The organism is Chitinophaga sp. YIM B06452, assembly GCF_039655965.1.
GTDB lineage: Bacteria > Bacteroidota > Bacteroidia > Chitinophagales > Chitinophagaceae > Chitinophaga.
Genome location: NZ_JAWLKY010000001.1, coordinates 1441785 through 1496996 on the forward strand (window position 1 = coordinate 1441785; position 55212 = coordinate 1496996).

The 55212-nt window shown below is 52.9% G+C and carries 60 protein-coding genes, 1 tRNA gene and 1 riboswitch (2 of these 62 running past the window's edge); of the genes, 33 read left to right on the forward strand and 28 right to left on the reverse strand.

The genetic code is table 11. The features are described from left to right. Positions 1 to 183, reverse strand: partial view of a ribosome maturation factor gene (locus R3I13_RS05540; protein ID WP_346316932.1) — the beginning only. The gene continues 282 nt to the left of window position 1, outside the view; 183 of the gene's 465 nt are visible here — the first part of the coding sequence; its start codon is at positions 181 to 183; the stop codon falls past the left edge of the window. Positions 184 to 370: 187 nt separating this feature from the next. On the opposite strand from R3I13_RS05540, the gene R3I13_RS05545 reads away from it, so the two are divergent. The 3 genes from R3I13_RS05545 to R3I13_RS05555 all read left to right on the forward strand — a co-directional run bounded on the left by R3I13_RS05545 (position 371) and on the right by R3I13_RS05555 (position 1316). Beyond that, the gene (locus R3I13_RS05545) at positions 371 to 655 is read left to right on the forward strand and encodes a DUF2752 domain-containing protein (RefSeq protein ID WP_346316933.1); all 285 of its coding nucleotides are present in this window, start codon (positions 371 to 373) and stop codon (positions 653 to 655) included. After that, positions 648 to 1001 carry a TM2 domain-containing protein gene (locus tag R3I13_RS05550; RefSeq protein ID WP_346316934.1) on the forward strand — a complete coding sequence of 118 codons (354 nt, stop codon included), beginning with the start codon at positions 648 to 650 and terminating at the stop codon, positions 999 to 1001. Before R3I13_RS05545 ends, R3I13_RS05550 begins: the two co-directional genes overlap by 8 nt. Before the next feature lie 66 nt (positions 1002 to 1067). Further along, positions 1068 to 1316, forward strand: a complete 249-nt coding sequence (locus tag R3I13_RS05555) for a hypothetical protein (RefSeq protein ID WP_346316935.1) — start codon at positions 1068 to 1070, stop codon at positions 1314 to 1316. Here R3I13_RS05555 and R3I13_RS05560 read toward each other — a convergent pair. Next, the gene (locus R3I13_RS05560; RefSeq protein WP_346316936.1) at positions 1313 to 1933 is read right to left on the reverse strand and encodes an HAD family phosphatase; all 621 of its coding nucleotides are present in this window, start codon (positions 1931 to 1933) and stop codon (positions 1313 to 1315) included. The two genes, R3I13_RS05555 and R3I13_RS05560, sit on opposite strands and share 4 nt — an antisense overlap. A gap of 127 nt (positions 1934 to 2060) precedes the next feature. On the opposite strand from R3I13_RS05560, the gene R3I13_RS05565 reads away from it, so the two are divergent. The 3 genes from R3I13_RS05565 (at position 2061) to R3I13_RS05575 (ending at position 5034) form a co-directional block, all read left to right on the forward strand. Beyond that, positions 2061 to 2134 (forward strand) — tRNA-Ile (locus R3I13_RS05565). 134 nt (positions 2135 to 2268) lie between these two features. Next, positions 2269 to 3591, forward strand: a complete 1323-nt coding sequence (locus R3I13_RS05570) for a putative phage abortive infection protein (protein ID WP_346316937.1) — start codon at positions 2269 to 2271, stop codon at positions 3589 to 3591. A gap of 90 nt (positions 3592 to 3681) precedes the next feature. Beyond that, positions 3682 to 5034, forward strand: a complete 1353-nt coding sequence (locus R3I13_RS05575) for a sugar porter family MFS transporter (RefSeq protein ID WP_346316938.1) — start codon at positions 3682 to 3684, stop codon at positions 5032 to 5034. 58 nt (positions 5035 to 5092) lie between these two features. On the opposite strand, the gene R3I13_RS05580 is transcribed toward R3I13_RS05575, so the two are convergent. After that, entirely contained in the window at positions 5093 to 5419 is a 327-nt protein-coding gene (locus R3I13_RS05580; RefSeq protein WP_346316939.1) for a YegP family protein, read from the reverse strand. Between the two features lie 112 nt (positions 5420 to 5531). On the opposite strand from R3I13_RS05580, the gene purU reads away from it, so the two are divergent. Then, on the forward strand, positions 5532 to 6359 hold the full coding sequence (gene purU, locus R3I13_RS05585; RefSeq protein ID WP_346316940.1) for a formyltetrahydrofolate deformylase: 828 nt from the start codon (positions 5532 to 5534) through the stop codon (positions 6357 to 6359). Between the two features lie 139 nt (positions 6360 to 6498). Here purU and R3I13_RS05590 read toward each other — a convergent pair whose 3' ends face one another. Both R3I13_RS05590 and R3I13_RS05595 read right to left on the reverse strand, forming a co-directional pair. After that, complete coding sequence (locus tag R3I13_RS05590; protein ID WP_346316941.1) at positions 6499 to 6951, reverse strand: hypothetical protein; 453 nt, start codon at positions 6949 to 6951, stop codon at positions 6499 to 6501. A gap of 71 nt (positions 6952 to 7022) precedes the next feature. Continuing rightward, positions 7023 to 8306 carry a histidine kinase gene (locus tag R3I13_RS05595; RefSeq protein ID WP_346316942.1) on the reverse strand — a complete coding sequence of 428 codons (1284 nt, stop codon included), beginning with the start codon at positions 8304 to 8306 and terminating at the stop codon, positions 7023 to 7025. 64 nt (positions 8307 to 8370) lie between these two features. On the opposite strand from R3I13_RS05595, the gene pheS reads away from it, so the two are divergent. The 3 genes from pheS (at position 8371) to R3I13_RS05610 (ending at position 11339) form a co-directional block, all read left to right on the forward strand. Then, positions 8371 to 9399: a phenylalanine--tRNA ligase subunit alpha gene (pheS, locus tag R3I13_RS05600; RefSeq protein WP_346316943.1), complete on the forward strand. Its 1029-nt coding sequence runs from the start codon at positions 8371 to 8373 to the stop codon at positions 9397 to 9399. A gap of 73 nt (positions 9400 to 9472) precedes the next feature. Next, the gene (locus R3I13_RS05605) at positions 9473 to 10330 is read left to right on the forward strand and encodes a 3-hydroxyacyl-CoA dehydrogenase NAD-binding domain-containing protein (RefSeq protein ID WP_346316944.1); all 858 of its coding nucleotides are present in this window, start codon (positions 9473 to 9475) and stop codon (positions 10328 to 10330) included. 34 nt (positions 10331 to 10364) lie between these two features. Further along, a complete protein-coding gene (locus tag R3I13_RS05610) occupies positions 10365 to 11339 on the forward strand; it encodes an NAD-dependent epimerase/dehydratase family protein (protein WP_346316945.1) in 975 nt (324 codons plus the stop codon). A gap of 131 nt (positions 11340 to 11470) precedes the next feature. Here the strand turns inward: R3I13_RS05610 and R3I13_RS05615 are convergent, their stop codons facing one another. From R3I13_RS05615 to R3I13_RS05625, 3 genes are all read right to left on the reverse strand, one after another. Further along, on the reverse strand, positions 11471 to 12169 hold the full coding sequence (locus R3I13_RS05615; RefSeq protein WP_346316946.1) for a hypothetical protein: 699 nt from the start codon (positions 12167 to 12169) through the stop codon (positions 11471 to 11473). A gap of 11 nt (positions 12170 to 12180) precedes the next feature. Beyond that, positions 12181 to 13122 carry a UDP-3-O-(3-hydroxymyristoyl)glucosamine N-acyltransferase gene (locus tag R3I13_RS05620; protein WP_346316947.1) on the reverse strand — a complete coding sequence of 314 codons (942 nt, stop codon included), beginning with the start codon at positions 13120 to 13122 and terminating at the stop codon, positions 12181 to 12183. 401 nt (positions 13123 to 13523) lie between these two features. After that, positions 13524 to 14228: a Crp/Fnr family transcriptional regulator gene (locus R3I13_RS05625; RefSeq protein ID WP_346316948.1), complete on the reverse strand. Its 705-nt coding sequence runs from the start codon at positions 14226 to 14228 to the stop codon at positions 13524 to 13526. A gap of 72 nt (positions 14229 to 14300) precedes the next feature. Here R3I13_RS05625 and R3I13_RS05630 point away from each other — a divergent pair, with 72 nt between their 5' ends. From R3I13_RS05630 to R3I13_RS05660, 7 genes are all read left to right on the forward strand, one after another. Beyond that, positions 14301 to 14888 carry a pseudouridine synthase gene (locus tag R3I13_RS05630; protein WP_346316949.1) on the forward strand — a complete coding sequence of 196 codons (588 nt, stop codon included), beginning with the start codon at positions 14301 to 14303 and terminating at the stop codon, positions 14886 to 14888. Positions 14889 to 14966: 78 nt separating this feature from the next. Beyond that, positions 14967 to 15842, forward strand: coding sequence for a YicC/YloC family endoribonuclease (locus R3I13_RS05635; protein WP_346316950.1), 876 nt, complete (start codon positions 14967 to 14969; stop codon positions 15840 to 15842). A gap of 12 nt (positions 15843 to 15854) precedes the next feature. Beyond that, a complete protein-coding gene (locus tag R3I13_RS05640) occupies positions 15855 to 16352 on the forward strand; it encodes a gliding motility lipoprotein GldH (RefSeq protein ID WP_346316951.1) in 498 nt (165 codons plus the stop codon). A gap of 78 nt (positions 16353 to 16430) precedes the next feature. After that, positions 16431 to 17447, forward strand: coding sequence for a HAMP domain-containing sensor histidine kinase (locus R3I13_RS05645; protein ID WP_346316952.1), 1017 nt, complete (start codon positions 16431 to 16433; stop codon positions 17445 to 17447). Between the two features lie 47 nt (positions 17448 to 17494). Next, on the forward strand, positions 17495 to 18205 hold the full coding sequence (locus R3I13_RS05650; protein ID WP_120518973.1) for a response regulator transcription factor: 711 nt from the start codon (positions 17495 to 17497) through the stop codon (positions 18203 to 18205). Positions 18206 to 18388: 183 nt separating this feature from the next. Then, entirely contained in the window at positions 18389 to 19198 is an 810-nt protein-coding gene (locus R3I13_RS05655; protein ID WP_346316953.1) for a histidine kinase, read from the forward strand. A 52-nt stretch (positions 19199 to 19250) separates the two neighbouring features. Then, positions 19251 to 19994: a LytTR family DNA-binding domain-containing protein gene (locus tag R3I13_RS05660; protein WP_346316954.1), complete on the forward strand. Its 744-nt coding sequence runs from the start codon at positions 19251 to 19253 to the stop codon at positions 19992 to 19994. Positions 19995 to 19996: 2 nt separating this feature from the next. Here the strand turns inward: R3I13_RS05660 and R3I13_RS05665 are convergent, their stop codons facing one another. The 3 genes from R3I13_RS05665 to R3I13_RS05675 all read right to left on the reverse strand — a co-directional run bounded on the left by R3I13_RS05665 (position 19997) and on the right by R3I13_RS05675 (position 23550). After that, positions 19997 to 20770, reverse strand: a complete 774-nt coding sequence (locus R3I13_RS05665; protein ID WP_346316955.1) for a tetratricopeptide repeat protein — start codon at positions 20768 to 20770, stop codon at positions 19997 to 19999. A 7-nt stretch (positions 20771 to 20777) separates the two neighbouring features. Beyond that, the gene (locus tag R3I13_RS05670; RefSeq protein WP_346316956.1) at positions 20778 to 22745 is read right to left on the reverse strand and encodes a BatD family protein; all 1968 of its coding nucleotides are present in this window, start codon (positions 22743 to 22745) and stop codon (positions 20778 to 20780) included. A gap of 97 nt (positions 22746 to 22842) precedes the next feature. Beyond that, a complete protein-coding gene (locus R3I13_RS05675) occupies positions 22843 to 23550 on the reverse strand; it encodes an SDR family oxidoreductase (protein WP_346316957.1) in 708 nt (235 codons plus the stop codon). 129 nt (positions 23551 to 23679) lie between these two features. Here R3I13_RS05675 and R3I13_RS05680 point away from each other — a divergent pair, with 129 nt between their 5' ends. Further along, on the forward strand, positions 23680 to 24375 hold the full coding sequence (locus R3I13_RS05680) for a YjjG family noncanonical pyrimidine nucleotidase (RefSeq protein WP_346316958.1): 696 nt from the start codon (positions 23680 to 23682) through the stop codon (positions 24373 to 24375). 79 nt (positions 24376 to 24454) lie between these two features. Here R3I13_RS05680 and R3I13_RS05685 read toward each other — a convergent pair whose 3' ends face one another. The 5 genes from R3I13_RS05685 to R3I13_RS05705 all read right to left on the reverse strand — a co-directional run bounded on the left by R3I13_RS05685 (position 24455) and on the right by R3I13_RS05705 (position 27822). Continuing rightward, positions 24455 to 24718 (reverse strand): hypothetical protein, encoded by a 264-nt coding sequence (locus R3I13_RS05685; RefSeq protein ID WP_346316959.1) that lies wholly within the window; start codon positions 24716 to 24718, stop codon positions 24455 to 24457. A 251-nt stretch (positions 24719 to 24969) separates the two neighbouring features. Beyond that, the gene (locus tag R3I13_RS05690; protein WP_346316960.1) at positions 24970 to 25626 is read right to left on the reverse strand and encodes a phosphatidylserine decarboxylase family protein; all 657 of its coding nucleotides are present in this window, start codon (positions 25624 to 25626) and stop codon (positions 24970 to 24972) included. Positions 25627 to 25695: 69 nt separating this feature from the next. After that, positions 25696 to 26613 carry a phosphatidate cytidylyltransferase gene (locus R3I13_RS05695; RefSeq protein ID WP_346316961.1) on the reverse strand — a complete coding sequence of 306 codons (918 nt, stop codon included), beginning with the start codon at positions 26611 to 26613 and terminating at the stop codon, positions 25696 to 25698. Between the two features lie 32 nt (positions 26614 to 26645). Next, positions 26646 to 26879 carry a DUF2007 domain-containing protein gene (locus R3I13_RS05700; protein ID WP_346316962.1) on the reverse strand — a complete coding sequence of 78 codons (234 nt, stop codon included), beginning with the start codon at positions 26877 to 26879 and terminating at the stop codon, positions 26646 to 26648. A gap of 1 nt (position 26880) precedes the next feature. After that, positions 26881 to 27822 (reverse strand): type II CAAX endopeptidase family protein, encoded by a 942-nt coding sequence (locus tag R3I13_RS05705; RefSeq protein ID WP_346316963.1) that lies wholly within the window; start codon positions 27820 to 27822, stop codon positions 26881 to 26883. 82 nt (positions 27823 to 27904) lie between these two features. Between R3I13_RS05705 and dusB the strand changes: the two genes are divergently transcribed. The 3 genes from dusB (at position 27905) to proC (ending at position 30516) form a co-directional block, all read left to right on the forward strand. After that, positions 27905 to 28975 carry a tRNA dihydrouridine synthase DusB gene (gene dusB / locus R3I13_RS05710; RefSeq protein ID WP_346316964.1) on the forward strand — a complete coding sequence of 357 codons (1071 nt, stop codon included), beginning with the start codon at positions 27905 to 27907 and terminating at the stop codon, positions 28973 to 28975. A gap of 34 nt (positions 28976 to 29009) precedes the next feature. Continuing rightward, positions 29010 to 29579 carry an NUMOD4 domain-containing protein gene (locus R3I13_RS05715; RefSeq protein ID WP_346316965.1) on the forward strand — a complete coding sequence of 190 codons (570 nt, stop codon included), beginning with the start codon at positions 29010 to 29012 and terminating at the stop codon, positions 29577 to 29579. Positions 29580 to 29715: 136 nt separating this feature from the next. Next, positions 29716 to 30516, forward strand: coding sequence for a pyrroline-5-carboxylate reductase (gene proC / locus R3I13_RS05720; RefSeq protein WP_346316966.1), 801 nt, complete (start codon positions 29716 to 29718; stop codon positions 30514 to 30516). Positions 30517 to 30638: 122 nt separating this feature from the next. On the opposite strand, the gene R3I13_RS05725 is transcribed toward proC, so the two are convergent. The 6 genes from R3I13_RS05725 to R3I13_RS05750 form a co-directional block, all read right to left on the reverse strand. After that, entirely contained in the window at positions 30639 to 33833 is a 3195-nt protein-coding gene (locus tag R3I13_RS05725; protein WP_346316967.1) for an efflux RND transporter permease subunit, read from the reverse strand. Between the two features lie 29 nt (positions 33834 to 33862). Then, on the reverse strand, positions 33863 to 34930 hold the full coding sequence (locus R3I13_RS05730) for an efflux RND transporter periplasmic adaptor subunit (protein ID WP_346316968.1): 1068 nt from the start codon (positions 34928 to 34930) through the stop codon (positions 33863 to 33865). Between the two features lie 8 nt (positions 34931 to 34938). Next, positions 34939 to 36294, reverse strand: a complete 1356-nt coding sequence (locus tag R3I13_RS05735; RefSeq protein ID WP_346316969.1) for a TolC family protein — start codon at positions 36292 to 36294, stop codon at positions 34939 to 34941. A gap of 22 nt (positions 36295 to 36316) precedes the next feature. After that, entirely contained in the window at positions 36317 to 36925 is a 609-nt protein-coding gene (locus tag R3I13_RS05740; RefSeq protein ID WP_346316970.1) for a TetR/AcrR family transcriptional regulator, read from the reverse strand. A 2-nt stretch (positions 36926 to 36927) separates the two neighbouring features. Continuing rightward, on the reverse strand, positions 36928 to 37533 hold the full coding sequence (locus tag R3I13_RS05745; RefSeq protein WP_346316971.1) for a TetR/AcrR family transcriptional regulator: 606 nt from the start codon (positions 37531 to 37533) through the stop codon (positions 36928 to 36930). Between the two features lie 691 nt (positions 37534 to 38224). After that, positions 38225 to 39484, reverse strand: coding sequence for an aminotransferase class I/II-fold pyridoxal phosphate-dependent enzyme (locus R3I13_RS05750; RefSeq protein WP_346316972.1), 1260 nt, complete (start codon positions 39482 to 39484; stop codon positions 38225 to 38227). Between the two features lie 286 nt (positions 39485 to 39770). On the opposite strand from R3I13_RS05750, the gene dnaN reads away from it, so the two are divergent. From dnaN to R3I13_RS05765, 3 genes are all read left to right on the forward strand, one after another. After that, the gene (dnaN, locus tag R3I13_RS05755; protein WP_346316973.1) at positions 39771 to 40889 is read left to right on the forward strand and encodes a DNA polymerase III subunit beta; all 1119 of its coding nucleotides are present in this window, start codon (positions 39771 to 39773) and stop codon (positions 40887 to 40889) included. A 297-nt stretch (positions 40890 to 41186) separates the two neighbouring features. Further along, positions 41187 to 42020: a sterol desaturase family protein gene (locus R3I13_RS05760; protein WP_346316974.1), complete on the forward strand. Its 834-nt coding sequence runs from the start codon at positions 41187 to 41189 to the stop codon at positions 42018 to 42020. A 35-nt stretch (positions 42021 to 42055) separates the two neighbouring features. Beyond that, on the forward strand, positions 42056 to 42310 hold the full coding sequence (locus R3I13_RS05765) for a hypothetical protein (protein WP_346316975.1): 255 nt from the start codon (positions 42056 to 42058) through the stop codon (positions 42308 to 42310). Positions 42311 to 42415: 105 nt separating this feature from the next. Here R3I13_RS05765 and R3I13_RS05770 read toward each other — a convergent pair whose 3' ends face one another. Then, positions 42416 to 42901, reverse strand: coding sequence for a lipocalin family protein (locus tag R3I13_RS05770; RefSeq protein WP_346316976.1), 486 nt, complete (start codon positions 42899 to 42901; stop codon positions 42416 to 42418). Positions 42902 to 42983: 82 nt separating this feature from the next. After that, positions 42984 to 43085: riboswitch (TPP riboswitch) on the forward strand. A 50-nt stretch (positions 43086 to 43135) separates the two neighbouring features. Between R3I13_RS05770 and thiS the strand changes: the two genes are divergently transcribed. The 8 genes from thiS to R3I13_RS05810 all read left to right on the forward strand — a co-directional run bounded on the left by thiS (position 43136) and on the right by R3I13_RS05810 (position 50764). Further along, on the forward strand, positions 43136 to 43339 hold the full coding sequence (gene thiS / locus R3I13_RS05775; protein ID WP_346316977.1) for a sulfur carrier protein ThiS: 204 nt from the start codon (positions 43136 to 43138) through the stop codon (positions 43337 to 43339). Positions 43340 to 43482: 143 nt separating this feature from the next. Further along, entirely contained in the window at positions 43483 to 45294 is a 1812-nt protein-coding gene (thiC, locus tag R3I13_RS05780; protein ID WP_346316978.1) for a phosphomethylpyrimidine synthase ThiC, read from the forward strand. Continuing rightward, positions 45294 to 45953 (forward strand): thiamine phosphate synthase, encoded by a 660-nt coding sequence (locus tag R3I13_RS05785; RefSeq protein ID WP_346316979.1) that lies wholly within the window; start codon positions 45294 to 45296, stop codon positions 45951 to 45953. Before thiC ends, R3I13_RS05785 begins: the two co-directional genes overlap by 1 nt. 82 nt (positions 45954 to 46035) lie before the next feature. Continuing rightward, complete coding sequence (locus R3I13_RS05790) at positions 46036 to 46797, forward strand: hydroxymethylpyrimidine/phosphomethylpyrimidine kinase (protein ID WP_346316980.1); 762 nt, start codon at positions 46036 to 46038, stop codon at positions 46795 to 46797. 10 nt (positions 46798 to 46807) lie between these two features. Beyond that, positions 46808 to 47413 carry a thiamine phosphate synthase gene (locus tag R3I13_RS05795; protein ID WP_346316981.1) on the forward strand — a complete coding sequence of 202 codons (606 nt, stop codon included), beginning with the start codon at positions 46808 to 46810 and terminating at the stop codon, positions 47411 to 47413. A 20-nt stretch (positions 47414 to 47433) separates the two neighbouring features. After that, entirely contained in the window at positions 47434 to 48207 is a 774-nt protein-coding gene (locus R3I13_RS05800; protein WP_346316982.1) for a thiazole synthase, read from the forward strand. Between the two features lie 134 nt (positions 48208 to 48341). After that, positions 48342 to 49484 carry a 2-iminoacetate synthase ThiH gene (gene thiH / locus R3I13_RS05805; protein ID WP_346316983.1) on the forward strand — a complete coding sequence of 381 codons (1143 nt, stop codon included), beginning with the start codon at positions 48342 to 48344 and terminating at the stop codon, positions 49482 to 49484. Positions 49485 to 49552: 68 nt separating this feature from the next. Beyond that, positions 49553 to 50764, forward strand: coding sequence for an MFS transporter (locus R3I13_RS05810; RefSeq protein WP_346316984.1), 1212 nt, complete (start codon positions 49553 to 49555; stop codon positions 50762 to 50764). Positions 50765 to 50769: 5 nt separating this feature from the next. On the opposite strand, the gene R3I13_RS05815 is transcribed toward R3I13_RS05810, so the two are convergent. From R3I13_RS05815 to R3I13_RS05835, 5 genes are read right to left on the reverse strand one after another with little or no spacing between them, the layout of a single operon-like run. After that, positions 50770 to 51144 (reverse strand): group III truncated hemoglobin, encoded by a 375-nt coding sequence (locus R3I13_RS05815; RefSeq protein ID WP_346316985.1) that lies wholly within the window; start codon positions 51142 to 51144, stop codon positions 50770 to 50772. Positions 51145 to 51188: 44 nt separating this feature from the next. After that, the gene (locus R3I13_RS05820; protein ID WP_346316986.1) at positions 51189 to 51701 is read right to left on the reverse strand and encodes a hypothetical protein; all 513 of its coding nucleotides are present in this window, start codon (positions 51699 to 51701) and stop codon (positions 51189 to 51191) included. A 49-nt stretch (positions 51702 to 51750) separates the two neighbouring features. Beyond that, a complete protein-coding gene (locus R3I13_RS05825; RefSeq protein WP_346316987.1) occupies positions 51751 to 52827 on the reverse strand; it encodes an iron-containing alcohol dehydrogenase family protein in 1077 nt (358 codons plus the stop codon). A 27-nt stretch (positions 52828 to 52854) separates the two neighbouring features. Further along, a complete protein-coding gene (gene kdsB, locus R3I13_RS05830) occupies positions 52855 to 53589 on the reverse strand; it encodes a 3-deoxy-manno-octulosonate cytidylyltransferase (RefSeq protein WP_346316988.1) in 735 nt (244 codons plus the stop codon). Between the two features lie 15 nt (positions 53590 to 53604). Further along, a complete protein-coding gene (locus tag R3I13_RS05835) occupies positions 53605 to 54798 on the reverse strand; it encodes a DegT/DnrJ/EryC1/StrS family aminotransferase (protein ID WP_346316989.1) in 1194 nt (397 codons plus the stop codon). Positions 54799 to 54888: 90 nt separating this feature from the next. Here R3I13_RS05835 and R3I13_RS05840 point away from each other — a divergent pair, with 90 nt between their 5' ends. Continuing rightward, positions 54889 to 55212, forward strand: the 5' portion of a protein-coding gene (locus tag R3I13_RS05840; RefSeq protein WP_346316990.1) for a DUF4440 domain-containing protein. 108 nt of this gene lie beyond the right edge of the window; the window shows 324 of its 432 coding nt (coding positions 1-324); the start codon lies at positions 54889 to 54891; its stop codon lies beyond the right edge, outside the window.

Sequence of the window (55212 nt, forward strand, 5' to 3'; positions counted from 1 at the left end):
GGGGTATAGTTGGCGGTTCAGGGACACGAGCTTGTCTATCGAGGCACCGTTGTCAGCATCCACAAACACTTTCACATTATTGGTGGGCTTTATCCTGATCTCTACAATAAAATACTCCGGTTTGTCCGCCAGCAGCGCTTCCAGCATTTCCTGTATACGCGCTATCACTTGTTCGTTTGCCATATGAAATAGAAGAAGGGGACTCATCGCGTCCCCTTCATTTGAATCATTTTTCCGTTACAAAATTAGCATTTATTTTCATTCCAAGAACAATTTCTTCTAAATATAACGCCCACAGAACCCTTATCTACACACATTATTGTTTATTTTAATTGGACGGGCGGCCGGATTAGCTTAAATTGAGGTGGAAATGATTTCCCGCATCAATATCGAACTGGCGGCCTGGACGCTGGGACTCATCCTCCTGGCATTCCTCGATCCGCATGCAGGCCTCCCCAGCTTCTGTGTTTTTAAAGCGGCTGGCCTCGAAGGCTGCCCGGGATGCGGGTTGGGCCGGGCCATTTCCCATCTGTTGCACGGGGAATGGAAAGAAAGCTGGGAAAGCCACCGGCTGGCAGCGCCCGTACTGCTGATGCTCCTGTTGCGCATCGGCAAGCTCGGCAGAGATCAATATTTAACACTCAGATATGAATGACTTCTATTTCGCCATGTTACCCGGCATCGACCACGAAGAGATGATCTGGCTGGAAGAGCTTACCAAAAAGTTCGACCCCGAGGCGCGCAAAAAATTCCTCTATCTCTACCAGGCCAGGAGGAAAGACCCGCAGACCATCCTGCTCACCTGCCTGCTGGGCTTCGTGCTCGTCAACGGTGTGCACCGTTTCCTGCTGGACCAGATCCTGTGGGGGCTGCTGTACCTTTTCACAGGAGGTTTCTGCCTCATCGGCACCATCATCGATGCGGTGAACTACCGGAAACTTACCTGGGAGTACAACAAACAGGTGTCTATGGAAGTCGCATCCATGGTGGGCCGGGTGTAAGGCATTTCGTTAAAGAAACCTTAAAATGGATCGTAAAAATGGAGATACTGCTATCTTTGTAGCATTATGCTCAAGCTTTTATTCTACATCTTTTTAGGATGGCTCTTATATAAACTGGTATTCGATTTCTTCATTCCCGTTTACAGGGGCACCAAACAAGTGCGCCGCCAGGTGCGCGACATGCAGGACGCGATGCGCCAGCAGTATGAACAGCAACAACAGCAGCAGGGCCCGCAGCAGGCTCCTCCCCGCCCCGCAGAACCCATCAAGCGGGACAAAGGCGATTACATCGACTTTGAAGAGATCAAGAATTAATTTTTCCGGAAAACATCCAGGATGGTTTTTGGCGCCTGCAGGTGGATCGTCTGTATGCCCAGCGCGGTTGCCCCATCGATATTCGGCAGGGTATCGTCTATGAACAGCGTATGTTCGGGCTTCAGGCCGTTCTCATCCAGTATCACCTGGTAGGACTCTTTCTCGGGCTTGCGGTAGCCGATGAGGTGGGAATAATAGCTCCTGTCGAAGAACGCCGCCAGTGAAGGGATACCTCTTTCTTTTTCGAGCTGTTTGTTCAGCGCTTCCAGGTGGATGGCGTTGGTATTGCTCAGCAGGAAGAGGTCGTAGTGGTTGCGGAGCTGCTGCAGCAGTTGCAGTCTTGCCACGGGGAAGTCCAGCAGCATGGCGTTCCAGGCATCAATGATCTGTTGTTCCGTGGTGCCTCCGGGCAGGTGTTCTTTGATCTTGTCGAGGAATTCTTCAGGGGTTACGCGGCCGGTTTCGAGGTCTTCGAAAAGCGCGTTGGCGTGGAACTGGTTGTACAGTTCATCGAAATTTTGGGCCCCGAGGGCTTTAAAAGCCTGGCTGGTGAGCTGGTAGTTGATGTTGAGGATAACGCCCCCGAGATCGAAGATGATGTGTTTGATTCCTTGCATGGCAGGGCAAAGTTAGGGTGCGGCAGGAAAAATTTGCAAAAGATTCAGCAAAAAATATTTACTTTTGCCGTCCCCCGCGAGAGGGGGCCCAATAAAAGTTCTATATATTTTTGCCCGAAAGGGCGCCGGTCCTATAGCTCAGTTGGTTAGAGCATCTGACTCATAATCAGAGGGTCCCTGGTTCAAGCCCAGGTGGGACCACTTAAAAGAGGGGCTCAAGATGTTGTATCTTGAGCCCCTTTTAATTTGAGTTTGATTTAAATTATTGCGGGTAATTCACGATATGTAAATTTATAGTCTTACCAAATGTTCCCCCTTTTCCAAATTAGTTTAATATGCAAAGCAACAAAACAAAGGCCCTATACTATCTTGCATGGACAATAATAATTATTGGTACTTCTATTACTTTCCGATACTTGTCTATGCTCCAAAATGAAGGATGGACAATTAATAGCTCGAGTATTGATATTGAAAAAACCGGCCAATTTGGCGACTATATTGGAGGATTTGTTGGTACATTATTCTCACTTTCGGGATTCATCTTTCTTTACCTAACTCTAAAAGAACAAAGAATTGCTTTTCGCAAAGAACGATTTGAAAATAAGTTTTTTGATTTACTCAAAATTCATAGGGAGAATGCCAATGAAATACAAGTTTCATTCACAAAGGTTAATACCACCTCTAAAATTGTTAAAGGGAATATTTCAACAAAAAATAACGATGAAGTAACCAAAGAATATAATCTTAAGGGACAGCAAGCCATCAAATACATCAGCGACCAAATATCTATCTGCCGCCAAGAAATCAAGCCTTTCTTTTTTAAAAAATCAATTGAGAATATTTATACGCAAGAGTATTTAAATACGATGATTGAAGAGGAATTCATGCATGAAAGGGATTTGGAATTACGAGAATTAGCAAAAACGGATATTGCGTATACAATAGTTTTTTTTGGGCTCGAACCTAATGGAAATTATATTCTAAAAAATACTTTTTATCGTAAGTATAACAGCGAGATTTATGAGAATATTATAAACTACCTAGCTCTTAAGCCAGTTGAAAAATCGGATAACTGGACACGATGGCAAAAAATTAGAAAAATAGGAACAACTGACAAAAAAATAGATTTTGTCAACGCTGTAATTGAAAAGCGGAAAGACCAGCCCAAAATAAAAAATCGAAATAGTTTCCCTGTAGACTCACCCCAATTCTTAGATTTATATTATAAAAATGATTTCCACAAATATTATAGTGGTGTTCAACTTCAGTTAGGGCACTATTTCAGACACCTTTATCAATTTGTAAACTTCATAAATGATCAGCATTTTCTTAGTTACAAAGAAAAGTACGAATACGTCAAAACTCTTCGCGCACAATTTTCAACTTACGAACAGATAATTCTCTATTTCAATAGCTTGTCTTCGATGGGAAATATTTGGGAAATCCGATGTTCCCTGAGGTTTTCAGAAACTGAAAAACGAACCATTACACCTAAACAATTGATAAATAAACAATTGATTACAAAATATAATCTAATTAAAAATCTTCCTATGGGGCAATTATTTAGACAAGATTTTGCAAGACATTACCCCAATGTAAAATTCGAATCATATCCAATGCCTCCGGGAAGGAAAAAATTGCTGAAACTATATCACTAATAGCATCAATTGGAAAATAAAATTGAAATTCCTTTCCCTATAAAATCCCAAAAACATCCCTTAATTTCATCCCCATCCTAAAACCTCTGCATGACAACAGTAATTCCACGTACAGCCGTTAAAGACTACGGCTATGCCATCCGCGTATCGCTTATCGCCGCGCTGGGCGGCTTTTTATTCGGGATGGAAGTGGCCGTTATCTCCGGCGCTGAGAAAACGATCCAGCAATTATGGTCATTGAATTCCTTCTGGCAAGGATTCACAGTCGCATCCAGCCTGATCGGTACCGTGTTCGGGTCGCTGGTGGTGGGTGGGCCGGCGCAGAAGTATGGGCGTAAAAAAGTGCTGATGGTTATTGCGTTGATGTACCTGCTGTCTGCCATCGGCTGTGCAGTAAGTTCTGCCTGGCTGCTGTTTGTGCTGTTCCGGTTCATTGGCGGGCTGGCCGTGGGCGCTTCTTCCGTGGTAGGACCGATGTACATTTCAGAAATAGCGCCGGCGAAGATACGTGGCGCCTTGGCGGGCTCGTTCCAGGTGAATATCGTAGCGGGGATTCTTGTGGCTTACCTGGCAAACTTCCTGCTGGCGGATATTGGCACCGATGCCTGGCGGTATATGCTCGGCGTAATGGCCATCCCGGCGGCGATATTTGCGTTGCTGGTAAGAACTATTCCCGAAAGCCCGCGCTGGCTGGTGCTTAACGGGCAGGACGAAGCCGCGGGACGCATCTTTGCGCGTACAGGCGAAACCGATATAGCGGGATTGATCAGGGAAGAACATGCGCTGGCGAAACAGGGGATCAAAGAGAAACTTTTTTCGGGGAAATATAACAAACCCATCTTCTATGCCATGCTGCTGGCCATGTTCAACCAGCTGTCCGGCATTAACGCGATCATTTATTATGCGCCCAGGATCTTCGAAATGGCGGGCTTCAACCAGGCCAGCGCATTCCAGCAATCGGTGTACATCGGCGCGGCCAACTTCGTTTTCACTTTGCTGGCCATGAGCGTGATAGACCGCTTCGGCAGGAAAAAGCTGCTGCTCACTGGCGCGGCAGGCATGTTCATTTTCCTGGCGTTAACGGCTGTGGCGTTCAACAGTCCCGGTGGCGGCGGCAGCAGCGTGATCATTTACCTGGTCGGGTTCATTGCCTGCTTTGCGTTTTCGCAGGGAGCGGTGATATGGGTGTTCATTTCAGAGATATTCCCCAACGCAGTGCGCTCGCAGGGCGGCTCTCTGGGCAGCTTCACACACTGGATCATGGCGGCCATCATCTCGTGGACCTTCCCCATCATCGTGGAAGGCAGCCCCGATGGCGGCTTTTACTCTTTTATATTTTATAGTGTGATGATGCTGATCTCTTTTGTTTTCATCTGGCGCGTAATGCCGGAAACGAAAGGAAGATCGCTGGAACAGATACAGCAGGAGCTGGGGATAAAATAACTTCTTCAGAAATAACCACAAGTCCCGTCCCTGCTTAGCCGGGACGGGACCTGCTCATTTATGCCTCTTCAATAACCGCATCCGGCGCATTGGCTTTCACGGAAGCTTTGCCCTTTTCGCGCCCGCTGCTGTTCTCGTACATCTCGCTGGTGCCGATCACTTCCTGGTTGCCGCCCTTGAGCACAAAATACAGGCGCCCGTCTTTGGCCGTCCAGTCCGCATACTGCCGGTCTATTGCCGCATTTCGTTTTACTGATGCAACCCCTTCAAGGCATTTGTCTTTCGTTGAATAATGCTCGCTGGTGAGAATGGTTTCGCCATTGCCGGCTTTGAGGTTGAAGTAAAAAACGCCGGAAGGACCTCGGGTGATAACAAATTTGCCCATAAAGATGAGTTTTTGAGAATACCGCAAAAAGAGGGCCATCTGAACGTAACAATGGAACCCGCAAAAAGTATAATTATTACAGGCGGGAATATTTTAATAAATTAGGCGTCCTATGATAGTCCTGATCCAATCGATAGACAGGGTTGGCCTCGTGGCCGGCATATCGGCCATAATGGCTAAAGAGCGGCTGAACATTGTTTCGCTGAGGGAGTTCGTGGATAAGACGGATAACCGCTTTTACATCCGCATCGAAGCCGAGCACGAGGCAGATCCCATAGCGCTGGAGAGCGCCATCCGGGAGGTATTGCCGCCGGATGCATTTGTAAGCATCAACCCCAGGCCGGAGAAAAAGATCGCCGTTATGGTGACCAAAGAATACCATTGCCTGGCGGATATTCTCGTGCGCAACCAGTTCAACACGCTGGGCGCCACCGTTCAATGCGTGATCGGCAACCACCAGGTGCTGGAAAACATCTGCCAGCGCTTCGCCATTCCTTTCCATTATATTTCACACGAGCAGGAAAGCAAAGCCGCCTTCGAAGAAAAAATAGAGGAGGTCATTGCCGGCTACAACCCGGATTATATCGTGCTGGCCAAGTTCATGCGGGTACTTAGCCCTTCGTTTGTAGCGAAATATCCTGAGCGGATCATCAACATCCATCATTCTTTCCTCCCCGCGTTCGCCGGCAGCCAGCCTTACCGGCAGGCCTTTGAAAGAGGGGTCAAGCTGATTGGCGCCACTTCTCACTTTGTGACCAATGAGCTGGACGAAGGGCCGATCATCGCGCAGCAGGTGATACCGGTGAACCACTCTTTTACCACAACGGATATGATACGCGCGGGCAAGGAGATCGAAGTATCTGTGCTGGCCAAAGCGCTCCGCCTGGTTTTCAGCGACAGGGTGTTCGTGTACCGGAACAAGACGGTGGTGTTTGAATAATGGAACAAACAATTTGTATAAAAGAAAAAGCGCACCATCGTGCGCTTTTCTTATTCATGGAAGGGATCAATTCCATTTTGCGGCGGAGGCGGACGCCGTCATCCTTCTTTTCCGGGGAATGAACCGGTGGCAGATGTCTTTATTTCTGATTGTCTTTCGTTTTCGCCGGTGCATCTTTTTTGATCACGGGCGGTGCAAACTTTACTTCTTCCTTCACTTTCGCGGTCGCGTCTTTTTTGATCACGGGCGGCGTGAACTTAGCCTGCGGCTTTGCATCTTTTTTAATGACAGGAGCCGCCAGCCTGGTTTCTTTTACTTCAACATCTTTCCGGATCACGGGTGGTGTGAACTTTACTTCTTTGCCGGTAGTTTCTTTTTTGATCACGGGCGGCGGCGGAGGGGGCGCTTTTTTGATCTTCTTCGGCGTTACTTCCGGAGCATCTTTCGGGGGCAGTGGCGGCGGAGGGGGCGGTACTTTTTTGTCCTGGTATATAACTTCTTTACCTTTTACGGGCGTGGCCTTTTTTTCCTGGGCAGAGAGCGTAGTGCACGCCAGCAGCAATACAGCAGCCAGGGAGGGTAGCTTCAGCATAACATGGGTATTTTTTACGTAGATGCAGGCCTCCCCGTTTTCCACAAAATTTCTTTAAAATTCCCCGGAACTCAACCCACATGCGTCACACCGGCGCCAGGCGCGATCTCGAAGGCGATGTTCACCTTGGTGCCCTGGGCCGCCCCGTCTTCGCTGTAAAGGTCTATCACCCTGATATGGAAGGTTGAATTGAAAAGCGCTTTGTAAAGTTCTACCCGCTCCATGCACAGGCTCATGCCTTTGGAAGCATGGCCGGAGGGATGGCGCCGGGAAGACTGCGCACGGCCAACGCCATTGTCTGTGATCTCGCACAGCAGTTCTTTTTCCTTTGGCCTGCGCCAATGGATGTTCAGGCTGCGGTCGCCTTCCTTGTTCATCAGCCCATGCCAGATGGCGTTTTCCAGGAACGGCTGGATGAGCATGCCGGGCACGAAATACTCGTCGGGGTTAATGCCTTCGTCAATAAAAATATTGTAATCGAAAGGTTTATTGGTGCGCAGCGCTTCTATTTTGAGGTAATGTCCCAGCAACTCTACTTCTTCCCGCAGGGAAATAAAATTCTTTTCCGCGTGCATCAGCACCATGCGCAGCAGCCGCGCGAAGTTGGATACATAATCACTGGCCTTGTCAATATCCGCCGCCAGGATGCAATGGTAGATGCCGTTCAGGCAGTTGAAGAGGAAGTGCGGGTTCATCTGGCTCTTGAGCGTTACCAGCCTGAACTCCGCCAGCTGTTTATGCAGCAGCTGCACTTCCATGGCCTGCCGCCGGGCTTTTTCCTCTATCACGGTGCGCGCTATCTTGGAAGCGCAGATGGCGGCGATCCTTTCCAGCAGGGCCAGGTGCTCCATCGTATAAAAATCGCGGCGCGAATGCTCCGAATCAATAATGCCTATTACTTTCCCGCGGTCTATGATCGGCACGGTGATCTCAGACAGCCGGCGCTCATCGTCCACGATATACCGCGGGTCTTTGGACGTATCGGGGATGATCTCCGGCCTGCCCGTGAGGGCTACGCTGCCCACGATACCCCGGCCCAGTTTGATCTCTATCGGATCGCGGATCTCGAAGCGCACGGGGTTCTTGGGGCCATAGGCGGCCTTTTGCACCAACAGGCCCTGTTCCTCGTCCAGCAGATAGATCACGCAGTCTTCCAGGTGAAGGCGTGAAATGCAGTTCTTGGCCACATCCCAGAGGATGTCGTCTACCGTGTTTTTGCCGAATAATGAAGTGGTGAAGTAATTGAGCGTGGCTTCTGTTCTGTATTGCCGCCTGTACCGGGCCATCCGGCAGTACAGTGCTGCCAGCAGCAGTACGAGCGCAGCGACTAGAGCGATATAAACGGTTATAGGCATTGGATTCCCCAAATTCCGCCCCAATTTACTCTTTTTTCTCCGCAGCACGTTATATTTGCACCCTATGGAGCAGATAGTGCAGCAAATAGAAGCATATAAGCAGGAAATTGCCGCTTTCCAGCCGAAAACGGCGGAGGAACTGGAACAATACCGCATTAAATTCCTCGGTACCAAAGGATTGGTAAAAGCCCTGTTCGGCGAAATGAAATCCGTGCCCAGCGAGCAAAAGAAAGAATTCGGGCAGGTGCTCAACAGCTTCAAGCTGCTCGCCGAAGGCAAATACGAAGAGTTCCAGCACCTGAAAGACGGCGCTGCAGACGCTTCCAGCCACCTGGACCTTACCCTTCCCGGCGAACCGCACCGCCTGGGCACCCGCCATCCTATCAGCATCGTGCGCAACAAAGCGATCCGCATCTTCGAACGCCTCGGATTTACCATCGCGGAAGGCCCGGAGATCGAGAACGACTGGCATAACTTTACCGCGCTCAACCTGGACGAAAACCATCCCGCCCGGGATATGCAGGATACTTTCTACGTGCACAACAACCCGGACTGGCTGCTGCGTACGCATACCTCCTCAGTACAGGTGCGCGTGATGGAAGAAGGCAAGCTGCCCATCCGCATCATCTGCCCCGGCCGCGTATACCGCAACGAAACCATCAGCGCCCGCGCGCACTGCTTCTTCCACCAGATAGAAGGGCTGTACATCGCGGAGAATGTTTCCTTTGCCGACCTCAAACAAACGCTGTATTATTTCGTGCAGGAATTCTTCGGCGAAAACTTTAAAGTGCGCTTCCGCCCCTCTTTCTTCCCGTTCACCGAGCCGAGCGCTGAAATGGATATTTCCTGCCTCATCTGCGGCGGCGAAGGCTGCAACGTGTGCAAGCATACCGGCTGGGTGGAAATACTCGGTTGCGGCATGGTGCACCCGCAGGTGCTGGAAAATTGCGGCATCGATTCAACGAAGTACACCGGCTTCGCATTCGGCATGGGCATCGAAAGACTTACCATGCTCAAATACCAGATCAAAGACCTCCGGCTCTTCTCGGAAAACGACCTCCGTTTCCTGAAGCAGTTCCAGGGCGCCATATAATTTTCTCCCATAAGGCCGGAACCATCCAGTTCCGGCCTTGTTATTTCCACGTGTTCCCCTTAATTCGTTGCATATGCAGTCCATTCAGAACATCCATACCATTGCCGTTTGCGGCGCAGGCACTATGGGCGCAGGCATCGCGCAGGTATGCGCTGCCGCCGGCTTTCATACCCGCCTCTTCGACCTGAATGAAAAAGCCCTGCAGCAAGGTTATGCGCAGATCAGCGGCAACCTGCAAAAAGCAGTAGACAAAGGAAAGATGCCAGCCCAGCAGATGACGGACATCCTCGGCCGCATCACCCTTTGCCATGAACTGGAGGCATGCAAGGCGGAAGTTGTCATAGAAGCCATCGTAGAGAAAGTAGAAGCCAAAGCCGCGCTTTTCAACCAGCTGGCAGCCATCAATCATGAAGACGCCATCTTCGCCACCAATACCTCTTCCCTTTCCGTGACCGAGATCGCCCGGCAGGTGGCAAATCCGCAGCGGGTAGGAGGCCTGCACTTCTTTAACCCCGCTCATCTGATGCAGCTGGTGGAAGTGGTGAAGGGCGAACAAACATCTACACATACCGCTCATCTTTTATATGCCCTTGTGCTTGAAATGGGTAAAACGCCCGTGCGTGTAAAAGATGCGCCCGGCTTTATCGTGAACCGCGTTGCGCGGCATTATTATCTTGAAGCCATGGAAGCCGTGGAAGCCGGCATTGCAGATATAGCGGCGGCAGACCGGCTGCTCGAAGCTGCCGGGTTCAGGATGGGGCCTTTTGCGCTGATGGACCTCATCGGCAATGATGTAAACTATGCAGTGACCGTTTCGCTATACGAAGCATTCCAAAAGGCGCCGCGGTTCAAACCCGGGGCCATGCAGGCGGCACTTGTGGCGAAAGGCGAGCTGGGCCGCAAAACCGGGAAAGGTTTTTACAAGTATTGATTTACATTTGTGCCGCAATAACAAATCATCCGTCATGATCCTTGTAACCGGGGGAACAGGTTTTTTAGGCAGCTATCTTCTGCGTGCGCTCGTGCAGGCCGGCAAACCCGTACGCGCCTTATACCGCAGCCGCATCCCGGAACAGGTGAACGATATTAAGGACAAAGTGGAATGGTTCCAGGCGGATGTGCTGGATACCGGCGCGCTGGAAGACGCTATGCAGGGCATCACGGAAATTTATCATTGCGCCGCCATTGTTTCCTTCCAGCCGGACAAGCGCGATGAAATGCTCAAAGCCAACATCGAAGGAACGGCCAACGTGGTGAACCTCGCTATCGACATGGGTATCCGCAAGATCGTGCACGTCAGCTCCGTGGCTGCGCTCGGCAGGGCAAGGCAGCAAACAGCCATCACCGAAGACGCGCAATGGGAAGAAAGCGGCAACAACTCCAACTATGCCATCAGCAAGCACCTCAGCGAAATAGAAATATGGCGTGGCATTGCCGAAGGGCTGGATGCCGTGATCGTAAATCCCTCCATCATTCTCGGCAGCGGCTTCTGGCACGACGGCACGGGACTGATGCTGAAGAATGCCTGGAAAGAATTTCCCTACTATACCGAAGGCGTGAATGGCTTCGTGGATGTGCGCGATGTGGTGACCGCCATGATCCGCCTGATGGACAGTCCCATTTCAGGCGAAAGGTTCATCCTCAACGGCGACAACTGGGCATACCGCCAGCTCTTCACCCGCATGGCCGAAGCGCTGGGCAAAAGACCGCCCCACATCGCGGCAAAACCATGGATGGCTGCGCTGGTATGGAGAATGGAAAAACTCCGCAGCCTCTTCACCGGCAAACGCCCGCTCATTACCCGTGAAACCGCCCGCACGGCTCAATTGAAAGTGTACTACAACAGTGAAAAGATCAGGCAGGCGCTGCCCGGTTTTACATTCAGGCCGCTGGATGAAACAGTGGCCGACGTGAGCAGGGATTACCTGGCTGCACAATAACCCTTTCCCGAACATCATCAGCGCTCTTCTTTACCACGAAAAAAAGGGACGCCTTGCATGGCGCCCCTCAGGAATATTATCTGCCCGGCGCAAAGAGCTTTGCTGCCGGACCTTCATTGTTTCGTACAAGCCTACGGCCTGAACAGCAGTCCCAGCATCACCGCGGCAAGCGTTCTCTGCAGGCCGGCGTCAACTTTCGTATGCAGCCATACCTTCGGCGTTTCACCGGTCAGCACGGCGGCAACCGGTACGCCTTTCAGCTGGAACTCGTAACAGATCTTTTCCGTGCTGTTGCGGATGCCAAAGCGGTTATGCGCGGTGATCCTGATCTCGTCTGTTGAAGAGCGGAGTATGCCCACCGTTTTATTGTCGTTCAGCTCAAGGAAAGCGATGTTCTTTTTCAGCAGCAGTTCCCAGCTCTTCAGCGGGTCTTGCGCCGTGCCGCCAACAAACATGTACCAGAGCGGCGCATCACCGGCCAACGTGCTGAGATATGCGGGAAGCGGGCGGCTGGAAAAGGTGATCTTCCCGGTGCTCAGTACCTGCACGGGCAACTCGGCATCCTGGGTTTTGACGTTGAAATAAAAAGCGTCTGCTGTACTTTTAAATTGTTTGGCCGGCGTATTGGCCGCCACGCCATTGGTACGGGAAGTGGTGGTATAAGCGCCGATCGTGATCGTTTTGGCTGTCAGCCAGCCGTCTTTGATCTTCACCGGCTGCTCGTTGGCTGCAATATAAAGGCCGGGATCGGCTACCGGTTTTTTGACGGTGGCACAGGCTGTAAGAAGCAGGCAAAGGGCAATTAAGGGGCGGTAAATCGTCTTTATCATGTGTTTCTGAACTAGCTGTTGAGCTTTGACCAGATCTCCGGGATGCGTTTGATCCAGGCCATTTCTTTTTTCTTGGTGCGGGCTTCATCTACCGGCGAACCGAAATAAGTTCTCCCGCCTTCAATGCCGGAGGCAACTCCACTCTGTGCCAGCACAACGGCGCCTTTGCCGATCACAAGGTCTTTGTTCACGCCAACCTGTCCCCAGAGTATCACATTGTCTTCGATAATGGCCTTGCCACCTATGCCGACCTGGGCTGCAAAGAGGCAGTTCCTGCCGATCACCGCGCCGTGACCGATGTGCACCATGTTGTCGAACTTGGTGCCTGCGCCGATGATGGTATCGCCGCTTACGCCCTTATCGATAGTGCAGCTGGCGCCTATCTCCACGTCATGTTCAATGATCACCCGGCCGCAGCTGAGCAGCTTGTCGTACATCACCTCCCGGTCTGCCCGTTTTTTGAAATAAAAAGCATCTGCACCGATAACGGTACCGGAATGGATGATCACGTTGTCGCCGATGATGGTATGATCGTAGATGGTAACGTTGGGATGGATCACGCAGTTCCTGCCGATGGTTACATGGTGGCCAACAACCACCCCGGGCGATACAACGGTGCCTTCACCTATCACGGCGGTATCGCTGATGGGGGAAGTAACCGGCACGAAGGGGCGGTACTTCTTTACGAGGCTCACGTATGCGCTGAAAGGGTCGGCCGTTACCAGCAATGCTTTGCCCGCGGGCGCTTCCACCTTCTTGTTGATGATGATGATGGTGGCGGCGGAAGTAAGGCAGGCATTGTAGTACTTCTCGAAATCCACGAACGAGATGTCTCCCGTTTCCACTTTGTGTATCTCGTTGATGCCGGTTGCCATGAGCGAATTATCGCCTGTAAGTTCTGCGCCGATAAGCGCTGCTATTTCTTTTACCGAAATCGGTTTATCAAACTTCATAGTTCATCTTTAAATCAGACAGCAAAGTTAGGGGGCGTTATCCACACTTTTTTTCTGCCTGTGAATAAAATTTCTTGTAATTTTTTTCTTTTGTGATGAAATTCTTTTTAATATTGTGTAGGGAATTTTTGTTTCCCTGTACTTACTAACCCATTCACATAACAAGAAAGTCTGATTGTTCTCACGGTCAGACTTTTTTTATTGCCCTTGTAACCCGCGGCAGCAAAGCGTTTCAAAGCATCGTATTTTTTCACGCACATCACCGGCACAAAATAAAACGCCGTTTGCTGATGTTTTAATATGCCCGGACACTCAGGTAGCCTTTCCCCGTTTTTTGATCCGGTTGACCCTTTTAAGCGCTTTTGAAGGCAAATTTTTTGAAAGGAAACGAACTTGCCGGGTTAATCCTGGAGGTTTGCCATCTTAATGAGTTGCTGAAGGCGGAGTATCCTGATCTTTTTACCCGTCAGGTCTATCACTTTCTCCTTCTTGAACTCCGAAAGCAGGCGTATCGCAGATTCGGTAGCGGTGCCTACAAGATTGGCAATCTCTTCCCTGGAAAGGGTTACGTTGATGGTTTGTTCATCTTCTTCCAGGCCATAGGTTTCTTTCAGCGTAAGCAGGGTTTCAGCCAGGCGTTCCCTTACCGGCTTCTGCGCAAGATGGGTGATCTTCAGCTCAGCCCTTCTCAGCTCGCTGGTAAGTATCTGCATCATCTTAAGGGAAAGCGCGGTATCTGTCTGCAATATCTGGAGGAATATATCGCGGGGGATAAAACACACCGCACTGTCTTCCAGCACGGTAGCTGTTGCGGTATACGGTTCGTTGTCTATGAGCGCTTTATAACCGATGAGGTCTCCGGGTTTCACGAGGCGGATGATCTGCTCCCTTCCTTCGTCGCCGCTGTGCGAAAGTTTCACCTTCCCTGTATTGATACAGTAGATGCCATAGGGATGTGCGCCTTCCTGGAAAATCACCTGGCCCTTTTTGTACACTTTGCACTCTTTTGCGTTGGCTATCTCCGCCACATGCTCAGGCGTGGCTGCGGAAAATATCTCGCCCAGGTATTTGTTGCAGAACCGGCATTCTGTTTGACCGCTTAACATATCATATGCCATAAAACCTCTAAGGATGCGGCAAAATTACTAATTTACAGGCCCTTAACCAAAGTAAGCATTTTGAGCCTGCACTATTTTGCCGTGTACAAGCCGTATGAAGTATTGACCCGCTTCGGGAAAGAGGGAGACAAGGCCGTATTGTCCGACTACTTCAACGTACCGCGCGATGTTTACCCCGTCGGCCGGCTGGATTACGACAGCGAAGGGCTGCTGATACTTACCAACGACAAATCGCTCAACCACCGCCTGCTCGATCCCAAACATGCCCATGAAAGGGAATATTGGGTGCAGGTAGACGGGGCGGTTACCAACCAGGCCATCCGCGCATTGCAGGAAGGAGTGACCATTACGGTAGACGGCAAGCCGTTCCGCACCCGCGGGGCAGACGCCGTGATATTTGACAACGAGCCGGCCGTGCCCGAACGTAACCCGCCCATCCGGTTCCGCAAGCATATACCCGCTCCCTGGATACGGCTTATACTCCGCGAAGGGAAAAACAGGCAGGTGCGCAGGATGACGGCCGCCGTAGGTTTCCCCACGTTGAGGCTCATCCGTTACAGGATCGGGAAGCTCAGCCTTGGCGATATGCAGCCCGGCGATATGACGGCGCTTTCGCAACAGGAAATGTACAAAGCCCTTTTCCATTAATGGCCGGCCCGCTCAAAATGAGCTGGTTCCCAAGAAATATGGCTTCATTTGACTAGATTTGTCACATAAACAGATAATATGCTCAAATCCATGACCGGCTTCGGCCGTGCGGAGGTAACCCGGGGAGAAACAACCGTTGTAGCAGAAATAAAGTCGCTGAACGGCAAACAGTTTGAAGTGAACCTGAAGATGTCCCCTCTGTTAAAGCCCTACGAATTCGACATCCGCAACCTCCTGCAGCAGGAACTGCAACGCGGTACGCTGGACGCCACCATCAACATCAAACAGAACGGCGCTACCCGGCCTGTTGTGATCAACACCGAGCTGGCCCGTTACTACCACTCCGCCATTTCATCCATGGCCACCGAGCTTTCCCTTCCGCAGGAAGACATGCTCAACGTGTTGATGAAACTTCCTGAAGTAGTAACCCCCGCTTCCGAACAAATGGAGGAATCAGAATGGCTGGAAGTGGAAAAAGTGATCCGCACCGCCGTGAGCGACATGGACGCCCACCGCATAGACGAAGGCGCCATGCTCGAAAAGGACCTGCTGCTCCGGATAGACAACATCCTGCTCTACACCGAAAAGGTAAAAGAGCTGGACCCGCTGCGCAAAGACAAAGCGCGCACACGACTCGAAGGACTGCTGGCGGAATACGTGGGCAAAGAGAATGTAGACGCTAACCGCATGGAACAGGAGCTGATCTTTTACCTGGAAAAGCTGGACATCTCCGAAGAGCTGATCCGCCTGCAAAACCATTGCCGGTACTTTAAAGACATACTCGCCGAAGCCGAGCCTGCCAAAGGCAAAAAGCTGGGATTCGTGCTCCAGGAGATAGGCCGCGAGATCAATACCACCGGCTCCAAAGCAAACGACGCCGGCATCCAGCAATGGGTGGTGATGATGAAAGATGAACTTGAAAAAGCCAAAGAGCAGGTACTGAACGTACTATAAGCAGCATAAACTATGACCGTAAAGACGAACCAGGGATGGGCCGCCCTCCTGATCTGCCTGCTGGCCTTCGCCTGCAAGCCTCCCAGGCTGGAAACATTTGAAAAGAACCGGGATATTCCCGATTCCGAATGGGCGGTAGACAACAGGCCGGTATTTGAACTGGAGCTGAGCCCGGAAGATACCGCCTGGTATTACAACATTTACGTGAACGTGCGGCATACCGACGCATATCCTTACAACAACCTCTGGTTGCTCGTGAGCACACAGCTGCCGGGAGACAGTACAGCGGTTACCCGCCGCGTGGAGCTGCCCCTGGCCGATACTTACGGCAAATGGCTGGGAAGCGGCATGGATGATATCTATGAGCACCGCATCCCCATCCAGCAGAACGCCATCCTGCCAAAGCCCGGTATCTACCGTTTTACATTCGAGCAGAACATGCGCCAGAACCCCTTGCCCGATATGCTGAGCATGGGCCTGCGCATCGAAAAAGCCGCTTTGCGGAAGTAGATAATGAAACCGGGCGTTATAAAGTTTAAAAAGGACGGACCGCGGGGTTCCATCCAGCCTTAAAAACATAATTGACGGATGAAACAATCTTCATCTGGTTTGGAGAATAAAAAGCTGATCACCGGCATCTACGTTTTTGTGCTGGTATACACCGTCGTGCAATTGCTATGGTGGGGCGTGCTGCTGCACCAGCAAAGCAAGCAGATCGCGAAATACGAGCAGCTGGAGATCACTCACCGGATGCACCAGCTGAACCATCCCGCGGAGTTTTTCCAGGAAATGCAGCGCCTTCACAAAGAGCAGCAGATGCGTACCTTCAAATACATCGGCGAAGGCGTGATATTCCTGGTGCTGATACTCGCCGGCGCCGCCATCGTATACCGCGCCGTGTGGAAGCAGATGAAGCTCAGCCAGCAACAGCAGAACTTTATGATGGCGGTGACCCATGAGCTGAAAAGCCCCATCGCCGTAGCCAAGCTGAACCTGGAAACGCTGCGCCGCCATAAGCTGGATGAAGAAAAACAACGCAAGCTGCTGGATGCCACCATCCGCGAAACCAACCGGCTGGACCAGCTCTGCAACAATATCCTGCTGGCCGCGCAGTTCGAGCACCGCAAATACCAGCCCTTCCTGGAACACCTGGACTTCTCCAGGCTGCTCAAAGACGCAGTGGAAGAGCTGCAATGCCGCACCGTAAGCCACAACATCGAGTCGGACATTATGCCGGGGGTGGAACTGCAGGGAGACAAGTTCATGATCACCCTCATGCTGAACAATCTCGTTGAAAACGCCATCAAATACGCGCCCAAAGGCACCGGCATACATGTGAGGCTGTTCAGGGCAGGCGATGCGCTGAAGCTGGTTGTGAACGACGAAGGGGAAGGCATCCCGCAGGAAGAAAGGGGCAAGATCTTCCTTAAGTTCTACCGCATAGGCAACGAAAACACGCGTAAAAGCAAGGGCTCCGGGCTGGGGCTGTACCTCACCCGCAAGATCGTGGAGCAGCACGGCGGTAGTATAGCCGTGAAGGATAATATCCCCAAAGGCACGAGTTTTGAGATCACCTGGAACGATTATTCCGTACAATCTGCATAAAATTAACCGGTTGTACGTAATTTTATAGGCAACCACAATGCATCAAAATGAAGGAAGCGACGAAAGCATCAATATTGCTGGTAGAAGATGAAGAAAACCTCCAGGAGGCGCTCAAGCTGAACCTGGAGCTGGAAGGTTATGAGGTAACGGCCGTGGATAATGGAACCAGTGCCCTGAAAGCCGTTAAGAACGAGTACTTCGACCTGATCATTCTCGATATCATGCTCCCGGAAATGGACGGCCTGGCTGTATGCGAAAACATCCGCATACAGAACAACGAAGTGCCCATCCTTTTCCTCAGCGCCAAGAACAGCAGCGCAGACCGCGTGCTGGGACTCAAAAAGGGCGGGGACGATTATATGACCAAACCCTTCAACCTGGAAGAGCTGCTCCTCCGCGTTGAAAAACTCATCGTCAAGAACAAAAAGATACAGGATAAGGACTCCGTTCCCAACGTATACCGCTTCGGCAATAATATGATCGACTTTGCGGCGCAGGAATGCGTAGGGAAAGACGGCAAGCACCATGAGCTCAGCAAAAAGGAAACGATGCTGCTCAAGCTGCTGATCGAGAACAAAGGCGAAGTGGTGACCCGCGAAAAGATTCTCCAGGTAGTTTGGGGTTACAACGTATATCCCACTACCCGCACCATCGACAACTTCATCCTCAATTTCCGCAAGTATTTTGAACAGGACAGCCGCAATTCCCAGTATTTCCACTCCGTCCGCGGCGTAGGTTACAAGTTCACCGACGGCTGACGGCACCCCTTCACCAACTATCCGTGTTCCGCTGCCGTTTGTAAGCCTGCCTCCGCCAGCTATTCAATCCCCCTTTTCCGGGCATTGAATGCAGCCTATATTTGAGCGGCACAGGAATCTGATATGTATAGCCCCCTTAGCGGACCATCGGAATTATCGCATGCTTTTACGGCGCCGCCGGCATTGGAACTACTGCCTTTACCCGGCGTTTTTATCCTGCTGGTCGTGTTCTTTATTGTCGCCGCCGCAACCGGTCTTTTTTTCTGGTGGCGGGAGCGGAAGCTCAGGCGGAATATGCAGCAGAATATAGCTCTCCAGGGAAGCCGCGCTTCGCTGGAGCTGCACACCATCCAGAGCCAGATGGACCCTCACTTTATTTTCAACAGCCTCAATGCCATCCATAGTTTTATACTTTCGTCCAGCACCGAGCTGGCGTCTACTTACCTCACGCGCTTCAGCAAGCTGATGCGCCTCACCCTGGAAAACAGCAGCAAGGAATGGATATCGCTGGAAGAAGAACTGGAATCGCTGGAGCTGTACCTGCAACTGGAACAGCTGCGTTTCGAAGGGCAGTTCGAATACGTGATACATCGCCTGCCCGGCTGCCCGCAGCTTTCTGTGCTGGTGCCGCCCTTCGTGGTGCAGCCGCATGTGCAGAATGCCATCTGGCACCGGCTGCTGCACCGCAGCGCGGAACAGAAAGGGCTCATCAGCATCGAGATCGGGCGTAAGGACGGTGAATTTTACATCCGGCTGGAAGATAATGGCGTAGCCCGGCAAAGTACTTTCCATGGCTACCAGCAGCGCACGCCCGGCACCCGTGTGGCCGCGGAAAGGCTGCACTGGCTGAACGCGCGGTATCATACGCATGCCGCCATCACCACCGGCCACCTGTACGATCAGCATCACCAGAAAACGGGCACCTATACGGTCATCCGCCTGCCAGACGTAACTGCCGCCTCTATGCCTGAAGAAGCGGAGATTTTTAAGTAATTTAGCAGTGCTCTGAGGATATTCCTGTTTATCACCCTAATACGGGGCTTTCATGATTACCATCATTATAGACGATGAGGAACATTGCCGCGATGTATTACACCTGCTGCTCACCCGCTATTGCCCGGAACTGCAGGTGGTGGCCGTATGCGCCGGTTCCGAAGAAGGATTGAAGGCCATCGCGAAATTTCAGCCGCAGCTGGTTTTCCTGGACGTGGAAATGCCCGGCATGAACGGGTTTGAACTGCTCGAAGAACTCGGCCGGCCCAACTTCTCCGTGATCTTCACCACCGCCTACGACCAATACGCTATCAAAGCCATCCGCCACAGCGCGCTGGACTTCCTGCTCAAACCTGTCGATAAAGACGAGCTGATGGAAAGCGTGAAAAAAGCCGTCAGTCAGCATCATACCTCCGGCCCCAAAACGGAAGCCCTCCTCCAGTTCCTCCACCAGCATATGCAGCCCAACGAAAGGCTGGCCCTGCCAACGGTAGACGGGCTGCGCATGATGCCCGTGCGCGAGATCACCTATTGCGAATCGGAAGGCAGTTACACCCGCGTTTTCATGCAGCAGCATGCCGTGCCCCTGCTCATCTGCCGCTCGCTCAAAGAAGTGGAAGATGTGCTGAAGGACAAAGGGTTTTTCAGGGTGCACAACAGCTACCTGATCAATCTTTCCTACATGTACAAATACATCAAGGGCGATGGCGGAGAGATCATCATGACCGACGGGCGGAGTGTGCCCGTAAGCCGCCACAGGAAACAGGAATTCCTGACGAGGATTGAAAAATTATAAGGCTAGAGTTTCTTCAGTTCATTCACCGCTACCCACCCGCTTTTGCCATCCGCCAGCTGCACTTTGCTGAACTGGCTGGTGCCGTCCAGAACTTTTACTTTCACACCTTCTTTCAGCTCAAAAAGGTCTTTGCCGCCATCGTCGGGCGCAGATTTGACTTTTACGGCATTGTGCATCACGATCGCTTCACCGCTGTTGTAGGCCTTGTTGTGCATCCAGATGGCCATGGAAAAGTAACCGGTGAACAGCACGGCCGCCGCCGTCATTACCCAGCGGAACAAGTGCCTGCGCGGTATTGGAATGAAGAAATATACCGCCGCTGCGGCCACCAGCAGCCAGAACCAGACAATGCTCCACACGGCCCAGCCTGCGCCTGAATGCAGCTGCTGCCATTGCAGCCACCATTTTTCGAAGAAAAGCAAAGGAAGCGTTTCGATATTGCTGCCTACACGCTGGTTGGCCAGCGCCAGGTTCTGCTCAATGTCTTCATCCCCCGGCTTAAGATGCTGCGCCTTTTCGAAGCTGTACACGGCCATGGCCGTCTGGTTGCTCTTGTAATAAGCATTCCCGGCATTGAAGTAAAGGTCTGCCACCTGGTAGCCTGAATCGATCAGCTGCTGGTATTTCGCAGCAGCTTCTTCATATTTTTTCTGCTGGTACAGCGCATTGCCTTCGGTGAACAGCGCCGGCACTTTTTGCCCCTGCGCTGAAACCGCAGCGGCGGTAAGGCAGCAGCACAACAGGATCTGGATGGATTGCTTGAATGAACGCATCATAATTCGGTTATTTTCCGGCGGCTTTGCTTTTTAATTCATCTTCAATGGAACTGATCACTTCCACCGCTTCCTGGTAAGCTCCCTGGCGGTGTTCGCTGGTGCTGGCGGGAGCATACAGGGCCATCTCGCAACGGTCCGTCAGCTCCAGCAGCTTATGCATGGTAGCGCCGCTCACCTGCTGGGCGGCCAGCTTGTCCTGCACTTCCTGCTTGGTGAGCGTGGCCATGGGTATTTTCAGTTTATGGCTGAGATAACCCCAGATGGCGCGGGAGGTTTCTTCGTAGAACGCCTTGTCTTTCCCTTCTTTCAGGTAACGTGCCGCCAGCTCAAGGCGTTTGAGGGCAACGCGGTTGGCGTGCTTATGCCGCAACAATGCGGCGTTGCTGCTACGGAAATTCTCGCGCCTGCGGTACCAGGCCAGGCCTGCAATACCGAGCAACGGCAACAGCAACAATATCCAGAAGAGCGGTTTGCCAAAGAAGAACGGACTGTTCTTGCTCCAGTTCTGCCCGTTGAAACGGATATTCACCAGGTCGGTATTCGCGCCGAAGTCCTCACGTTCTTTTTTGGTTTGTTTGCCCTGCGTTACGTGAATGGCAAAGGGAGAAGAGGTCAGTGTTTTGTAGGCATGCGCAGCGGGATCGAAGTAGGAGAACTCTACCGGCGGCAGATCGTAGTCACCCTTTTCCTGCGGCATCAGCGCGTACTGGAACTGGCGGCTGCCGCTCAGCGGGTTGCTGTTCTTCTCAATGTTGTCGGTAACGGTCGGATCGTATTTTTCGAATGCCGGCGGAATGTTCAGCGGCGGCGCGCTCAGCAGGTTCACGTTTCCCTGCCCGGCAATATTCACTTTGAGGGTCAGCGCGTCGTCGGTGCTCAGTTCTTTTTTGTCCAGCTGGGCCGTCATGGTGAACTTCCCTACCGCGCCGTTGAAGCTGGCCGGGCGGCCCGCTGTGGGCAAGGGTTTCACGGTCACCTTTACGACGGGGCTCTGTATTTTGTAAGGTACCACTTCATATTCGGGCGTGGCAAACGGGTCGTCGCTGAAAAAGTCGTCGAATGCGCTGCCGCCGAAGGCGTCGCGAAACAGTGGGTCGTTGAAGGGATCGTTGGCCGCGCGTTTTTTGCGGGCGCCGAGCTTCACGAAATGCACCTGGTTGTCTACCTCCGCGGGATCCAGCTCCAGCTCGCCCGATTGCAGGGGGAACAGCAGCGTTTTGCGGATCACGAACACGTTGAAGGGCACGCCGTTCACTATTTCTTCATTAGCGCGCGGCGGGTTGGGCAGTTCAATATCTTTCGCGGAAAACCCTTTGAAGGCCGGCACTTTCGTGACATTGGAATTCGTGGGCAGGCGGGTATACAGCTTGTAGGTGGCGGTGATCTGCTCGCCTTCGTAAACGGACGTCTTATCCACTTCCACTTTCACGAAAATATTTTTGCGGAGCTTGTCTTTCACGTCTTCGCCTTTCCTGATCACGCCGGGATGCGATTCTCCATACACATCGCCGCCAAATCCGCGGCGGGGCGGGGGTTGCGGTTGCGCCTGCTGCTGGGGCAGCTGCGCGCCGGGGCCGCCTTTTACCACTTCGATATTGATCGGGTTGCTTTTTACCAGCCTGCCGTCTACCCGCGCGGTAGCGCCGGGGATGGTGTAATGGCCGGGCGCCTGCGGCCGTAATACCCATGAATAAGCAAGATAATTGGATGATTGGCCGTTCACATATTGCGTGCTTTGCATCACTTCCGGCCCCTGCACAACGGTGAAGCCTTTGAAAACGGGAGTGATCTGGCCGCTGAAGTTCACCGGGTTTTCCAGCAGGAACTGCACGCGCACCATTTCGTCCATAGCGATGACGTTGGCGCTGCTCTGGGCGGTAAAACGGAACTCCTGCGCAACGGCAGTAAAGGCTGCACAACAAAAGATCAGCAGCGTGAATAAACTTTTCTTAAAAAGGGCAATATATACCTTCATCCTGGTAACAAATTTAACCAAAGCCGCATCGGCGTACGCGCGCTGTGAGTTAAAAGTAAGTTAAAAAAAACGTGTAAACAAGCCACAGGAAAGGATTCTATCCGATATCCCCCTGCATCGGGCGCATCAGGATGTCTTCTATAACGGCCTGTGGGCTGAGGTTATAAGCGGCCCAGATCATATCCGCCACATCGGAGGCTTCCATGAGCCTGTCCGCAGGGGCTTCAAAGCCTTCCCAGCTGGCCGTCCATACCGGGCCGGGACTGATAGAAGTCACCTTTACCCCGAAAGGTTTCATTTCCTCCCGCAGGTTCTTCGAAAAGCCGAGCAAAGCGAATTTCGTGATGCTGTATGAACCGCCGTTGGGGTATGCTTTGTGGCTGGCGGTAGAGCAGAGGTTGAACACGTGGCCTTTGCGCGCCGCTTTCATGGCGGGTATAAAAGCCCGCGTGAGGTGGTAGGCGCTGTAAAGATTCACGGCCATCATCTGCTCAAGGTGGCCTTCTTCTTCCTCATGCACCGCGCCGGGCGTGAATATGCCCGCGTTATTGACCAATATCGCTGGCGTATCGCCGAAAGTATCTTTTATTTTCTGCGCAAAAGCAAGCACCGCCTGCTTATCGGCCATATCAACTATTTCAGCCAGCACTTTCACGCCCTGCCGCTGCTGTTCGATGGATTGTTTGGCCGCTTCCAGCGCCGCCGGGTTGCGGGCGCAGATGGCAACGTCAAACCCTTCTGCAGCCAGCTTTTCAGCCGTAGCCTTCCCTATTCCCCTGCTTGCGCCTGTAATGATCGCGTACATATTTTCGAATTGCCTGTTTTAAAAGCCCTTAAAAATAATGCAAAAATTACGGATTCGTTAAATCGGGGCGCTTCCCGCCGATTGTCGTAAATTTGTACTGAACTACAGCCGCCAACGCTACTGACTATTATGAGATACAAACATATTTTTTTCGACCTGGACCATACATTGTGGGATTTTGAGGCCAACGCCACGGCTACGTTACAGGAACTTTTTGCCGAATATGCACTGGATAAAAGAGGCATTCCCTCGTTCGAAAAATTCTACGCGTCCTACTCCGTGATCAACGAAAAACTCTGGGACCGCTTCCGCAAAGGCTTTATCAACAGGAACGAGCTGCGCACCAAACGTTTCAGCATGACCTTCCTTGACTTCAAGCTCTGCGACGATAAGCTCTGCGAAAGCCTGGGCGCGCGTTTCATTGAAGTACTGCCAACCAAGACCGCCCTTTTCCCGCATGCTACCGAGGTGCTGGATTACCTGCGCGATAAAAACTATCCCATCCACATGATTACCAACGGGTTTGAAGAAACCCAGCGGCTGAAGATGAAACACTCCGGCATCAACGATTATTTCACCCATGTGATCACCTCCGAAAGCGCCGGCAGCCTGAAACCTCACCGCGAAATATTTGACTACGCGATGAAATTGTCCAACTGCTCCGCATCGGAATGCATCATGATCGGCGATACGCTGGATGTGGATATTCTCGGGGCCCAGCAGGCGGGCATAGACCAGGTGTATTTCGCGCCGGACAGACAGCAGGAAGGCATTCAGCCTACTTATACCATCAAAAGCCTGCACGAGCTGAAGGAGATATTGTAAAATATATTCGTCAACACGACATAAAAAAGGCTGTGCTCCATGCGGAACACAGCCTTTTTTCAAATATGGTCAGCTTAGGTTATCCTTTTGCGGCGGGTTTGGCTTTTTCTGCGGTAGCAGCCGGTTTGGCGGATTTGCTTTTCATGGCGGCCGCAGCTTTGGAAGGCATCGGCATGCAGCAGGATTTGCCTTTGGCGGCCTGCTCTTCCTTACAGCAGGATTCGCCTTCTTTATGACAGGCGGCTTCTTTCGCCGTTTTCTTTTTAGCGGAAGGCTTTTCCTGCGCCAGCGCCGGGCCGGCCATCAATGTTATTGCCGCGAAGGCGAAAAGAATTTTTTTCATAAAAGGAAAGTTATGCATTCAAGAACAAACTGGAAAACGTACATCCCGTTCAGGAATTTCCCGAGGCGTTTGCGGAATGTTGATATGTTGGTTTGTTTCGTCATGAAAAAATACTGATGAAATCGAAAATCACTTCAAAGATAGCCAGGACGTTGGCCCAGCCTTCCATGTTTTCCCTGAATTTTGATCTTCGCCTGGATTTCATGATGAACTGAAGATAAGCCAATCCATCCTAAAAATTCTGTTAAAACTTACCCCAGCTTCGCGATCACGGTTTGCCCGCCTCTCACGGTCTGTTCCAGCGCCACGTTCACTTCCGTGCCGATGGGCAGGTAAATGTCCACGCGGGAGCCGAATTTGATGAAGCCCATTTCCTGGTTCTGCTTCACCTGCATGCCTGCCTTCAGGTAGTTCACAATACGGCGGGCCAGCGCTCCTGCTATCTGGCGCACGAGTATCTCATTTTTTCCGTTGCCGATCACCACGGTATGGCGCTCGTTTTCGGTAGACGATTTCGGGTGCCAGGCCACCAGGTATTTACCGGCATGATACTGGCTCAGCTTCACTTCCCCGCTGATGGGGTTGCGGTTCACATGCACGTTGGCAGGGCTCATGAAGATGGACACCTGCAGTCTTTTGTCCTTAAAATATTCCGGTTCGAAAGTTTCTTCTATCACCACCACTTTACCGTCTGCCGGGGCGATCACCAGCTGTTCGTCCTGGTTCAGCACCCTGTTGGGGATGCGGAAAAAGGAAATGATGAAAAGGAATAGAACCAGTGAAATACCGGCCACGATGTAGCCGAACACCGGGGCGCCCGGGAGCAGGTAAAATACCGCGCCGTTGATCAGCGCCAGTACCACAAAGGTGATGGCGATGGTAGCCGTTCCCTCACGATGGATAGTCATGTTCTGTTTTGTTAATGAAAGATCGCCGGTTTTTTTCCGGCGGTACGAAGGTATGAAGAAAATAAAAATTTATCGCACAAAGAGGCTCACGTATATCCATGCAAAAGGCGCCGCTACGAGCAATGAATCGAAGCGGTCCAGGAAGCCGCCGTGCCCCGGCATGATCTTCCCTGAATCCTTAACGCCGGCCAGCCTTTTAAGGCGCGACTCCAGCAGGTCGCCCGCCGTGCCGAAGATGGCGGCAATCAGCGCGAGCGCTACCCAATGCGGCCAGGCCAGGCCCCAACGTTCCTCGCCCCAGAAATATCCAAACACGCCAGCGGCCGCAATGGCCAGTATCATGCCGCCAACGGTACCTTCGATCGTCTTTTTAGGGGAAATGGACGGGAAAAAAGGCGTGCGGCCGATGAGGGAGCCTACAATGTAGGCCATGGTATCGTTGATCCAGATAAAAATGATGAGCAGGAGCGGGATAAGTACGCCCGATGAGTTGCTATACCCGGTCCAGGACGAGCCGATCGTTACATGCCAGCCGGGTATTATGGAGTATGTAATCGGCATCAACCGCAGGTCTACCATCATGCTCAAAGGCGCCGTTACATAAATAAGGCCCAGTATGGAATAGCCGATCGTTTTCAGCGAAAAATTCTTGCTCATCAGGATCTCTCCGAGGGGCAGCAGCAGGATGAAGATGAATGCCATTACAAACCCTATCTCGCCCAGCGTTACGCCGCTCCCGCCAAAATGCCGGTCCGTTACCGCCATCATCACCGCGCAACCCGCTATCAACAAGCCGGCGCGATGCCAGGGCGATACTTCGTTATAATCGCTGTCTATCAGGCGCACGAGCTTCACGTACTCCCGCAGGGCAAAAAAGTCGATCAGGAAAAAAAGAAGAAAGAACGATAATTCATTCCACAGGATGCCCCCCAGCATAATTGCTACAAAAAAAAGGGCGGTAATGGTGCGCGTGATGAAGGTCTTCATGCTGGCTCAAAAAAGTTAGATCGGGCGTAAAGCTAAGGATTGTTTTCGATCTTCCCTTCCTGGCTGGCGGCTATCAGTTCTTTCGCTTTTGCTTCGTTGCTGTTGTGCACGTACACTTCGTCCATGCCCGGCAGCATGGTCACGAAAGAGGAGTCCTGCCGGTTGATGATCACGGCTTCGATCTCGTTTTCTATCAGCATGCCTTTGATGATCTCCGATTCGAAGGACACATTGCTGGCAAATACTTTTACCCAGTCTTTTTCCATATCAGTATTCTTTTTCTTCTGTGATGATATCAGGTTGGGCCAGTGCGGCGGCGTTGTAGCCCCTTTCTTTGGACCGCCTGTACAGCCGCCATATGAGCAACCCGGTGACCACGGCGCTCAATAGCCCGAAATACAGTGGCACATGTTCGTCTGCCGTAGCATCGTATTTCGTCATTTTCGCCTGGTACAGGTATATTAACACCACCTGGAGGCCGTTGTTCAGGAAATGCGCGGCGATAGACAGCCAGAGGCTGCCGGTGGCGAAATAAATGGCTCCCAGCAAAAAGCCCAGCAGCGCCCTTGGCATAAACCCGAGGAACTGGAAATGAAGTATGCTGAATATTACGGCAGTGATCAGCGCGGCAATCCACCCGTTCTTAACCATTTGTGTGATAAGCTTTTGCATCACGCCCCTGAAAAGCACCTCTTCCGCGATCGCGGGCGCCAGGGCCACCAGCAGCAGGTTGGTGAACAGGGAGGTGAGATCGGGCATTTTCAGCATCATTTCCGTTTGCACCTTGGCGGAATTTTCTATGTCCATAAGCGATTTCGGCAGCGGCCAGCTTTCGTTCCACTGGTTCAGCAAGCCTACCAGGGGCAGGGCGCACAGCATGATGAGCAGCGCCAGCCCAAGCTGGATGAACCCGGCGCGCTGTTTCAGCCCAAGGTATGCCTCAGGTTTGGGGCTGGCTATCCAGGCGAGGAGCAGGCCCGGTATGAAAAATATTATCGTGGTATACAGGAACTGGAGCATTTTGGCCGCAAACGCAAAGGAAGGGTTCTCCCAAACAGCCGTATCAGTGATCTGCTCCATCGTATAGCCGCCGCTGATAGCCGGGAAAAATGCGACGATCAGCACGCCAAAGACGAAGTAGCAGAGGAACATCAGGGCGAAAAGCAGTGCCAGCCGGGAAAAAGGAGATGATTTGCGTATTAGGTCCATAAACTATCGCTGTGCTAATTTTGCGTAAATTTACAGCGTGTTTGCCAGTTGACCGACAAAATTAAAAACGGGCAAGATTAATATGGTGAAAATCGGAAATATAGAACTGGGTGAATTTCCATTGCTGCTGGCGCCCATGGAAGATGTGAGCGATCCGCCCTTCAGGGCGGTGTGCAAATTGAACGGGGCAGACCTGATGTATTCGGAGTTCATTTCTTCCGAAGGCCTCATCCGCGACGCCATCAAGAGCCGGCAGAAACTGGATATTTTCGATTACGAAAGGCCCGTCGGCATCCAGATCTTTGGGGGAGACGAAGAGCCTATGGCCATGGCGGCACAGATCGTGGAGGCCGCCAATCCCGACCTGCTGGACATCAATTTTGGCTGCCCGGTAAAAAAAGTGACCTGCAAAGGTGCGGGCGCGGGCATCCTCAAGGATATACCCAAAATGGTTAAGCTCACGGAAGCCGTGGTAAAAGCCACAAAGCTGCCGGTTACGGTCAAAACCCGCCTCGGCTGGGACGATGATACCAAAAACATTGAAGAAGTAGCCCAAAGGCTGCAGGACGTGGGCATCCAGGCCCTTACCATCCATGGCCGCACCCGTACGCAGATGTACAAAGGGCATGCGGACTGGACATTGATCGGCAAAGTGAAGAACAATCCACGGATACACATACCCATTTTTGGTAATGGAGACATCTGCACGCCGGAACAGGCCCTGAACGCCCGGGAAAAATACGGGGTGGACGGGGTGATGATCGGGCGGGCGGCCATCGGCTACCCATGGATCTTTAACGAGATCAAACATTTCCTGGCAACCGGCAAACACCTCCCGCCGCCCACGGTGGAGGAACGGGTAAAAGTGTGCAAACAGCACCTTCGCCATTCCATCAGCTGGAAGGGAGACGTGGTAGGCATACTCGAAATGCGGAGGCATTATACCAATTACCTGAAAGGTCTGCCGCATATCAAAGAATTCCGCGCACAATTAGTAACTTGCAATACAGCGTCAGCAATAGAATCGGTCCTGGATGCCGTTGCATTACAGTACAAAGATCATATATTTGAGCGGACAATGGCCCCAATGGCTGGCTCGGAAGGAACAGCAATTCAATCAGAAAGAGAACTGGCGTGTGGTATCGCGGATTAACCCCGAATTGAATCACCAAAAAACTGCTTTCACAATGGCCACGGTTAAAAATCTGAAAAATGAAGTCTGGAAAGACTTGCAGATTAAAAACAAATCTGCCCTGCGGAAAAAATACGCAGTGTCCAACATGGGAAGAGTGATCAGTTACCACGAAAGTATTGAAGACGGGAAATTGTTGAACGGCTCTACCGTTGAAGGTTACACGGTGTTGAACATCAAGCCTGCGGACACCTACCAGAGCCTGTACCTGCACCGCGAAGTGGCGCGGCTCTTCTCCCCCAAAACCAGCCGGGCACAGAAATACGTTATCCATCTCGATTTTAATAAAAAGAACAACAAGGTGGGCAATCTCCGATGGGCAACCAAGGAGGAAATGGAGAAACACCAGCAGAACAGTCCCGCAAAGCTTGCCTACAAGGAACAGCAGCGCCACCGCCTGAAAGGCCTGAAGCTGAATGTGACCAAGGTGAAAAGCATCAAGCGCCTGCTGGACAAGCCCGGCAAAAAGACCATGAAGCAGATCGCCGAGCAGTTCTCCATCAGCGAAATGCAGCTCTACCGCATCAAAAGCGGCGAGAACTGGAGCCATGTAACACTGGATTAAAGCCTGAATCGTCAGGAATGATCATATTTTGATGTTGTCTGACAGTGGTCCGGCCTGTGCCGGGCCACTGCCTTTTTAACCCCGCCTTGCTTGCTTCCCCGTTTTGCCGTACCTTACTCTTCCAAAATAGTAGACTATGTCAGACAAGAAAATAGCGATCATAGGCGGCGGAAACCTGGGTTCCGCCATAGCGGAAGGACTTTTAAAGAGTGGATTCAGCAAGCCGGGAAGCATCACCGTTACCAAGCGCAACACCAGCACCCTGGCGGCCCTGCGCGAAAAGGGCGTACACGTGGAATCTGATAACGCGAAAGCCATCAGCGAGTCAGACGTGGTGGTAGTGGCCCTCAAACCATACAACGTAAAGGAAGTGCTCAGCGAGCTGCGCGCCAGCTTCGACGCTAAAAAACAGGTACTCATCAGCGTGGTTACCGGCGTATTGCTGGACGATCTTGAAAAGATCACCCTGCCCGGCCTGCCCATTTTCCGCGCCATGCCCAATACGGCCATCGCCATCCAGGAATCCATCACCTGCATCTGCGGGCGCAACGTGACGGAAGAGCAGACCGCTTTTGTAAAGGATATGTTCGACCAGCTGGGCGTTACTGTCAGCATCGACGAAAAACTGATGGACGCGGCCACCGTGCTCGGCGCCTGCGGCATTGCCTATGCGCTCCGCTTCATCCGTGCGAGCATACAGGGCGGCATCGAGATCGGCTTCGACGCGGCTACGGCCAACCTCATTGCCGCACAAACCGTGAAAGGCGCAGCCGAGCTGCTCATCAAAGGCAACCGTCACCCCGAAGCGGAAATCGATAAGGTGACCACTCCCAAAGGCTGTACCATTGCGGGCTTGAACGAAATGGAGCACCAGGGCTTCAGCTCTTCCCTCATCAAAGGCATCACCGCCAGCTACGATAAGATCCTGAAACCATAAGTATTTTCAATATTGCAGGTGCGCTAAAAAGAAGGCCGGGATAAGACTATCCCGGCCATTTAGTTAAACCTACAACTGTTACACTGTTTGTAACAACTATTGTTACTTATGCAAGTATTTTATCAGTTCATCATGGAAGCAGCTTCCATCTCGCTCCCCTGCAGCTCATGCACCGTGGGGGCCACCATCCTTTGACGGATGTAGCGTTTCTTCGAGATACGGTTCATACCGAACCTCGCCATCACTTTATCCACTACCATGTACACCACCGGCACTACGATCAGCGTCAGGAACATGGAGCTGATCAGGCCGCCGATGATCACCCAAGCCAGGCCGTTCTTGGTGGAAGCCACACCGCCCGTTGCCAGCGCGATCGGCAGCATGCCTATCACCATCGCGATGGTGGTCATGAGGATCGGGCGGAGACGCGCCTTGTTCGCATGGATCAGCGCATCATAGGTGCTCTGGCCTTCTTCTTTCATCTGGTTGGTAAAGTCCACCAGGATGATCGCGTTCTTCGCCACCAGGCCTATCAGCATGATCACGCCCAGGATGGTGAAGATGTTCAGCGTATTGTTCGTCAGCGCCAGCGCCAGCAGGGCCCCGATGATAGACAGCGGGATGGAGAACATCACCACCAGCGGGTAAATGTAGTTGTCGTACAGCGCCACCATGATGAGGTACACCATCACGATCGAGATGAGCAACGCCACACCCAGCGTGGAGAAGGAATCGCCCTGGTTTTCCGCATCGCCGCCGAACTTGTAAGATACGCCGGCCGGCTTTTGCAATTTGGCTAATCTGTCGCCGAATTCCTGCGTAACGGTGCCGGAAGGACGGCCCATTACCTGGCTCTGCACATTCACGGAAGTATTTTTGTCCCTGCGCTCCAGTCTGCTCGGGCCGGAACCTTCGGTCACGGTAGCAAACTGGCTCAGCTTGATCAGCTCGCCTTTGTCGTTCTTGAAATCGATCTTCGAAACGTCGTTGATGTCTTTCCGGTTGAAGTCGTCGAAGCGGATGTTGATATCATATTCGTATTCACCCTGGCGGAACTTCACTTTCGAATCGTCTGCGGTGCCGCTGAAAGCGGTCTGCATGGTACCGCCCACGTTTTCGAGCGTAAGGCCGAGGGCGCTCATCTTATCGCGGTCCACCTGCACGTTGATCTCGGGGTTACCTTCTTCTACGGAGAGTTTCACCTCGCTGGAACCTTCTACTTTCTTAAGTTCGGCCATTGCTACTTTGGCGAAGCTCATCACGCTGTCCAGGTCGGTACCCATTACCACCAGCTCTACGGGAGCGCGCTGCGCGGTACCAAGAATGCTCACGGGCGTGGTTTTCACCTTCACCCCGGGCAATTGGGAAGAAAGCTCTTTTTTGATCTTGGATGCGAAGATATCTGAAGATTCGCGCAGGTGCTGGTCTACCAGCATCACGGTGATCTCTGATTTATACGCGGTGGATTGCGATGCGCCGAAACCGTCTTCGGAAGTCTGCCCCACGGTAGTGATCAGCGAGGTCACGGCGTTTTTCTTGCTCATGATCTGCTCCACTTTCCGCGTGGCCTGGTTGGTTTGTTCCAGCGAAGCGTCTTTCGGCATTTCGAGCATTACGATGAACTGGCCGCGGTCGCCGTTGGGGATGAACTCCCCGCCGATGTAGCCCCTGCTCACCAGTTGGAAAGAAGCGATCAGCAGCACGAGTGACCCTACGATGGTGATGGTCTTATGCCCCAGCGCCCATTTCAGCAGGCCGGTCATCCAGGCGGTGAATTTATCCAGCTGCCTTTCGAACCAGAGAATGAATTTCTCGAAAATATTTTTCCCTGTCAGGTGCGTGAGCTTACCGAAGCGGGAAGCCAGCAAAGGCACGATGGTAAAGGATGCCAGCAAGCTCAGCATGGTGGATATCATCACTACGACGCAGAACTCGCGCAGGATCTTGCTTACCAGCTCGTTCGTCAAAGAAATGGGAAGGAACACTACCACGATCACGAGGGTGATGGAGGTTACGGTGAACCCGATCTCTTTCACCCCGTCGAATGCCGCGCGCACTTTGTTCTTGCCCATTTCCATGTGGCGGTAAATATTTTCCAGCACCACGATGGCGTCGTCCACGAGGATGCCCACTACCAGCGAAAGGCCGAGCAGGCTCATCAGGTTGAGGGAGAAGCCGAACAGGTTCATGCCGATGAAGGTGGCTATCAGCGAAGCGGGAATGGAGATCATTACGAAGATGGCGTTCCTTAAGCTGTGAAGGAACAGCATCATCACGGCGGCCACGAGCAGGATGGCGATGATGAGGTCATGTATCACGGAGTCTGCAGATTCCAGCGTGAACACGGATGCGTCGTTCGCGATCTTGATCTGCAGGCTGGCGCCGCTGTATTCTTTTTCAATTTCGGCGATCGCTTTCTGCATGGCTTCACTCACGGTCACAGCGTTCGCGTCGGTCTGTTTCTGCACCTGCATAGCGATGGCGCTCTCGCCGTCTACACGGGCGAGTTTTTCGGCATCTTTCTGGCTGTCCTGCACATCTGCCACGTCGCCGAGGCGCACTTGTGTGCCGGTGGCGGTGGTGGTGAGCACGAGGTTGCGGAGCTGGTCCACGTTTTTATATTTACCGGCGAGGCGCACGAGTATCTGCTGGTCTACGGTCTTTACCTTGCCCGTCGGGAAGTCCAGGTTGGCGTTGGTAATGATCTGGCGCACCTGGAGGATGGAAAGGCCATAGGCTTCCAGCTTCTTCGGGTCCATATTGATCTTGATCTCTCTTTCCTGGCCGCCGATGAGCGTGATCTGCGCAACGCCCGGCAGGCGGGAAAGCTGCGGCTGGATCTTTTTGTCCACCAGGTCGTAAAACTGGCGGTCGTCCATTTTGGCGGTGGCGGAGAGGGTCATGATGGGCAGGTCGTCCAGCGAGAATTTGTTGAGGCTGGGCGGTTTGGCGTCGCCCGGGAGGTCTGCCAGTACGGCGTTTACCTTACGCTGCGCATCCTGCAGGGCAATGTCCACATCCGCGTCGTTATTCAGTTCCACCGTTACCATGGAAAGGCTTTCGGAGGAGCGGGACGTCAGTTTTTTGATCTTTTCCATGGAAGCCACCGCGTCCTCTATCTTTTTGGTGACGGTGCTTTCCACTTCCTGCGGCGATGCGCCGGGGTATACGGTGGCAATGGTTACGATGGGCGAGCTGAACTTGGGCAGCAGCTCATAGTTCAAAGACTTGTAGCTGATGAAACCCAGCAGGGTGAGGATCGTGAACAACACGATCACAACGGTAGGCCGCTTTATCGAAATCTCTGTAATCTTCATTTGTCAAAAAGTTTAAATAAGCGATCCTGTTATTTGCCCTGCTGTACGGCTACTTTGGCGCCATCTGTCAGGTTGATCTGCCCGCTGGTGATCACGGTTTCACCTTCGGCGAGCCCTTCACGGATCTCTACTTTGTCGCCAAAGATGCGGCCTGCGGTTACTTTACGGAGTTTGGCGGTATTGCCTTCCATTACGTACACCTGGTTGCCGTTCACGCCGCCCACGAATGCATTGCGGGAAACGAGGATGGCAGGCGCCTGCTGCGGCATGGCGAAGTTCGCGGTGCCGTACATGCCGGCTTTCAGCGGCTTGCCGGCGATGTTGCTTACTTCCATTTCAACGGGATAGCTCAGCGTGGCGTCTCCTTTGGCAGCGATGAAGGTGATCTTACCGGTATATTTTGTTTCGGGGAATACGTTGGTCACTACTTCCACTTTGTCGCCGGGCTGGAGGTGGATCACCTGCTGTTCGGGCACGGTCACTCTCAGTTTCAGGCGGCTCACGTCTACGATGTCGAACATTTTGGTGCCAGCGGAAAGGTAGGCGCCCTGTTCAACATATTTAGCGTTGATGGTGCCGGAGATCGGCGCTTTCACGTGCGTGTCGCGGATGCGGCGGGATGCAGCCTCGTAGCGGGTTTGGGCCACTTCGTACTGGAGCCGGGTATCGTCCATTTGTTTCTGCGTTACACCGCCGGTTTTGAAAGCGCTTTCGTAACGTTCTTTATCTACTTTCAGCTGCTCAAGGTTCACTTTGGCGGATTGCAGGTCGGTGCCCAGCAATTCGTCGTCTATGCGCGCCATGATCTGGCCTTGTTTTACGAAGCTGCCTTCGTCTACCAGCAGTTTGGTGATGCGGCCCGAAGTTTCGCTGAGGAAAGTGAGCTCGCGGGCCGGCTCAAAATTCCCGTTGGCGGCAAAAGCGTCGTCAAACTCCGTTTTGGTCACTTTCTCGGTCAGCACCGGCACATCGCCCGTGTTGCTTTGTTTTACGAATTCGATCTTTTCTGTGTTGGCTTTCTTATTCGCATTCAGCTTCCATATAATGGCAGCCAGGGCTGCTATTGTTAAAACGCCGTAGATTAAAACTTTCTTCATGGCTTGCATTAGTTTAAAAGTGATGGCAGGTTACCGTGTGATTTGATGAGGTCCAGCTCTGCTAATTTGTATTGCAGCAGCGCTTCGTTGTAGCTGTTCTGGGCTTCGGCCAGCGAGGTTTCCGCGTTCAGCAGGTCTGTAAGACTGGCCAGGCCCAGGTTATAGTTATTCTGGGTGGAAGCGTACACTTCGTCTGCCAGGGATACGTTCTCTTTTTGTGTTTTGATGGTGCTGAGGCTGTTCAGCAGCACCAGCCTGCTGTTTTCGAAGGCGGTGGTCATTTCCAGCTTGTTGGCTTCCAGTTTTTTGTTCACCTGCGCCAGGGTCACATTAGCCTGGTCTACGCGGGAGCGGCGGGCGAAGCCGTCGAAGATGGGGATCTTGAGCGTAAGCCCGATGGAGGCCATGCCGAACCAGTTGGCGGTGGAGCCGCCTTTGAACAGGTCGAACTTGTCGCTGAGGCCGTTGTAGCTGTAGCGCCCGTTAAAGCTCAGGCTGGGGAAGTATTCGGCGATGTAAGCCTTTTTCTGGAGGGTTTGCAGCTCTTCTGTTTTCTTCAGCAGCTTGAACTCTGTTCTGTTGCTGAGGTTAAAGTTGCCGAAATCCTGTGTCACGGCGGCTTTCTTTTCTATGTCGGTCAGTTGCAGGGGCGGCAGCGTCACGTCCTCTTCCACGGCCATGCCCATGATCTGTTTGAGCTTGTTCTCGTCTACCCTCAGCTGGTTTTGCAGCTGGCTTTTCTGCGTCTGGTAGTTCACAAGGTTCACTTTAATGCGATCCAGGTCGATGCGTTTGGCCAAACCGTTGTCCAGCTGGCTCTGCGTGGTTTCTACCAGGCGGGTGAGCTTTTCTATGTTGGTCTGGATAACGTTCATTTTTTCCTGTTTCACCAGCAGGGCATAATAGAGGCTGGATACGTTGTAGATCACGTTCTCCTTTGTTTGCTGGGTTTGCAGGGTATAATATTCTTCGCCTGACCTGGCGGCTTTGAGGCCGGTGAACACGCTCTGGTTGAACAGTTGCTGGTTCAGCTCGCCCGTGGCGGTGGCATTCCAGGTGGTGCCCACTTCCACGGCGGTGGGTTTGCCGGGCTCTGCCTGGTTGAAGGCGCCGGGCAGCACCATTACCTGTTTTTTCAGGTTGTCCGTCAGGTTGCCGCTGCCGGTTATCTGCGGCAGGGCCTGGGCGCGGACCTCTTTGGTCTTGAGCCTGCCAAGGTCTTCTTCCAGGCGGCTTACGGCCAGCGTCTGGTTATGGTCCAGGGCATAGCGGAGGCAGTCCTGGAGGGTGAGTTGTTTCGTTTGTGCGTTCGCGTTAATCGCTCCCGTTGTAAGGAACAGGAACGGTATGATCCATTTTTTCATGTTACAGTTTGTGGCGAATGAGTTATGCTGTTACTTTTTCAGGAAAATATTGCTCCACCACGCGTTGGCCTTCGGCGGTGGCTATTCCGTGTATATAGTGAGCCGTCATTTGTTCCACCACTTCGTGGAGGTCAAATTCTGCGGCGGGATAAAGCAGCGGGTTGAAGAGCGCGTTCAGCTGCAGCAGGCGCATGTGCACCAGGATGTCCGTATGCAGGGTGCTGCGGTACAGCCCTTCCCTGATGCCCCGTTCCAGGTTGGCGCGGATGATGCCGGTTACGTGCTGCTCCCGGAACTCCAGGATCTTTTTCCACGCGGTGGGATGATACTTTTCCAGTTCGAAGAGCAGCACCGGGTTGGTGCTTTTGGCCAGGTGCTCCGTGTATTTGATGGAGAGGGCCAGTTCTTCGATGGCATTGCCGCCGGCTGCGCTGCAGCTGGTAAGCTGCTGGCAGTAAGTGTTGGTCATAAAGGCGACTACTTCGTTGATCAGCTCGGTCTTATCGGCAAAATGCTCATACACGGTCTTTTTGGACATGCCGCATTCGCGGGCAATATCCTGCATCGTGATGCTTTTGATGCCGAAGGTCCTGCAAAGCCGCAGCGCCGTTTCGAGAATCCTTTCCCGCATGATCAACTTTTTAAGCCTTTGATGAAGATGTCGGCCAGTTGCACCTGCCACTGTCTCACCAATTCAAACTCCTCCTCGCTGATATCATCCGTCAGTTCACGGGCGGAAAGGGACAGGCGCAGGCCGATCATAGATTGTATATAAAGGGCAGCTATCTGATCCGGGTTGTCCGTAACGAGTTCGCCGGTGGCAACGCCTTTCCTGATGATTCCTGCTACGAGTGCTGTTTCTTTTTCCCGGGCCAGGCGGAACGTTTCGTCGGAATGTAATAGCTGCTTGTCTTTCAGAACTTTGAATAATTCCAGGCGGCAGAATCTGCGGGCGAAGTTGTGGCGCACCGGTATCATGTCCAGGAGGGCGTCCTGGGCGGTAGCGGCGGTGGCGGCACTTTGTTCGATCTCCTGGAAATACATTTCCCCGGCTTTTTCCAGCACGGCAAGGTGCAGGGCATGTTTATCGGGGAAGTAGTAATAAAGGGAAGCCTTGGAGCAATGCATGTCGTCGGCTATCTCATTCATAGTGGTCTTGGACGCACCATAGTGAGTGAACCGTTTCAGAGCCGCCTCGATGATCCGCTCGCGCATTTCGTCTCTGTTTTCTGTGTGCATTAACTTTCTGACTTTTTTAGTTATAAAGTCAAAATTAGAACAAGTTTTGAATATTGGTAAGCGCGGTTGACCATTTAACGGATTTTTAACTATTTTCTGACAATGGGAGGCTTCAGGGTTTTCCGGGTTTCTTGGGCTTGAGCGTCAAAGTTTTAATAAATGGTGAAAATTGATCAAATAATCAATATTAATTGATTAACAATAAGTTGAGAAATATAATCATATTTAATATGCATTCTACACAAATAATTTATAAGCAGATTAGCTTCAAAATAAAATGTGTAAAAACATCATTAATATGGTTTTAGGCTGATTCCTGCGTTTATAACTGTTTTGGAGCAAGGGTATTATTGAAAAAAGAAGATGTTTCTATGGGCTTAATAATCAATCGATATTTCATGGCGATAAAATAATAACCGCCATCGTATAACAGCAGAGTTAAGATAAGGGCGGAGCGACAAGGCGGGGAAAACCGTCATTGCGAGGAGCAGCAGAGCCAAAGCGGGAGGGCGACGAAGCAATCTCCATGCATTGAATTGATAAATTCGGTATCACGAGATTGCTTCGTCGCGCCCTGCACAAATCCCGCGCGACTCCTCGCAATGACGGCTTGCTGGTCTTCCGGCTGACGCGGCATATAACAAAAAGGCGCTCCTCACGGAACGCCTCCTTTATATAATATCTCTAAAACCTATTGCAGTTTCTCCAGCGCCGCTTTCAAAGCTGCCAGCATCGCCGGGATCTCTTCCTTCACGCAGGTGCCCACACTCAGGCGGTACCAGGGGGAAGTTTTGGCGGAACCGAATGCGTAGAAAGGAACTACCGCCAGTTTCGCCTCGTCCAGGATGTAGGAGGTAACGGCGCCCTGGTCTTCCAGTACTTTGCCGTCTGCTGTCTTTTTACCCACGAGGTCCAGTTTGATGGTGAGGTAAATGGCCGCCTGCGGCGCGATGGCGTCTACTTTATGGCCGGCTTTTTTCAGCGCGTCAAAGCCTTCATAGATCTTTACGAGCCTTTCTTCCACTTCGCCTTTGAAATGTTTCAGGTATTTGTCCACGGCTTCTTTCTGCACCAGGTATTTGGCGGCAGCTTTCTGTTCGGCCATAGGGCTCCATGCGCCTACGTGGGAAAGGATGGCCTTCATTTTGGTCATCACATGCTTGGGACCCAACGCCCAGCCCACGCGAACGCCGGTACCGGCAAACGCTTTACTCATCCCGTCGATGAATACGGTATAGTCTTTCATTTCAGGGCGGAGGGAAACCGGGTTGTAGTGGTGCGTTTCCCCGAAGGTGAGCACCCAGTACATCTGGTCGAACAGCACGTAGAGCGGTTTTTCACCGGCGCCGCGGCTTTTGTTCTCGGCCAGTACCATGTCGCAGATCTCTTCCAGCTGTTTTTTACCGAAAGTGGTGCCGGTAGGGTTCTGCGGGGAGCAGAGTGCCAGCAGGGTAGCGCCTTTCAGCAGCGGTTTCAGTTCGGCTGCGGTAGGCATGAAGTCGTTTTCCGCTTTGGCTTCCAGCACTACGTGCTCTCCTTCCAGGAAGTGCGTGTAGTGGTTGTTGTTCCAGGAAGGCGTAGCGTAGATCACTTTCTCACCACGGTCTACGATGGTACGGTAAGTTGCGTAGATGATGGGGCGGCCGCCGCAGGAGATCACGATCTCGCTGGCGGGGTCGAAGGTGAGGCCTTCGCGCTCCGCGATGAACTCGCCCACTGCTTTGCGCAGTTCGGCAATACCGTCTGCGGGCGGGTAGTTGGTATATTTATCCCTGTACGCCTGGATGATCTCGTTCTCGAACTCAACCGGGATAGGGAAAACCTTGGGGTCAAAGTCACCGATGGTGAAATTGTAGATCTTTTCACCCTTAGCCTGCTTTTCCTTGATCTCTCCTGCAAGTTTGATAATTTCGGAACCTATCAGCGTTTCGGCTAAATGAGACAGTTTCATAACCCCTGTTTTTTTGTTTTTAATGAATGGATTGTTTTTGCGCCCGCAAAACTAACCGATTTATTAATAATTTAAAAGAAACGGCTGATGGTTTCCAATATTTTTAAGATTCAGCGCAAAAACCCTCATTTCATTCAAAAACGGAGGGTTTTACTGCATTTTCATCAAGGATTGACTTTCATGCCATCTCCTGCTGCCGTTGCATCCTGATGTGGAAAAGCCGATCTTCATCATTCGCAAAACTTTATATCTTTAACCTTACATTTGCAAACAATTAAGTAACCTTATGAAGTTTATCGTTTCTTCCTCTACTTTATTAAAACAATTGCAACAGATCAGCGGTGTGATCAACTCCAACACAGTATTGCCCATCCTTGAGGACTTCCTCTTCATGATCGACAAGAATGAGCTGACTGTAGTGGCCACCGACCTGGAAACCGTTATGAAGGTAAAGCTGGAGGTGGAAGCCAAGGAAACCGGCCGCATCTGTATTCCCGCCAAGATCCTCATGGATTCCCTGAAGAACCTGCCGGAACAGCCGCTCACCTTCAACATAGACCTTAATTCCTTTGCCGTGGAGATCACTTCAGACAACGGCAAGTATAAAGTGATGGGCGAAAACCCGGAGAATTTCCCCAAAGAACCCGCCGCGGAAGACGCTACCAGGTTCGAAATGCCTTCGTCCGCCCTCATCACCGCCATCAACAAAACGCTTTTCGCTGTCAGCAACGACGATCTGCGCCCGCAAATGACCGGCGTTTATTTCGAGCTGAACCCGGAGAACCTCACCTTCGTGGCTACAGACGCGCACAGGCTGGTGAAATACATCCGCACAGACGTGAAATGCCCGCAGGCAGACAATTTCATCGTGCCTAAAAAGCCGCTGAACCTGCTCAAATCTGCTATTCCCGACAACGAAAGCACCCTACAGGTGGCCTACAGCCGCAACCACTTCTTCGTTACGCACGACAATGCGCAGATGATCTGCCGCCTGATAGACGCGCGTTTCCCGGATTATAAAGTAGTGATCCCGAAAGAGAATCCCTACCGTCTCACCCTCGTGAAAAACGACTTCCAAAACGCGCTCAAACGCGTAGGCGTGTTTGCCAACAAGAGCACCAACCAGGTGGCCCTCAGCATCAGCGGCTCCGAATTGCAGCTCTCCGCGCAGGATGTGGACTTCTCTTTTGAAGGCAACGAACGCATGAGCTGCCAGTACAGCGGCGAAGACATGCAGATCGCTTTCAACGCGAAATTCCTGATCGAAATGCTGCACGCTGCGGAAGGAGACGAGATCACCATCGACCTCAGCGCGCCCACCAAAGCCGGCATTCTCCGCCCTGTTGAAAAAACAGAAGAGGAAGACCTGCTCATGCTGGTAATGCCGCTGCTGATGAACAATTAATTAATACTCCGATAAAAAATACGGAAGGCCATCTCAAGGGATGGCCTTTTTTATGCCCCGCATCAACCATCACTACATATTAAACATTTAAACTATCGGTGCGCGAAACTGCTATTTTAAGAAACAGTTAATTCTTTCTTCTTATATAAAGCATTCTATGAATGAATTTCTTCTTTCCCCCCAAAGAAATTGTAGCCCCGAAACCCGCCACAATTGGGCAAAATGTCGTAATTTCTAAGTGGAACAATGCAGAATTTCACGTAACTGTTATGACTACACGCCCAACCCTGAAATCAAATGATCGAATTCTTTGAACATATTCCCTCTTATTACCGTACCGCTATTCTCGTTGCCGGGCTGGTGATATTATGGGTACTGGAAGGGGCTATTCCACGTTTACGTTTCTCCGGCAACAAATACCGCCATGCCGGCACCAATCTTTTTTTTACGCTCACCACGGCTATTGTGAACCTTGGCTTTGCGTTCCTGATCGTGAAAGCGGCGGATTTTACCACGGAAAAACAGTTCGGCCTGCTGTACCTCGTCCAGCTGCCGCTCTGGCTGCATGCTGTGCTGGCCATTATGATGATGGATTTCATCGGCGCATACCTCGTTCATTTCATCCAACACAAAATAGCCTGGATGTGGCATTTCCATAAAGTGCATCATATGGACACGGCGGTAGACGCCACCACCGCGCTGCGCCATCACCCGGTGGAATGCCTGTTCCGCGTAGGCGCTTTGCTTACGGCCATTTTGCTCACGGGCATCCCTATTTGGATGGTCATGTTCTACCAGAGCATCAGCGCGCTCATGAGCCAGTTCAACCACGCGAACATCCGCCTGCCGCATTGGGCAGACAAAACGCTGAGCTGGATCATCGTATCGCCGGACATGCATAAGGTGCATCACAGCCGCCACCAGCCTGAGACCGATTCTAATTACGCGAATATATTTTCTGTCTGGGACCGTTTATTCGGCACGTTCGTAACCGTGAAAGACACGACCAGTCTGCGTTACGGGCTCGATGAATACCAGGATGAACGGTACCGGCATATCGGGGCTTTGCTTAAGACGCCATGGGAGGACGTACCTGTACCGGAAAAGAGGGCGGAACTGCAACAACAGTAAGGGTTTTCTATTCATAACTATATAATCCAATTACAATGCACCACCCAACTAGTTTGCCTAAGATCGCAGGATTTGCATCCATCTTTATTGGTGTGATCACTGCCGCCTTTGCATTCATCAGCAAATCTGCCGAAGCAGCCATCTATCTTGGCGCCGCGGGAGTTTTGGCCTGCCTCGTGTCCCTGGTTATCGCACGCAAGAATATCGACGAACTGCAAATGGCTGTAGCCGGCCTGTTCCTTTCCATCGTAGCTACAGGCATCGGCGTTTGGCAGTTGTACAACCTGTAAGCACTTTGTGCGTTCTCAAGTTCCTCCTTTCGGGTGCCGGTGTAATAACCGTACCCAAATGATGAAACAACCTTCCGAATCCGGATCGGGGAACTTGTCCTGCTCCTATTTCCCTTTCCCCTTGCGCGTATATTTTTCAAGATAACCCGGCGCAGCCTTCAGCGGGAATAATACCATGGATGTATCGTCCAGCGACTTAACGAGGAGTGTGTCAATCGCTGAAACAGGATTTTTGACGCCTTCGGAATGGCTCCACAAAAACAACGTATCCTTTACTAAAGACCATTTATCGTACAGCAGCGTATGCATGTTTATGGAAGATGCTTTGCCGTTCTTCCGGATGTAAATGCCCTGCGTAAGACTGTCCAGCCCCGGCACCGGCTGCATCCACCGCCCGGTGATGAGCGTGGAATCGACATGCACGGGTGTGTCCGCAGGCGCTACCACTACGGAGTCCGCTTCCATCACGGCAGTATCCGCAAGGCTGTCCGCTTCCGGCGTCACACTGTCTTCCACCGTTCCTTTCTGTACCGGCGCCTGGCAGGCAGCCAGCAGCAACAGGCAAAGCGGCATCATCCAAAATTTATTCATACGGTTGAATTTACAGGTTGTTATCAAAGATAATGCTAAACAACCGGCTATTTGGAATTTGAGAATCTTCCGCTTAGATTTGTATCCACTTTAGGGGTGTTCCGGCCCTGGCGCCGGAACTGAGATGATACCCTCAGTACCTGATACAGTTCACACTGGCGTAGGGAAAAGTAATACTGAACTCCTTCTCATCACATCCTTAAAGTTTATTGTTTCACCTAAATTCCTGCAATCATGGAAGTGCTTGTAAACAATAAACTTTATGCGGTGCAGCCGGAAACCACACTCGCTGCCCTCTTACAGTTTATTCAGCTCTCAACCCGCAAGGGCATTGCCGTTGCCGTCAACCAGAAAGTAGTGCCGCGCCTCAGCTGGAGCGCCATTACGCTGCGTCCGGCAGACGAAGTAACGATCATCCAGGCCACGCAGGGCGGTTGATCTTTTTTCCTGTAACCGGCCCTGGAACCCTGCTCGGCATCCATTGCGTCGCACTCTTCAGCGGCGGGATGCAGGTGGGCGGTTGCGCGTATTCCCGCGCAGCGGGCCCCGCTATTCCCATCACTTTTAAAAGACTGTAAAAAATGCACACCAACATCACGAGAACACCTTTTCCGGCCTCTCAAAAGATCTATGTAAAAGGCAGCCTGCACAACATCCAGGTGGCTATGCGTGAAATAACCCTCACGGATACACGCCTGCATGGCCGCAACGGCGCCACAGAGCCCAACGCGCCCGTAACCGTATACGATGCCAGCGGCCCCTACACCGATCCCCGCATCGAAATAGACCTGGCCAAGGGCCTTCCCCGTCTGCGCCAGCCCTGGATCACCGGCCGCGGCGACGTGCAGCCGCTGCACGAATTTTCCTCCGCCTACGGCCGCGCCCGCCTGGCAGACCCTGCGCTGGACCACCTGCGTTTTGAGCACCTGCAATTACCGCTCAGAGCAAAGCCCGGCAGCAACGTGTCGCAGCTGCATTACGCCCGCAAAGGCATCATCACCCCGGAAATGGAATACATCGCCATCCGCGAGAACCAGCGGGCGGAAGAACAATTCCGCGCCGATAATTCCCTCTGGCAGCAGCACCGCGGCACCGGCAAACACAACGCCTTCATCACCCCCGAATTTGTGCGCAAAGAGGTAGCGGAAGGCCGCGCCATTATTCCTTCCAACATCAACCACCCGGAAAGCGAACCGATGATCATCGGCCGCAACTTTCTCGTGAAAATAAACGCCAACATCGGCAACTCCGCCGTTACCTCTTCCATCGAAGAAGAAGTGGAAAAGGCCGTGTGGGCCTGCCGCTGGGGCGCCGATACTATCATGGACCTCAGCACCGGCAAGCACATCCACGAAACCCGCGAGTGGATCATCCGCAACTGTCCTGTACCTGTGGGCACCGTGCCCATCTACCAGGCGCTCGAAAAAGTGAACGGCAAGGCCGAAGAACTCACCTGGGAGCTGTTCCGCGATACGCTCATTGAACAAGCTGAACAAGGGGTGGATTATTTTACCATCCACGCCGGTGTGCTGCTGCGCTACGTGCCGCTCACCGCCCGCCGCATGACAGGCATCGTTTCCCGCGGCGGCTCCATCATGGCCAAATGGTGCCTTGCACATCACAAAGAGAATTTCCTTTACACGCACTTCGCCGAGATCTGTGAGATCATGAAAACCTACGATGTGGCCTTTTCCCTCGGCGACGGCCTGCGCCCCGGCTCCATTGCAGACGCCAACGACGCCGCGCAGTTTGCAGAGCTGGAAACCCTCGGCGAACTTACCCATACCGCCTGGAAAGAGGATGTACAGGTGATGATCGAAGGGCCGGGTCATGTGCCGATGCACCTCATCAAAGAAAATATGGACAAGCAGCTGGAACACTGCCACGAAGCACCTTTCTACACGCTCGGCCCGCTCACCACGGATATTGCCCCCGGCTACGACCACATCACCAGCGCCATCGGCGCGGCCATGATAGGCTGGTTTGGCACGGCCATGCTGTGTTACGTAACACCGAAAGAACACCTGGGCCTGCCGGACCGTGAAGACGTAAAGCAGGGCGTGATCACCTACAAGCTCGCGGCGCATGCGGCAGACCTTGCCAAAGGCCATCCCGGCGCGCAGTACCGCGACAATGCGCTGAGTAAGGCCCGCTTCGAGTTCCGCTGGGAAGACCAGTTTAATCTTTCCCTCGATCCGGACACTGCGCGGGCATTCCACGATGAAACCCTGCCTTCGGAGAACGCGAAGGTGGCGCATTTCTGTTCCATGTGCGGCCCGCATTTCTGCTCCATGAAGATCTCGCAGGAGGTCAGGGAGTTTGCCGAATTGCAGGAAGGCATGGCGGAGAAATCCAAAGCATTTGCAGAACAGGGCGGTGAAATCTATTCCTGATGATCTGGGTGGTCACTGCGCCGGGCACTGTTCCGGATGAAGCATCCATATTGTACAGCCTGTTTTCCGCGGGCCTGGAAACGCTGTTGCTGCGCAAGCCGGGCTGGAGCGCGGCGGAATACGAATTGCTGCTGCAAAGCGTGCCGCCTGGCTTCCGCCACCGCATTATGCTGGCGGGGTATCCTGAACTGGTAGAGCCTTACGGCCTCAAAGGACTGCACCTCAGCGAACAGCTTCGTGCCGTGGTCCCTTCCTGTGAAATCATACGTTTCAGGCATTCGGGATTCGTTGTGAGCACGTCTGTTCATGCCATGGAAGAACCACTGGTAAACGGTTTCGGTCATCAGGTCTTACATGAAAAAACTGATGAAGCGCAGCCCGCTATACACGGGACTGCTGCAAACCGCGCCTGGCCGGAAGGCTGGGATTACCTGATCCTCGGCCCGGTGTTCGACAGTATTTCAAAGCCCAGCTACACAGGCCGCCACTTCAGTTCGATCCCATCCAACGCTGTAGGCATCGGCGGGATCAACCCTTCCAACGCCGGCAAAGTAAAACAGCTGGGCTTCCGCGGCGCAGCCCTGCTGGGAGCCATTTGGCAGGAACCTTCGCTGGCGGCGGAAATATTTATCCAGGCAAAAGAATCATGGAACGGCTAAAAGGCCCCCGGCTCTTCGTGCAATGGTCGCCTTTTCATTCAATGACGGCTTATCTTAAAAAAATGAAAACAACATACCGCATATGTCCACTTACGTAATGAGCCTCGCCGGCCTCGATCCCAGCGGTGGCGCGGGTTTGCTGGCAGACATCAAAACCTTTGAAGCGCACCGGCTTCGCGGGCTCGGCGTTTGCACGGCGCTCACCGCGCAAACGGACAGCGAATTCCTGGGCGTGGAGTGGCTGCCCGCAGAGAAGATCATTGCCCAGGCATTGCCGTTGCTGGAAAAATTCCCGGTAGCGTATTGCAAAGTGGGCATCGTTTCACACCCGGATGTGCTGGCCGAAGTATTTCCCGCATTGCGCAAAATAACGCCGGGCTTGCAATTCATTCTCGACCCCGTGCTGAAAGCATCGGCAGGTTATGTTTTTCATTCCGCTATCCACAAACAGTGGGAGGCCGTTCTTCCTTACCTGCGCCTGCTTACGCCCAACTACGAAGAGGCTGTGGCCATGAGCAGCGAGCCGCATGGCGAAAAGGGCGCGCAGCAGATGGCCCGGCACTGCGCCGTATTGCTGAAGGGCGGTCACCGTACAGACCGCATTGGCTGGGATACGCTCTACGAGGGCGATACAGCGCTCGACCTCGCGCCGCCTCCCGGCAAAGTATTTCCCAAACACGGCTCCGGCTGCGTGCTTTCTGCGGCTATCACTGCATCGCTGGCAAAAGGATCGCCGCTGCCGGACGCCTGCCGCGAGGGCAAGGCTTATACTTACAAATACCTGCAAAGCAGCCCGTCGTTACTGGGCTGGCACGATATGCAGGCTGTTCAAACCACTTTTTAAAACCAACAAAATGGAACGTCTTTTATACATTTCCCAGCAAACACCCGGCGCTTCGCACGTGGAAAACATCCGCGCAGCCTGCGAAGCCGGTTGCCGCTGGATACAGCTGCGCGTAAAATCGGGCGATGTATCCGCCATCGCTTTCGAAGCAAAACAGGTCTGCGACGAATTCGGTGCCATGCTTTCCATCAACGATCATCCCACCGTTGCAAGAACGGTAGGCGCTTACGGCCTGCACGTAGGCCTGCAGGACATGCCCGTGCAGGAAGCCCGCAAGATCGTAGGCAGCAATTGCTGGCTGGGCGGAACCGCCAATACTATCCACGATGCGCGCGTACACGCAGATGCCGGCGCGGATTACATCGGCGCGGGGCCTTTCCGGTTCACCACCACCAAAGAAAAGCTCAGCCCCATTTTAGGCCTGGAAGGCTACCGGCAACTCATGAAAGACATGGGCCACAATCTACCCGTGCTCGCCATCGGCGGCATATTGCTGGAAGACATTCCCGCAATCATGAACACCGGCGTGTATGGCATCGCCGTCTCCGGGCTGATCACCCACGCGCCTGATAAAAAGGCGGTAGTGGAGCAGATCATGCAGCTATTGAAGAATTGATTCATCAAAAATTAAACATCATGGACCCTCTCATCATAGCCGGACGAACTTTTGAAAGCCGCCTGTTTACCGGCACCGGCAAATTCGGATCGTCTAAGATCATGGAAGACGCCATACTGGCCTCCGGCTCAGAACTGGTAACCGTGGCGCTTAAGCGCGTGGATACTTCCAACACGCAGCAGGACGGTATGCTGAACGTACTACAGCACCCGCACATTCACCTGCTGCCCAATACTTCAGGCGTGCGCACCGCAAAAGAAGCCATTTACGCCGCGCAGCTCGCCCGCGAGGCGTTGGAAACCAACTGGCTCAAACTGGAGATACACCCGGACCCGCGGTACCTGCTGCCGGACCCGGTGGAAACGCTGGAAGCCGCGCGGGAACTGGCAAAGCTGGGTTTTGTAGTACTGCCATACATTCATGCGGACCCTGTGTTGTGCAAGCGCCTGGAAGACGCAGGCGTGGCGGCAGTGATGCCCCTCGGCTCACCCATCGGCAGCAATAAAGGCCTTCGCACGCTGGATTTCCTGGAGATCATCATCAGCCAGAGCACCGTGCCGGTGATCGTAGACGCAGGCATTGGCGCACCGTCGCACGCTGCGCAGGCCATGGAAATAGGTGCTGATGCGGTGCTGGTGAACACCGCCATCGCAGTGGCGCAGCAGCCGGTAAAAATGGCCGCTGCCTTCAAACAGGCCGTGGAGGCGGGAAGGGAAGCTTTCCTCGCCGGGCTGGGCGGCGTCAGCACGCAGGCAGTGGCCAGCAGTCCGCTGGTGGCTTTCCTGGATGAGTAAGGCGATGTCCGCCGCGCTATAAGAAGACGATCCGCCAGCGGGCTATTCCCCGGGAAATGAACCGCAGGCGCACATGCACAACAAGGGTTTCGCAGGTGACGAACCCCGCCGCATTGAACCTTTCAATCTATTTTATGTCTTTCGAAGATATATTCCGCCGGCACAGCTGGAACGATGCATCAGCCGCCATTTACGCCAAAACGCCCGCCGATGTGGAGCTTGCGCTAAGCCGCAGCCGCCGCACGCCGGAAGACTTTATGGCACTCGTGTCTCCCGCCGCAGCGCCCTACCTGGAACAAATGGCGCAGCTCAGCAGGCAGCTCACGCAAAAGCGCTTCGGCAGAACCATGCAGCTGTATGCGCCCGTTTACCTTTCCAACGAATGCCAGAACATCTGCACCTATTGCGGCTTCAGCTACGACAATCCCCTGCGCCGCCGCACGCTCACCGGCGCGGAAATGCTCCGCGAAATAACCGCCGTGCGCGGGCTTGGTTACGAACATGTGCTGCTGGTGACAGGCGAAGCGAACCAGACCGTGGGCATGGAATTTTTCCGCAAAGCGCTTCCCCTGTTCAGGCAGCACTTCGCCCAGGTGTCTATGGAAGTGCAGCCTATGGACCAGGAGGATTACGAACAGCTTATCCCGCTCGGCCTGCATTCCGTGCTTGTTTACCAGGAAACCTACCATGAAGAGGACTATCGCAAACATCATCCGAAAGGAAAAAAATCGCGTTTCGGCTACCGGCTTCAAACCCCGGACAGGCTTGGGCGGGCGGGCATTCACAAGATCGGGCTGGGCGTGCTCATTGGCCTGGAAGACTGGCGTACGGACAGCTTCTTCACCGCCCTCCATCTCGATTACCTGCAAAGAACCTACTGGCAAACCCGCTACAGCATTTCCTTCCCGCGGCTGCGCCCTTTTTCAGGCGGCCTCGCGCCCAAGGTGGATATGAGCGACCGCGAGCTGGTGCAGCTCATTTGCGCCTATCGCCTTTTCAGCGAAGAAGTGGAACTGAGCCTCTCCACCCGCGAAAGCAGCCATTTCCGCGACCGCCTCGTGCAGCTGGGCATTACCACCATGAGCGCGGGCAGCAAAACCAATCCCGGCGGCTACGCGGTAGACCCTCAGTCGCTGGAGCAGTTCGAGATCAGCGACGAAAGAACGGCTGCAGAAGTGGCCGGCATGATCCGCGGGCAGGGGTATGAACCGGTATGGAAGGATTGGGATACGTTCCAGGAAACGGGGGCCGGTCCGGGAATCGCTTTCGTCAGCTGATGAACGGCGGAAGGCCGATTCTCTAAAAATTCACGCGGGAATTGCGGCCATCCTCCTAACTTTGCAGCATGGATCAGTTGAAGGGGAAGATGTACACCATGCAGTTCTGGTTGCTTTGCTTCAGTAACCTGTTATTTTCCGCCAGTTTCAATATGATGATCCCTGAACTGCCCGCTTACCTGACCAGCCTTGGAGGAGCGGAATACAAAGGATATATCATCGGGTTGTTCACCTTAATGGCCGGCCTCAGCCGACCTTTTTCCGGCAAATTGACGGATACTATCGGCCGCGTGCCCGTGATGGTGTTCGGTTCCGTTGTTTGCGTGGTATGCAGCCTCCTCTACCCTTTGATCAGTTCCGTGGGCGCTTTTCTCCTCCTGCGTTTCTTCCACGGGTTCTCCACCGGTTTTAAACCAACAGGTACCTCGGCCTATGTGGCAGACATGGTGCCGTATAACCGCCGTGCCGAAGCCATGGGCATGGTAGGGCTTTTCAGCACGATCGGGCTTTCGCTCGGGCCATCTATTGGCGGTTCCATCGCCAATGCATGGGGCATTATGGTGATGTTCCAGGTTTCAGCAGTATTTGCCCTGCTTTCCGTAGTGATCCTCATTGGCATGAAAGAAACATTGCATAACCGCCAGAGCTTCCGGCCCGCACTGCTGAAGGTTTCCAGGCAGGAAATATTCGAGCCGCTCGTGATGGCGCCGGTAGTGATCACTTTCCTCACTTACTTCAGCTATGGCGCATTGCTCACCATCATTCCAGATTTCAGTGCGCATCTCGGCCTTCAGAATAAAGGGCTTTTCTTTACTTTCTTCACAGCGAGTTCCATCGGTATCCGGCTGCTGGCGGGCAAAGCGTCTGACAAATACGGCCGTGTGCCCCTGCTGAAAATATCCGCCACCCTCATGGCCATTTCCATGCTGATGATCGCATGGGCAGGTTCGCCCGCAGCATTGCTGGCCGGAGCGCTGGTGTACGGCGTGGCTTTGGGGATCAACAGCCCTGCCGTTACCGCCTGGACGATAGACCTGGGCCTGCCCGAACACCGTGGCCGTGCGCTGGGCAGCATGTACATTGCGCTGGAAGCGGGCATCGGGCTTGGCGCCTTCTTCTCCGCACAGTGGTACAACAACGACCCGGCGCATTTTGCACGGGTGTTCTACATCATGGCCATCGTCACGATCCTGGCCACCATTTACCTGGTGTTCATTTACCGGAACAAGTATGTGAGGTATATGCGGAAAGCGATCCGCGCGTATGCCAGCAGGCATTGAGAACGTCAGAACTGTCCTCTCTCGAAACGAAGTTTTCCTAAGAACACCTGCCCGATGGAAGCAGCTTTTACCTTGGCGGTAGAGGCGCGCGGGCCGCGGAACAATTCATCGACCGTGGCATGGAAAAGCGTGATCCATTGGTCGAAGTGAGGCTTGTCTATCGGCAGGCTGCGGTGTTTGGCGTAGGGCGCGCCCTGGTATTCCATGATGCCCAGCAGCTGGGCACCCCAGAAGCGGTACATGGTCTGAAGATGTTTTCCCCATGCATCAGCGGGGATCTTTTCGGCGAAAACCGGCCCCAATAAAGCATCCTGCTGGATCTTCCCATAAAATGTATCTACCAGCAGCTGTATATCCTGTATTTGCTCAATGTCGCGCATATTGCAAAGTTCGGACTTCCTGTTTTTTCTGCCGATGATTTATATCAGTGTCCGTTCCCAGGCTTGCGGTGGCGCACAAAGCCGATCTCGTCACGCGCATTGTTTTCCCACTCAATGATCTCTTCCAGGAATTTCTGGATGTAACGGGTCACATTCTCTTCTGTAATTTCTTCGGGCTCAATGGTTTCCAGCATATCCGTCCTCGGTTTCTCGTCCGTCATCCCGTCTATGAACGGGTAGCTGATCCATACGATGATCTGCCCGTTGCGCGTCTGGGAAAAGGAAAGGAAACCGCCGATCTTCATTTTCTGCACTACGCTGAACGGTGATTGCTCCACGATGCCGCTGGGCTCATGGTCAAAAACGAGGTATACGGCTTCGAGGCCCAGCATCAGCTCGTTGGCGCCCGCTTTCCAGTTCAGTTTGTGTTGTTGGGTAACCCCTGTGAGGAACTGGATCAGGAACGGCTTTGACCTTGCCCGCCAGCATTCGCGGCGCTCCTGTACTTTCTGCAATACGGTGGTATATTGTTGCGTAAGTTCACTAATGTTCTCCATGGCTGTAAAAAATGAAGGCTGCACCTTGCTGGTACAGCCTTATGAAAAATTAAAGTTGTTCGTATAACTTCCGTAAGCGGTCGCGGGTCATTTTCTGCTGCCAGTCTTTGCCCAGCGCGTTTTCCCAAAGCGGGGCCAGGCCCATGCTCACGTCTATCATCTTGTTGAAATCATCGTCTGTAAGCCCTTTGGTAATGTGCTGCGGAATTTCCACCTGGTGTTTCTCCACCATCTGCTTGAATTCCTTCACACCGGCGGGGTAAAATTCTTCCAGCTTGTCGAACACGATGCAGTTGCCGATGCCGTGCTTGGTGCCCAGCAGGTAGCTAAGGCCGTAGCTTACGGCGTGCGCCACGCCCACCTGTGAATATGCAATGCTCATGCCGCCCGCGTAAGAGGCCATCATGAGTTTTTCATCGGCGTCATCGTCCCAGTGATCTTTCTTTAAATAAATTTCCTGGCAAAGCTCCAGTGCCTTTTCACCGTAAGAACGGCTGAAAGCGTTGAGGTACGTGCCTTCCAGCGATTCGATGCAATGGATGTAGCAGTCCATCGCGGTGTAGAAGCGCTGGTTTACCGGGGCGTTTTTGATCAGCTCCGGGTCCAGCACGATCTGGTCGAAAGGCGTATAATCAGAGTTCATGCCCAGCTTTTTGGTGGGGCCGGTGAGCACGGTGGTTCTGCTCACTTCTGCGCCTGTGCCGGAAAGGGTGGGAATGCCTACTTTATAAACTGCGGGATTTTTGATAAGGTCCCAGCCCTGGTAATCCGCGGAGGAGCCCGGGTTGGTCATCATGAGCGAAACCGCCTTGGCCATGTCCATCGTGGAGCCGCCGCCGATGCCGATGATGCCGCTTACTTCGCCGAACTCGGCTTTCAGCTCATCCCTCAAACGGTCTACGTACACGGTCTTAGGCTCGTGGGTCACGTCTATGAACACGATCTTGTCTTTCCCGCGCAAAGGAATGCGGGAAACGAAGGGCTGGTTGCCTTCAAAGAAGTGGTCCACGAAAAATATCATCGGCGCATCGCCTTTACGGTGGGGGGCAATGATCTCGTCCACCTGGTTGAAAGCGCCGCGGCCGAAGATGACGTAACCTACCAGTTTAAAATTCCTGAATTTCATGTATTCACAAAGTTTTCTGTTCTGTAATTATTTCTCCAGCAGCCTGGAAGCGCGTTCCAGGTCTTCAGGGGTATCAATTTCCACGCCCATGTAATCGGTCACCACCATTTTCATAGGGATGCCGTTTTCCAGGTAACGCAGGCATTCGATCTTTTCAGCGGCTTCCAGCGGGCTCATGGGCGTGCGTGTGAACTGCAGCAGCGCCTCGCGGCGGAAAGCGTAAATGCCGATGTGCTCGTAATATACGCTGTTCACGTTTTTATCGCGCGGGTAGGGTATCACGGAGCGGGAAAAGAAAAGGGCGTTGAAATCCTTGTCCACGGCCACTTTCACGAAGTTCGGGTCTTCTATGTCCTTCCATTCTTTCAGCACCTGCATCAGCGAAGCTACCTGTACTTTTTTTCCTTCTTCACCTTCGAATACTTTCAGCAGTTTTTCCAGGGGTTCTTTCCGGGTGAAGGGTGTGTCGCCCTGTACGTTCACCACGATGTCCACATCGTTCATATTTTCCACGGCTTCGGCGATACGGTCCGATCCGCTTTCGTGTTCACGTTTGCTCATCACGGCCTTCCCGCCGTTGCGGGTGATCTCTTCATAGATCACGTCGCTGTCGGTAACGACCATCACTTCGTCAAACACGCCGGTGGCGCGGGTGGATTCGTAGGTGCGCCAGATAACGGTTTTCCCTGCCAGCACGGCCATCATTTTGCCGGGGAAGCGCGTGGCGGCATATCTTGCCGGGATCAATGCGATTTTCTTCATGTGCAATGCTTGGGATTATAAAACGCTTTTTACCGCGGCGGCCAGTTTGGCGGCACGTTCGCGCAGTTCTTCGTCCGTCCAGGCGAGGCTGATGGGGAAGGAAATGCAGCGGCCGATGATCGCGTCGGAAGCCGGGAATTCTTTGGTTTTATATTGAGCAAGCGCTTCGGCCAGCGGCGCGGCAAAGCGCGTGAGGGAGGATACCGTTTTGAGGTGGTCCCATTTGCGGAAGTAATGCCAGTTGTTGTCGAACCAATGGAATGCGGGCAGGCCGGCGGCTTTGATCGCTTTAGTGGCTACGCGGGCAGTTTCCAGGTCGGGCAGGAAGAAGGTGAGGAACGTACAGCTGTCGCCTTCCGGATCGGGGATGCGGCGGAAGGTTACGCCGGGAACCCCTTCCAGCGCGGCTTTCAGTATTTCTTTATTGTTGCGGAGGATGGCCAGGAATTTGTCCAGCTTGCGGATCTGCGCCAGGCCCACGGCTGCATGCAGCTCGGAAATGCGGAAGTTGTAACCCAGGTGGGGGTGCCCGTCTGCGCCACGGTCTGCACCGCCCAGGTGGTCGTGCCCGTGGTCTGAATATGCGTCGCATTTGGTGTAAACGTCTTCGTCGTTGGTGATGACCGCCCCGCCTTCGGCGCAGGTGATGGTCTTCACGAAGTCGAAGGAGAAAGTGCCCGCGTGGCCGATAGAGCCGAGCGCACGGCCTTTATAAGAAGCGCCGGTGGATTGACAGGCGTCTTCCAGCAGCAGCAGGTTATGTTCTTTACAGATGGCCATCAGCGCGTCGAGGTCTGCCATGGAGCCGCACATGTGCACGGGCATAATGGCTTTGGTGTTGGGCGTGATGGCGGCTTTTACCGCTTCAGGAGCGAGGGTGAGGGTATCGTCCACATCCACCAGCACGGGCGTGGCCCCAACGCTCAGCACGGCTTCGAAGCTGGCTACAAAGGTGAAGGTGGGCATGATCACCTCGTCTCCCGCACCCAGGCCCAGGGCCGCCATGGCGGTGGTGAGGGCGGTAGTACCGCTGGAGGTCAGCTGTGCATACTTAACGTTGAATCTTTCGCAGAGCGCCTGCTCCAGTTCTTTGGCTTTCCAGATGCCCTTGCGGGGGCCATCGAAGCCGTAACGCATGTAAATGCCTGTTTCCAGTACGTCATTTACTTCCTTTTTCTCTTCAGCGCCAAATAGTTCAAATCCGGGCATATTGATTTAATTTTTGTAGTTGTGCAAAGGTAGAACAATCCCGGAATGCGTAAATGATAAAAACTGTTTATCTTTTGCTAAAAATTTAACATGCGTTCGCTCGTCATTATCATCGCCCTTATCGCCGTTTCGGCCGTTAATCCGCTCCGGGCGCAGGATCCGGAAGTTACCCGCATCAAAGCGCTGATGGATACCCAGGTAAAAGCCTGGAACGCCGGAAACCTGGAGGGTTTTATGGATACCTACTGGAAGTCGGATTCCCTGCTTTTTATCGGCAAAAAAGGATTGACGTATGGATGGCAGGCCACGCTGGACAATTACCGCAAGTCTTATCCCGGCAAAGAAGGCATGGGCACGCTTTCGTTCCAGCTGCTGGAATTTAAAAAGCTGGCCGGCGATACCTATTTTGTTATC

Bases quoted from the DNA above. Each gene is read 5' to 3' on its own strand.
- R3I13_RS05545 (WP_346316933.1), top strand. From the start codon at position 371: ATGATTTCCCGCATCAATATCGAACTGGCGGCCTGGACGCTGGGACTC.
- R3I13_RS05550 (WP_346316934.1), top strand. From the start codon at position 648: ATGAATGACTTCTATTTCGCCATGTTACCCGGCATCGACCACGAAGAG.
- R3I13_RS05555 (WP_346316935.1), top strand. From the start codon at position 1,068: ATGCTCAAGCTTTTATTCTACATCTTTTTAGGATGGCTCTTATATAAA.
- R3I13_RS05560 (WP_346316936.1), bottom strand. From the start codon at position 1,933: ATGCAAGGAATCAAACACATCATCTTCGATCTCGGGGGCGTTATCCTC.
- R3I13_RS05570 (WP_346316937.1), top strand. From the start codon at position 2,269: ATGCAAAGCAACAAAACAAAGGCCCTATACTATCTTGCATGGACAATA.
- R3I13_RS05575 (WP_346316938.1), top strand. From the start codon at position 3,682: ATGACAACAGTAATTCCACGTACAGCCGTTAAAGACTACGGCTATGCC.
- R3I13_RS05580 (WP_346316939.1), bottom strand. From the start codon at position 5,419: ATGGGCAAATTTGTTATCACCCGAGGTCCTTCCGGCGTTTTTTACTTC.
- purU (WP_346316940.1), top strand. From the start codon at position 5,532: ATGATAGTCCTGATCCAATCGATAGACAGGGTTGGCCTCGTGGCCGGC.
- R3I13_RS05590 (WP_346316941.1), bottom strand. From the start codon at position 6,951: ATGCTGAAGCTACCCTCCCTGGCTGCTGTATTGCTGCTGGCGTGCACT.
- R3I13_RS05595 (WP_346316942.1), bottom strand. From the start codon at position 8,306: ATGCCTATAACCGTTTATATCGCTCTAGTCGCTGCGCTCGTACTGCTG.
- pheS (WP_346316943.1), top strand. From the start codon at position 8,371: ATGGAGCAGATAGTGCAGCAAATAGAAGCATATAAGCAGGAAATTGCC.
- R3I13_RS05605 (WP_346316944.1), top strand. From the start codon at position 9,473: ATGCAGTCCATTCAGAACATCCATACCATTGCCGTTTGCGGCGCAGGC.
- R3I13_RS05610 (WP_346316945.1), top strand. From the start codon at position 10,365: ATGATCCTTGTAACCGGGGGAACAGGTTTTTTAGGCAGCTATCTTCTG.
- R3I13_RS05615 (WP_346316946.1), bottom strand. From the start codon at position 12,169: ATGATAAAGACGATTTACCGCCCCTTAATTGCCCTTTGCCTGCTTCTT.
- R3I13_RS05620 (WP_346316947.1), bottom strand. From the start codon at position 13,122: ATGAAGTTTGATAAACCGATTTCGGTAAAAGAAATAGCAGCGCTTATC.
- R3I13_RS05625 (WP_346316948.1), bottom strand. From the start codon at position 14,228: ATGTTAAGCGGTCAAACAGAATGCCGGTTCTGCAACAAATACCTGGGC.
- R3I13_RS05635 (WP_346316950.1), top strand. From the start codon at position 14,967: ATGCTCAAATCCATGACCGGCTTCGGCCGTGCGGAGGTAACCCGGGGA.
- R3I13_RS05640 (WP_346316951.1), top strand. From the start codon at position 15,855: ATGACCGTAAAGACGAACCAGGGATGGGCCGCCCTCCTGATCTGCCTG.
- R3I13_RS05645 (WP_346316952.1), top strand. From the start codon at position 16,431: ATGAAACAATCTTCATCTGGTTTGGAGAATAAAAAGCTGATCACCGGC.
- R3I13_RS05650 (WP_120518973.1), top strand. From the start codon at position 17,495: ATGAAGGAAGCGACGAAAGCATCAATATTGCTGGTAGAAGATGAAGAA.
- R3I13_RS05660 (WP_346316954.1), top strand. From the start codon at position 19,251: ATGATTACCATCATTATAGACGATGAGGAACATTGCCGCGATGTATTA.
- R3I13_RS05665 (WP_346316955.1), bottom strand. From the start codon at position 20,770: ATGATGCGTTCATTCAAGCAATCCATCCAGATCCTGTTGTGCTGCTGC.
- R3I13_RS05670 (WP_346316956.1), bottom strand. From the start codon at position 22,745: ATGAAGGTATATATTGCCCTTTTTAAGAAAAGTTTATTCACGCTGCTG.
- R3I13_RS05675 (WP_346316957.1), bottom strand. From the start codon at position 23,550: ATGTACGCGATCATTACAGGCGCAAGCAGGGGAATAGGGAAGGCTACG.
- R3I13_RS05680 (WP_346316958.1), top strand. From the start codon at position 23,680: ATGAGATACAAACATATTTTTTTCGACCTGGACCATACATTGTGGGAT.
- R3I13_RS05685 (WP_346316959.1), bottom strand. From the start codon at position 24,718: ATGAAAAAAATTCTTTTCGCCTTCGCGGCAATAACATTGATGGCCGGC.
- R3I13_RS05690 (WP_346316960.1), bottom strand. From the start codon at position 25,626: ATGACTATCCATCGTGAGGGAACGGCTACCATCGCCATCACCTTTGTG.
- R3I13_RS05695 (WP_346316961.1), bottom strand. From the start codon at position 26,613: ATGAAGACCTTCATCACGCGCACCATTACCGCCCTTTTTTTTGTAGCA.
- R3I13_RS05700 (WP_346316962.1), bottom strand. From the start codon at position 26,879: ATGGAAAAAGACTGGGTAAAAGTATTTGCCAGCAATGTGTCCTTCGAA.
- R3I13_RS05705 (WP_346316963.1), bottom strand. From the start codon at position 27,822: ATGGACCTAATACGCAAATCATCTCCTTTTTCCCGGCTGGCACTGCTT.
- dusB (WP_346316964.1), top strand. From the start codon at position 27,905: ATGGTGAAAATCGGAAATATAGAACTGGGTGAATTTCCATTGCTGCTG.
- R3I13_RS05715 (WP_346316965.1), top strand. From the start codon at position 29,010: ATGGCCACGGTTAAAAATCTGAAAAATGAAGTCTGGAAAGACTTGCAG.
- proC (WP_346316966.1), top strand. From the start codon at position 29,716: ATGTCAGACAAGAAAATAGCGATCATAGGCGGCGGAAACCTGGGTTCC.
- R3I13_RS05725 (WP_346316967.1), bottom strand. From the start codon at position 33,833: ATGAAGATTACAGAGATTTCGATAAAGCGGCCTACCGTTGTGATCGTG.
- R3I13_RS05730 (WP_346316968.1), bottom strand. From the start codon at position 34,930: ATGAAGAAAGTTTTAATCTACGGCGTTTTAACAATAGCAGCCCTGGCT.
- R3I13_RS05735 (WP_346316969.1), bottom strand. From the start codon at position 36,294: ATGAAAAAATGGATCATACCGTTCCTGTTCCTTACAACGGGAGCGATT.
- R3I13_RS05740 (WP_346316970.1), bottom strand. From the start codon at position 36,925: ATGCGGGAAAGGATTCTCGAAACGGCGCTGCGGCTTTGCAGGACCTTC.
- R3I13_RS05745 (WP_346316971.1), bottom strand. From the start codon at position 37,533: ATGCACACAGAAAACAGAGACGAAATGCGCGAGCGGATCATCGAGGCG.
- R3I13_RS05750 (WP_346316972.1), bottom strand. From the start codon at position 39,484: ATGAAACTGTCTCATTTAGCCGAAACGCTGATAGGTTCCGAAATTATC.
- dnaN (WP_346316973.1), top strand. From the start codon at position 39,771: ATGAAGTTTATCGTTTCTTCCTCTACTTTATTAAAACAATTGCAACAG.
- R3I13_RS05760 (WP_346316974.1), top strand. From the start codon at position 41,187: ATGATCGAATTCTTTGAACATATTCCCTCTTATTACCGTACCGCTATT.
- R3I13_RS05765 (WP_346316975.1), top strand. From the start codon at position 42,056: ATGCACCACCCAACTAGTTTGCCTAAGATCGCAGGATTTGCATCCATC.
- R3I13_RS05770 (WP_346316976.1), bottom strand. From the start codon at position 42,901: ATGAATAAATTTTGGATGATGCCGCTTTGCCTGTTGCTGCTGGCTGCC.
- thiS (WP_346316977.1), top strand. From the start codon at position 43,136: ATGGAAGTGCTTGTAAACAATAAACTTTATGCGGTGCAGCCGGAAACC.
- thiC (WP_346316978.1), top strand. From the start codon at position 43,483: ATGCACACCAACATCACGAGAACACCTTTTCCGGCCTCTCAAAAGATC.
- R3I13_RS05785 (WP_346316979.1), top strand. From the start codon at position 45,294: ATGATCTGGGTGGTCACTGCGCCGGGCACTGTTCCGGATGAAGCATCC.
- R3I13_RS05790 (WP_346316980.1), top strand. From the start codon at position 46,036: ATGTCCACTTACGTAATGAGCCTCGCCGGCCTCGATCCCAGCGGTGGC.
- R3I13_RS05795 (WP_346316981.1), top strand. From the start codon at position 46,808: ATGGAACGTCTTTTATACATTTCCCAGCAAACACCCGGCGCTTCGCAC.
- R3I13_RS05800 (WP_346316982.1), top strand. From the start codon at position 47,434: ATGGACCCTCTCATCATAGCCGGACGAACTTTTGAAAGCCGCCTGTTT.
- thiH (WP_346316983.1), top strand. From the start codon at position 48,342: ATGTCTTTCGAAGATATATTCCGCCGGCACAGCTGGAACGATGCATCA.
- R3I13_RS05810 (WP_346316984.1), top strand. From the start codon at position 49,553: ATGGATCAGTTGAAGGGGAAGATGTACACCATGCAGTTCTGGTTGCTT.
- R3I13_RS05815 (WP_346316985.1), bottom strand. From the start codon at position 51,144: ATGCGCGACATTGAGCAAATACAGGATATACAGCTGCTGGTAGATACA.
- R3I13_RS05820 (WP_346316986.1), bottom strand. From the start codon at position 51,701: ATGGAGAACATTAGTGAACTTACGCAACAATATACCACCGTATTGCAG.
- R3I13_RS05825 (WP_346316987.1), bottom strand. From the start codon at position 52,827: ATGAAATTCAGGAATTTTAAACTGGTAGGTTACGTCATCTTCGGCCGC.
- kdsB (WP_346316988.1), bottom strand. From the start codon at position 53,589: ATGAAGAAAATCGCATTGATCCCGGCAAGATATGCCGCCACGCGCTTC.
- R3I13_RS05835 (WP_346316989.1), bottom strand. From the start codon at position 54,798: ATGCCCGGATTTGAACTATTTGGCGCTGAAGAGAAAAAGGAAGTAAAT.